This is a genomic window from Zavarzinia compransoris, assembly GCF_003173055.1.
GTDB classification, from domain to species: Bacteria; Pseudomonadota; Alphaproteobacteria; order Zavarziniales; family Zavarziniaceae; genus Zavarzinia; species Zavarzinia compransoris.
Genome location: NZ_QGLF01000001.1, coordinates 112,109 through 165,737, shown reverse-complemented (window position 1 = coordinate 165,737; position 53,629 = coordinate 112,109). Strand labels below are relative to the sequence as shown.

Below are 53,629 nucleotides of genomic sequence, written 5' to 3'. Positions count from 1 at the left end.
CCGCCGAGAATGGCGGATCCGCAGGGAAAAGCTGATCACCCACTGCCAAAACCGATAAGAAACTTTCCACTTCCAGGAAGAATGCGAAAGGCATCCAGACAAAATAAAGGGCGCGGGATGAACCGCGCCCTTGGAGTTGGCCCTGAGGGGTAGGGCGGGAGAGATCAGTCCGGGTCGTCGTCCTTGAAGGTGCGCGTGCCCGAAATCATGGTCGAGACGATCGACTGGCGGGACATGATGTCCTCGCGGATCGCGGCATAGACATGGACCATCACGAACAGGATGATCGCCCACATGCCCATGTGGTGCCAGGTGTGGACATCCATGCTCTGCCCGAACAGGGGAATGACCCAGCCGAACACTTCATCCTGCCACGAGCCCGGCCCCGCCCCCTCGCCGTAGAGGGCGAACCCGGTGAAGATCATGAACACGGTCATCACCGACATGAACCAGAACATGAAGAACTGGGCCAGCGGATTGTGCCCGATGTATTTCTTCGGCCGCCGTTCGAGGAACGCATACCAGCGCATTTCCTCGTACATGCCCTTCCAGTAGGCCCGTTCCCAGAAGGGGAAGCGGAACAGCTGGCGGGCATGGTGGTTGCCGACGAAGGCCCAGTAGATCCTGACCAGGAACCCGACGGCGAAGACATAGGCCGCCGCGAAATGGGCGAAGCGGATGTAACCCATCAGGAAGTGGTCGCTCGCCTCGCCCGACATGCTGGGCAGGGGCGAGCCGATGAAGTAGCCGGTCACGGACAGCACCAGGATGCTGGTCGCGTTGATCCAGTGCCAGAGGCGCACCGGCGCCTCGTAGACATAGACCGCGGTCAGTTGTTGCGGCCGATCGGAGACGTCGTGGGCGCTCATTGCCGGTCCTCCCTCAGCGGACCTGGACCCGGGCCAGTTCCTCACCGTCCGGCGCCATGACGTGTGTCGAGCAGGCGAGGCACGGATCGAAGCTGTGCAGGGTACGCAGGATCTCGACCGGTTCCTCCGGCCGTTCCATCGGCGTGTTCATCAGCGACGCCTCGAAGGCGCCGATATTGCCGGCGGGATCGCGCGGGCTGCCGTTCCAGGTGGTCGGCACCACGCATTGGTAATTCTCGATCCGGCCGTCCTTGATGCGGATCCAATGGCCGAGGCCGCCGCGCGGCGCCGCCACGGTGCCGACACCCTTGGCTTCCGACGGCCAGGTCTTCGGATCCCATTTCTCGACATTGGCGGTAGCGAGATCGCCCGCCTTGATGTTGGCGATCAACTCGTCCCAATCGTTGAGCATCATCTCGGCGCAGTAATGCGCCTCGAGCGCGCGGGCCAGCGTGCGGCCGATGGTCGAGGGCAGCGCCTGCTGCGGGGTCAGGCTGGTGCCCGCCAGCGCGTTGAAGCGGCCGAGCGAGTCGTGGACCTGGTCCTTCACATAGGTGACGCCATGGGCATAGGCGAGGATGTAACGCGCCAGCGGCCCGACCTCGCAGGCATGGCCCTTCCAGCGCGGCGACTTGATCCAGGAATATTTGGCGCTTTCGTCCAGTTCCTTGATGTTCGTGCGCGTGCCCTTGGCATTGGGGCCGAGTTCGTACTTCGGCTGGGTGATGCCGTCCCAAGGGTGCAGGCCCTTGCTGTCGTCGCCGTAGGTGTACCAGGAATGGGTGACGAATTCCTGCACCTGGGTCGGATCGCGCGGGTCGATGGGATGGATCTCGTTCCAATTGCCGTTCAGGATCACGCCGCCCGGCAGGCGGTCCGTGCTCTTGTCGCCGAGAACGCTTTCATAGTCGCCGTAGTCGAGGACGTTGGTCGCCGACAGGCCGCCGCCGTAGAGCCAGTTCTTGTAGAAGCTGGCGATGGCGATGACGTCCGGGATGTAGACGTTTTTCGAGAAGTCGTAGGCTTCCTGGATGCGGGCGCGGACGAAGTTGAGACGCTCCATGTTCAGGGGCGCGCCCGCCGACATGTTGCCTTCCATGTTGATCGCGCAAGGCACGCCGCCGACCATGAAGTTCGGGTGCGGGTTCTTGCCGCCGAAGATCGTGTGGATCTTCACCACTTCCTTCTGGAGGTCCAGCGCTTCCAGATAGTGGGTGACGGCCATGAGGTCGGCTTCGGGCGGCAGCTTGTAGGCCGGGTTGTCCCAATAGCCGTTCTTGAAGATGCCGAGCTGGCCCGACTCGACGAATTTCTTCAGCCGGTTCTGGATGTCGCGGAAATAGCCGGGGCTGGACATCGGATGGCTGGGCGAGACCATCTGCTGCAGTTCCGAGGTCGCCTTCGGATCCGCCTTCAGGGCGTTCACCGGGTTCACCCAGTCGAGCGCGTGCAGGTGGTAGAAATGGACGACGTGGTCGTGCCATTGCAGCGTCTTCGCCATCATCTCGCGGATCAGATGGGCGTTCTTCGGGATGGTGATGCCGAGCGCATCCTCGACCGCGCGCACCGAGGTCAGGGCATGGCAGCCGGTGCAGACGCCGCAGATGCGCTCGACGAAGGCCCAGGCGTCGCGGGGGTCGCGGCCCTTCAGGATCACTTCGAGGCCGCGCCACATGGTGCCGGTGGAGACGGCGTTGCGGATGACATTGTTGCTGTCGAGGTTCACTTCGCAGCGCATGTGGCCCTCGATCCGGGTGACCGGATCGACGACGACGCGCTTGCCCGTATTGTCCAGGCTGAAACCATTCGGGGTCTGGATAATGCCCATGGTCTCATTCCCCCTTGTGCTGGGCGCGCTTCAGGGCGCTGACCGCGGCATGGGCGGCGATCGCCGCACCGGCGACGCCGGCGGCGGCGGTGCCGATCTGGTCGGCGTTGGCCTCGATGCCGAATTGGGGAATGTCGGTCAGGCGGGCATACCACGAGCCCTTGTCCCAGAAACCGTCTTCCGAACAGCCGATGCAGCCATGGCCGGCCTGGATCGGGAAGGATGTCCCCTCGTTCCAGCGGATGGTCGAACAGGCGTTATAGGTGGTCGGGCCCTTGCAGCCGACCTTGTAGAGGCAATAGCCCTTGCGCGCGCCCTCGTCGTCGAAATGCTCGACGAACTGGCCGGCGTCGAAATGCGGCCGGCGATAGCATTTGTCGTGGATGCGCTGGCTGTAGAACATCTTCGGCCGGCCCTGGCGGTCCAGTTCCGGGATGCGGTCGAAGGTCAGCATATAGGTGACGACCGCGGTCATCACCTCGGCGATCGGCGGGCAGCCGGGCACCTTGATGATCGGCTTGTTGGTGATCACCTGATGCACCGGGGTCGCCCGCGTCGGGTTCGGGCGTGCCGCCTGGACGCAACCGAAGGAGGCGCAGGAGCCCCAGGAAATGATCGCCTTCGAATGTTCGGCGACGTAACGCAGCTGGTCCACGAAGGGCTTGCCGCCGATGATGCAATACATGCCGTCTTCGTTCAGGGGCGGATTGCCCTCGACGGCCAGAATGTAGTTGCCCTTGTAGTCGCGGATGATCTCGTCGAGGATCGCCTCGGCCTGATGCCCGGCGGACGCCATCAGCGTATCGTCGTAGTCAAGCGAGATCATCGAGAGCACGACATCCTTCGCCAGCGGATGGGCAGAGCGGATGAAACTCTCCGAGCAGCAGGTGCATTCGAGCCCGTGCAGCCAGAGCACCGGCGTGCGCGGCTTGGTTTCCATCGCCTGGGCGATGCGCGGGGCGAACTCGGGCCCGAGGCCCAGGGCCGCCGCGGTGAGCGAACAATATTTGAGGAACGAACGGCGGGTGATGCCTTGACGACGCATCACCTCGTAGAATGTTTCCAGCCTTGCCATCGACGGCGGCCCTCCCTGTTATCGTCGGGGGGATATAGGCAAAAGCCGGGCCAACTCGGGAAAGCCAGGGTTTCCGCGGCTTCTCGCAGGCGCAACAAGGCCCGGATTGGCAGCGGGGAATACCCACACTCTGGCAAGTGTCTTTCCGCTTTTCCGATCAGTGAACGGTGCAGACCATGCAGGGGTCGAAGGAACGCACGATGTGCTGCACCGCGACCGGCGTGCGCTCGCCGTCGGCGACCGGGGCCCCCACCAGGGCCGCTTCCAGGGGCCCGGGCACGCCGTCGCTGTCGCGGGGCGAGAAGTTCCAGGTGGTCGGGGCGATGATCTGATAGGCGGCGATGCGCCCGCCCTCGACCCGCAGCCAATGGCCGAGGGCGCCGCGCGCCGCTTCGGTCAGGCCCATGGCGCGGCCGCTGTCGGGCAGGCGGATGTCGGTGAACCAGGCGTCGCGGACATCGAGCCGGCGGATGGCCTGGCCGAGGTCGAGCACCGCCGCCGCCAGTTCGACCAGCCGCGCCACGACGCGGGTGCGGACCGTGCCCCCCTCCCCCGCCGCCAGGGCGCGGATCAGGGGCTGGCCGCCGACCAGCTGGCGGGCGACCGCCCCGGTCTCGAACGGCAGGCCGGCGAGGCGCGGCGCCTTGCACCAGGTGTAACCGTCCTCGTCCGCGCCGTCGGGCACGGTCGAGCCGTCGAAGGGATGATGGCGGCGCTCGCGCCCGGCCATGCGGGCATGGCTGTGATCCTCGGCGATCAGGGCGGGATCGAGCGCGCCCGCCGCCCCCGCCTGCCAGATGCCGCCCGCCGGCGCCAGCCCGGTGCCATAGGACAGGAAGCGGTCATAGGCCCGGCCCAGGCGATCCAGGCCGAGATCGGCGGCGATTTCGAGGAACAGGCGGAAATGGCCGGCCGGGCCGTGATCGCGCCAGGCCTCCAGTTCGCCGGGCATCGCCAGGGCGGCGACGGTCTCCAGCGGGGCGCCGTAGAGACGCCCCTCCAGGAAGCGCTTGAAATCGGCGACGATGGCGCCGAGACGGACCTTGTCCCTGGCATCCACGGCGCGGGAGACGCCGCCCGGCTGGATGGTCAGCGTATGGGGCCATTTGCCGCCCATGATGCCGAAGACATGGAACAGGTTGCTGCGCGCCGCCACCGCCTCGCGCACCGCACTGCCGGCCGCGGCCTTGAAGCCTGCCTCGGCCTGCCCGAACCAGGGCCGGCCGGCATAGGCGGCGCGGGCGAAATCGGGCATGAAGAAGACATGGAAATGGGTCAGGTGGTCGCCGATATTCTCGACCGCGCGCATGATTTCCTGGGCCAGCAGGCCGTTCGGCGGCGGCGCCGCGCCCGCCAGCCCTTCGAGGGCCCGGGCCGCCGCGACCGATTGCGAGACCGAACAGATGCCGCAGATGCGCGGCACGATAACCAGGGCATCGCGCGGGTCCCGGCCTTCGAGAATGCGCTCGAAGCCGCGGAACAGGGGCGAATTCACCCGCGCCGCGCGGACCGCGCCGCCGGCGACGTCGAGATGGACTTCGAGGTCGCCCTCGACCCGGTTGAAGGGGCCGACGATCAGGCGGCGGTCCGTGGCGGCATCGGTCAAGATCGGGCCTTAGCGCTTGCGTTTCTCATGCACCGTGGGCGGGACCACGATGCGGTCGGTCGCGGCGTTGCGGCGCACCCGGTCCGGCGTCGCCGCCTTGGCCAGGGACGACAGGGCGACGAACCACGCCTTCGGCATGTCGGTGGGCAGGCCGATGGGAATGCCGGCCAGTTTCGGGGTTTCGAGGAACATATGGCCCGGCTCCTCGAATTCGGGGGCGGTGCAGTTGATGCAGGCATAGCCGCCCCTGGTGCACGAGCCCTCGCCGTTCCAGAGCCTGGTGTTGCAATCGGCATGGGCCTGGGTCCCCAGGCACCCCATATGTTCCATCATGCAGCCGAGGTCGGAGGGTTTGTGGGCACTGGCCTTGTATTCGTAATATTCGTTGCGCGGGCAGCCATGATGCACCAGGTGATCGGCATAGAAGCGCGGCCGCTGGTAGAGATCGAGATCGCCCGCCGCCATGTCGCCGCCCGCCAGCAGCATCAGGGTCTCGGTCACCCAATTGGGATGGGTGGGGCAGCCGGCGACATTGATCACCGGCAGGCCGGCGCCGGCGCGGAAGCCGGGGCCGAGCAGCCCGCCCTTCTGCCGGCCGTCGTATTGCAGGCCGCAGGCATCGGCCGGGTTGACCCCGGCCGCGGTGATCCCGCCGAAGGCCGCGCAGGTGCCGACCGCGACGACATGGCGGGCCCGGGCGGCAAGGTCGCGCACCCAGTCGATCATGGGCCGGCCGGTGCCCGCCATCATGTGGAAGCGCCCGCTGCCGTTCGGCCCGAGCAGCAGCGAGCCTTCGACGCAGAGAATATCCAGCCCCTGCCGCCGTTCGACGATCGCCTGCAACAGGTCGACGACCTCCGCCCCCGTCGCCTCGGACAGGGTCGGGTGCCAGAGCAGGTCGATGCCCGCGCCGTCGAGGGTGGCGAGAAGGTCCGGCGCCTCGGCGCACATCATCGACATGGTGCAGCCGCCGCAGCCGCCCGATTGCAGCCAGAGGAGATTCATCATGCCGCTCCCCCCGCCGCCGGCAGGCGCAGGGTGAAGACCGCGCCGCCCTCCGGGTGATTGCCGGCGGACAGACTGCCGCCCTGGTCGCTGACGATCCGGTCGCTGATGGACAGGCCAAGGCCCGTGCCCTTGCCGACCGGCTTGGTGGTGAAGAAGGGATCGAAGATGCGGGCCGCAAGATCGGCGGCGATCCCCGGGCCGCTGTCGTGGATCTCGACCACCGCCTGCTGGCCCTCGATGCGGCCGGCGATGCGCAGGCGGCGGGGCGGCGCGGTTTCCGCCATGGCATCGATGGCGTTCTGGACCAGGTTCATCACCACCTGATGGCTGTGGGCGGAAAGGCCGAAGGCGCGGAACGGCCGGGGCAGGTCGAAAGCGACCTCGAGTTCCGGCATCTGCGCCCTTGCCACCCAGTCGACCGCCGCATGCAGGACGTCGCCGAGGTCGAAGACGTCGGCCGGCGCCTTGTCGGTCGCGGCGAAGCGGCGCAATTCGGCGACGATGTCGCGCACCCGCTCCGCCCCCTCGGCCAGGCCGTCGATGGTGCCGGGCAGATCGGCCAGGGTCTTGTCGATGCGGTTGGCCGTGCGCGCCTCCGCCGCCGGGCCGCCGGCATCGAGGACGGCGATATAGGCGGTCAGGCGCTCCATCTGCCGGCGCAGGGCATGGGCATTGCCGTAGACGAAGGAAATCGGGTTGTTCAATTCATGCGCCACCCCGGCGACCAGCCGGCCGAGGGAAGCCATCTTCTCGGAATGGACCAGTTGCTGCTGGGTTTCCTTCAGGCGTTCGTGGGCGGTGGCGAGGTCGCGGTAGGCCCGGCGCAATTCCCCCGTCGGCCGCCCGACCAGGACGAGGCCGACCGAACGGCCCCGCGGCGTATAACGGATCGAGGAATTCAGCGAGACCGGGAAATCCCCCTCGACGCCGCGCAGCACCAGTTCGAGGTCGGAAACCCGTTCGTGCCGGCGCGCGGCGGCGATCAGCCCGTCGAGGGCGGGCCCCGCCGCCGGATCGAAAATCCCGCCCAGGGGCGTGCCGGCCAGGCTGGCGCTGGGCCGGCCGAGCGCCCGCTCGGCGGCGCCGTTCACCTCGACGATGCGGCCCTCCATGTCGCTGACGAGCAGGACATCGGTCATCGCCGCCATCACGCCGGCGATGAAGGCCTGCGCCTCCTCGAGTTCGGCGTTCTTGCGCTCCAGTTCGACCTGTTGGGCGACGAGATCGGCATAGGTCTCGTCCATCTTGCGGATGACGTCGATCCAGACGCCTTCGCCCTCCATGTCGACGGGGCCGGGTATCGGCGTCTGCGCCAAGGTCGCTGCCTCCAGGGGATCGGTCGGGAGAATGCTAGCACCCCGGCCGGAAGCCGATCAATTCCCGCGGCCGCCCGCCGCGCCTGAAAAGAAAATTTTCCAATTGAAAAGATAGTATGCCACGGCGCATGATCCGTCCCGCGACGTCCACCCGCCCGGGTGCGGCGGCCCGCGGCATTTCCGCTGTAATCGTGATCATTACTTTCTCTCTCCCCAGCCCCTGTTTCCGCTTGTCGGTATGATGTTTTGATATAATCATCACACCAGAACCCCGGATGCCAGGTAAGGAGAGGGACGGAAACCATGCTGCGCACCACGATCATGGGGCTTTGCCTCGCCGCCGCCCTTGCCTCGCCCGCCGCCGCCCATTTCCAGGAATTGCTGCCGAGCGCCGACGTCCTGCCCGAGGGCGGCACGGTCGATCTCGACCTCGTCTTCACCCACCCGATGGACCGAGGCCCGCACATGCAGATGGAGAAGCCGCTACGCTTCGGCATGCTGCGCGAAGGCCAGACCACCGACCTGCTGCCCAAGCTGGTCGAGACGGTGAACGGCGGCAAGACCGCCTGGCGCACCAGCATCGACCTGAAGGAGCCCGGCACCGCCATCTTCTTCGTCGAGCCGAAACCCTATTGGGAACCGGCGGAGGGCAAATACATCATCCACTACACCAAGGTGGTGGTGGACAGTTTCTCTACCGGCGAGGGCTGGGACGAGATGGTCGGCCTGCCGGTGGAAATCCGCCCCCTCACCCGCCCGTCCGGGCTTTGGACCGGCAATCTCTTCACCGGCGTGGTCACCAAGGGCGGCCAGCCCGTACCCTATGCCGAGGTCGAGATCGAATTCGTCAACGACGGCAGCGTGACCGCGCCGAACGACGCCTTCATCACCCAGGTGCTGAAGGCGGATGCCAACGGCACCTTCTCCTACGCCATGCCGCGCGCCGGCTGGTGGGGCTTCGCCGCCCTGACCGAGGCCGAGACCACGATGAAGAGCCCGGAAGGCAAGGATGTCCCGGTCGAGGCCGGCGCCCTGATCTGGGTGAAGGCGACCGACATGGGCAAGGCCCCTTAGGCGGACGGACGGACACACGGCCATGGCCCATATTCCGGACGGACTTCTCTCCCTGCCCGTGCTGGGCGGGGGCTGGGCGGCGACCGCCGGCCTCTGCCTGTGGTCGCTGCCGCGCCTGAAGGAAGAGACGATCCCGGGCACGGCCGTCCTCGCGGCCGTGTTCTTTTCCGTCTCCCTGGTCGCGGTGCCGGTCGGCCCGTCCAGCGTGCACCTGCTGCTGTCGGGCTTGATGGGCTTGATGATCGGGCCGCTGGCGGTGCCGGCGGTCATGGTCGGCCTTGCCCTTCAGGCCCTGATGTTCGGCTTCGGCGGGCTGATCGCCCTTGGCGTCAACACGGTCAATATCGCCCTGCCGGGCGTCCTGGTCGGGCTGGTCCTGGGCGGGCGGGTGGCCCGCGCCGCGCCCGCGCGGGCGGCCGTGCTCGCGGCCTTCGGCGCCGCCCTTGCGGTGCTGGCGACCGGCGGCGGGGTCGCTCTGGCGCTGGCCCTGTCGTCGCCGGATTACCTGCCCTCGGCCCGGGTGCTGCTGGTCACCTATCTGCCGCTGATGGCGGCGGAAGCGCTGATCACCGGCTTTGCCGTGCATTTCCTGAAACGGGTCAGGCCCGAAGCCCTGGCGGGGACCCGGCCATGATGCGGCGCCTGCTGATCGCCTGCGCGATGGTCGTGGCGGCGGCAAGCCCGGCCGCCGCCCACCGCCTGAAACTCTTCGCCACGGTCGAGGACGGCACCATCAGCGGCTATGCCTTCTTCATCGGCGGCGGCCGGCCCCAGGGGGCCGCCCTGGTGATCCGCGGCAGTGCCGGCACCGAACTCTATCGCACCGACACCGATGCCGAGGGCCGCTTCGCCTGGAAGCCGGCGGGGCCCGACCGCTTCACCGTCGTCGTCGATTCCAGGGACGGTCATATCGCCGAGGTCGTGCTCGACGCCGACCGCTTCGGCGGCCAGGCAACCCTCACCGCCCCCGCCGGGACCAGTACCGGGACCGCCGCGCCGCCGGCGGAAACGGCGGCGATCGAAGCCGCGGTCGACCGGGCGGTGGCGCGGCAGGTGCGCCCCCTGCTCGAAGCCTATGACGAGGCGGAGGGGCGGATACGCTTCAACGACGTGATGGGCGGCATCGGCATGATCATCGGTCTTGCCGGCATGGCCCTCTGGGCCAGCGCCCGCCGCGGCAGGGGGGACAAGTGACCATCGCCCTCGACAGCGGCAAGGCGGATCGGATCGATTCCCGCGCCCGCCTGTTCGCCGCCCTGGTGCTACTGCTGGCGATCACCAGCCTGCGGGGATTGCCGGCCCAGGCCGTCGCCGCGGGGGCGGGCCTGCTGCTGGTCCTCGCCGCCGGCCCGCCGCTCGCGGCATTGGCCCGGCGCCTCCTGCACGTCGAGGGGTTTCTCGTCCTGCTGCTCCTGATGCTGCCGCTGACCGTGGCGGGCACGCCGCTGGTCACGCTCGGCCCGCTCGCGCTCAGCGAGGCGGGCCTGCTGCGCGCCCTCAGTATCGTGCTCAAGGTGAATGCGGCGGTCATGGTCGCCTATGCCCTGCTCGGCGGGCTCGATCCCTTGCGCATCGGCCATGGCGCGCGGCGCCTGGGCCTGCCGCTCCGCTTCGTGCAGTTGTTCCTGTTCACCACCCGTTACATCGAGATCTACCGCGGCGAGATCCGCCGCCTGCGCGAAGCCATGAGGGCCCGGGCTTTCGTGCCGCGTACCTCCCTGCACAGTTTCCGCAGCTTCGGCAATCTGGCCGGCATGGTGCTGCTGCGCGCCCTGGACCGGGCCTCGCGGGTCGAGGAGGCGATGCGCTGCCGCGCCTTCGACGGCCGCCTGCCGGCCATCGGGCCCGAGGAGGCCGGCCGCGGCGGCCCGGCCGCCATGGCGCTGGCCGTGGCCGCCGCCCTTGCCCTCGTCACCCTGGACCATTGGCCATGACCCTTTTGCTGTCGTTGCAGGATATCGTCGTTTCGCGCGGGGAGCGGCGGGTGCTGGACGGCGCCAGCCTCGAACTGCGGGCCGGCGAGCGGCTGGCCCTGGTCGGGCCGAACGGCGCCGGCAAGACCACCCTGCTCCGCACCCTGATCGGTCTCGAAGCAGCGGCGGCGGGCGAGATCGTGGCCTTCGGCCGGCCGTGCCGGAGCGAGAAGGATTTTCGCGCCATGCGCGCCCGCGCCGGTTACCTGTTCCAGGATGCGGACGACCAGTTGTTCTGCCCGACGGTGATCGACGACGTCGCCTTCGGCCCCTTGAATCTGGGCCTGTCGCCCGATATCGCCCGTGCCCGGGCGGCAGCCGTGCTCGACCAGCTCGAACTCGGCGCCCTGGCGTCCCGCGTTACCCACCGCCTGTCGGGCGGAGAGAAGCGCCTCGTCGCGCTGGCCGGCGTGCTCGCCATGGAACCGGACGTGCTCCTGCTCGACGAGCCGACCAATGCCCTCGACGAGACGCATTACCGGCGCCTGGTCGAGATTCTGTCCGGCCTGCCGCAGGCGATGATCATCGTCTCGCACGACCGCTGGTTCCTGCACCGCCTGTCGTCGCGGGTGGCGGCGCTGAAGGACGGCCGACTGCTGCCCGCGGTCTTCCACGGCCACCCGCACACGCATGATCACCTGCACCTTCACATCGAAGGCGCAGGCGACCATCACCGCCACTGAAACGGGATCAGAAGCGGTAGCCGACCCCGACGCCGACCAGGGTCGGATCGATGTCCACATCGGCATCGACCGGCACCGCCAGGCCCCGCACCTTGACGTCGGTGCTGAGGAAGACCTTCTTCACGTCGACGTTCAGCGACCAATGGTCGTCGATCGGAATGTCGACGCCGGCCTGCAACGCCCAGCCGAAGTTGTTCTTGTAATCGACCGAGAGACCGCTCGGCTCGTCCTTGCCGTAGAAGATGGTGTAATTCACCCCGGCACCGATATAGGGCCGGATCTTGCCGTCGGGCGCGAAATGATACTGCAAGGTCAAGGTCGGCGGCAGCAGCCAGACATCGCCCAGATCGGCGGTGCCGAGCGGCGTATTCACCGCCTTCGCATTATGCCTGGTGGTGCCGAGGATCAGTTCGACCGCAACATTCGGCGTGAAGAAATAGGTGATATCCAGTTCGGGGATCACCGACGTGTCGATCGAGACATCGCCCGGGATGCGGGTGCCGCCCGTGCTGAGCGCGCCGCTTTCCTCGGGCAGGACGAAGAGGGCGCGGCCGCGCACCTGCCACGGGCTTTCGCCCTCCGCCTTCGCGGGCCTCGCCGTTCCTGCCGCCAGCACCAAGGCCGCCAGCGCCAGACCTGTCGTTCTTTTCATCGGGTTCCTCCCCGTTTCGGCTGTTTCTATTCTGGTTACGCCGCACCTACCGCCTGCCGCAGCCGGCGGATATTGTCCGCATAGGCTTGGGCTCCGCCCCTGAACAGGGCGGAGCCCGCGACCAGAACGTCCGCCCCCGTGCGGACGGCCCTGGCCGCTGTCTCGTCGTTGATGCCGCCGTCGACCTGAAGGCGGATGGGCCGGTCGCCGATCATCGCCCTCAGTGCCGCGATCTTCTCGAGCTGCGAGGGGATGAAGGACTGGCCGCCGAAACCGGGATTGACCGTCATGACCAGGATGAGATCGACCCGGTCGAGCACATGGGCGACGGCGGCGGCCGGCGTCGCCGGGCACAGCGCCACCCCGGCGCGCCGCCCCAGGGCGCGGATCGCCTGCAAGGTCCGGTCGAGGTGGGGCCCCGCTTCGGCATGGACGGTGATGAGATCGGCGCCGGCCCGGGCGAAGGCATCGAGATGGGCATCGACCGGCGCCACCATCAGATGGACATCGAAGGTCAGCTCGGTCACCGGCCGCAGGCAGCGCACGACATCGGGCCCGATGGTCAGGTTGGGCACGAAATGCCCGTCCATGACGTCGATATGCACCCAGTCGGCGCCCGCCGCCGCCATCGCCTTCACCTCCGCCCCGAGGGCGGCGAAATCGGCCGAGAGGATGGACGGCGCGATCAGCACGGGCTCAGCCATGGCTTTCCTCCAGGAACACGCGGCTGGCGCGGATATCCTCGGCTTCGAGGGTGATCAGGTCGTCGGCGGTCAGGCCCTCGCCGCGGCCGAACAGGCGCACCGCCTGGCGCAGCCGCGCCCGGTCGAGGGCGTTGCGCAGCGAGCGGGCATTGGCGAATTGCGGCTGCCGCCGGCGCCGGACGATGTAATCCGCCAGCGCCGCCCGGCCGTCCTCGCTGAGCCGGTAGTTCTGCCGGGCCAGGGTCAGGTCGGCGATCGCCAGCAGTTCGCCGTCGCCGTAATCGGGAAAATCGACGTGATGGGCGATGCGCGAGCGGAAGCCGGGATTGGCGGTGAAGAAGCGCTCCATCCGGTCGGTGTAACCGGCCAGGACCACGACCAGGTCCTCGCGCCGGTTCTCCATCACCTGGAGCAGGATCTCGATCGCCTCCTGGCCGTAATCGCGCTCGTTCTCGGGACGGTAGAGATAATAGGCCTCGTCGATGAACAGGACGCCGCCCATGGCCCGTTTCAGGACGTCCTTGGTCTTCGGCGCGGTATGGCCGATATATTGGCCGACCAGATCGTCCCGGGTCACCGAGACGAGATGGCCCTTCCGGACGAAGCCGAGGCGGAACAGGATATCCGCCATGCGCATGGCGACCGTGGTCTTGCCCGTGCCCGGATTGCCGGTGAAGGACATGTGCAGCGACGGCGGCTCGGCATTGAGGCCGAGCCCCCGGCGCACCTTCTCGACCACCAGCAGGGCCGCGATCTGGCGGATCCGCGCCTTTACTGGCGCAAGACCCACCAGTTCGGCGTCGAGGGTGTCGAGCACCGCCCGCGCCCCCGAGGCTTCCAGTTCGGCCGCAAGGTCGATCGTGCCCCTTTCGGTCATGCGACGGGCCGCGTCTGGTAGACGATGTTGCGGCCCGCCCGCTCCTGGCGGTCGAGGACGAAGCGCGTCTCTTCCGCCGGGCGGTTGACCAGGAAGGAAATCCGCACCGATTCCCAGCCATGGCTGGAATCGAAGCCGGTCAGGCGGATATAGCCGTCGCCATGGGCCTTGCGGCAGGCATCAAGCTCCATCATCACGCCGGCCGCGTCGCGGATATCGAACATCGGCTGGCCCCACATCTCCCAATAGGTATCCCGGGGATGCGGGCAATCATTGTATTCGAGGCCGACGGCGTAACCCTGGTCGATGCAATATTGCACCTGGGCGCGGATCTGGGCGTCGGTCAGGTCGGGCAGGAAGGAAAAGCAGCCCTGGGTGATGCGCATCTCTATCTCCTGTCAAAGGGCGGCGCTGGCGGTGGGCACGAAGTCGGGCGAGTCGGTCGAGGCGTAGTCGAAGGTCACGCCCTTCCAGGTCTCGAGCGCCTGTTGCAGCGGCGTGCAGAAACGCGCCGCGGCGGCCAGGATGTCCGGCCCCTCGGCCAGGATGTCCCGCCCCTCGTTACGGGCGAGGATCATCGCCTCGAGCGCCACCCGGTTGGCGGTCGCACCCGCCGCGATCCCCATGGGATGGCCGATGGTGCCGCCGCCAAACTGCAGCACCACGTCCTCACCCAGAAGATCGATCAGCTGATGCATCTGACCGGCATGGATGCCGCCCGAGGCGACGGGCATCAATTTCGCCAGGCTGGCCCAAGCCTGATCGAAGAAGATGCCATTCTCGAGCCGCGTCGGATTGAAGTCCTCGCGGCAGATGTCGTAGTAACCGCGCGTGGTGTGCGGGTCGCCTTCCAGCTTGCCGACCACGGTGCCGGCATGGATGTGGTCGACCCCGGCCAGCCGCATCCATTTCGCGATCACGCGGAATGAGACGCCGTGGCTCTTCTGCCTGGTGTAGGTCGAGTGGCCGGCGCGGTGCAGGTGCAGGATCATGTCGTTGCGCCGCGCCCATTTGGCCATGGACTGGATCGCCGTGTAACCGATGACGAGATCGATCATGACCACGACCGAGCCCAGTTCCTTGGCGAATTCGGCGCGCTCGTACATATCCTCCATGGTGGCGGCGGTGATGTTCAGATAGGTGCCCTTCACCTCGCCGGTCGCGGCCTGGGCCTTGTTCACCGCCTCCATGCAGTAGAGGAAGCGTTCGCGCCAGTGCATGAACGGCTGGGAATTGATGTTCTCGTCGTCCTTGGTGAAATCGAGCCCGCCCTTCAGCGCCTCATAGACGACACGGCCATAGTTCCGCCCCGACAGGCCGAGCTTCGGCTTCACGGTGGCGCCGAGCAGCGGCCGGCCGAATTTGTCCAGCCGCTCGCGTTCGACCACGATGCCGGTGGCCGGGCCCTGGAAAGTCTTCACATAGGCGACCGGCAGGCGCATGTCCTCGAGGCGGAGCGCCTTCAAGGGCTTGAAGCCGAAGACATTGCCGATGATCGAGGCCGAAAGGTTGGCGATCGAGCCGGATTCGAACAGGTCGAGATCATAGGCGATATAGGCGAAATACTGCCCCGGCGCATTGGGCACCGGATCGACCCGGTAGCATTTGGCGCGATATTTCTCGCAGGCCGTCAGCCGGTCGGTCCAGACCACGGTCCAGGTCGCGGTCGAGCTTTCGCCGGCGACCGCAGCCGAGGCTTCGATGGGATCGACGCCGTCCTGCGGCGTCACCCGGAACAGCGCGATGACATCCGTGTCCTTCGGCACGTAGTCCGGCTCCCAGTAGCCCATCTTGCGGTATTCCATGACACCTGCCCGGTAGCGGTCGGCAACGGGTGCTCTGGTGATCTCGTTCATCGTCTTCTCCGTCAGGCTATGGTGTTCGTCAGACCGCGACAGGCAGTTTGTCCTTGGGGCGCAGGCTGCCGCTCTGGTAGCGGCGGGCCATGGCCGCCAGCGGCAGGGTCTTGATGCGGCTGGCGTTGCCCGCGGCGCCGAAGGCTTCGAAACGGTCGCGGCACAGACCCACCAGCGCATCCATGGCGGGCTTCAGGAATTTGCGCGGGTCGAATTCCGCCGGGTTCTCGGTCGCGACGCGGCGCATCTCCGCCGCCATGGCCAGGCGGCAGTCGGTATCGATATTGATCTTGCGCACGCCATAGCGGATGCCGCGCTGGATCTCCTCGATCGGTACGCCGAAAGTGGTCGGCATGGCGCCGCCATAGCGGTTGAAGCGCTCCTGCAATTCCTCGGGCACGCTGGACGAGCCGTGCATGACGAGGTGCAGCCCCGGCATCTTTTCGTGGATCGCCTTCACCACATGCATGGCCAGGATCTCGCCGTCGGGCTTCCGCGAGAATTTATAGGCGCCGTGGGAGGTGCCCATGGCGATCGCCAGGGCATCGACCCCGGTCGCGGCGACGAAGGCGACCGCCTGCTCGGGATCGGTCAGGAGCTGGTCGTGGGACAGGGTCTGGTCGGTGCCGTGGCCGTCCTCCGCCTCGCCCTTGCCGGTTTCGAGGCTGCCGAGCACGCCGAGTTCGCCCTCGACCGAGACGCCGACCTTGTGGGCGAGCGTCGTCACCCGTTCCGTGACCGCGACATTATAGGCGTAACTGGCCGGGGTCTTCGCGTCCGCCTCCAGGGAGCCGTCCATCATGACGCTGGTGAAGCCCATCTGGATCGCCGAGAAGCAGGTGGTCTCGTCGTTGCCGTGGTCCTGGTGCAGGCAGATCGGGATCGCCGGATACATGGCTTCGGCGGCATCGACCATGCGGGCGAGCATGGTGTCGCCGGCATAGGACCGCGCCCCGCGCGAGGCCTGGACGATCACCGGCGCATCCACCGCGCCGGCCGCCGCCATGATCGCCAGCAGCTGCTCCATATTGTTGATGTTGAAGGCCGGGACGCCGTAACCATGTTCGGCGGCGTCGTCCAGCAATTGGCGAAGGGTGATGCGTGCCATGACAGCGCCTCCTAGAAACGCGGCGAGAGAAGAACGTCGATCCCGGGCAGCGCCTTGCCTTCCAGCCATTCGAGGAAGGCGCCGCCGGCGGTCGAAACGAAGGAAAAGTCGCGGGCGGCCATCGCCCGGTTGAGGGCGGCGAGCGTATCGCCGCCGCCGGCGACCGAAAGCAGCTGGCCGGCCCGGGTGAGACGGGCCACTTCCCCCGCCGCCGCCTTGGTCGCGGCATCGAAGGGGGCAAGCTCGAAAGCGCCGAGCGGACCGTTCCACACCACCGTCCGCGCCCGGCCGAGGGCGCCGGCGATGCGCGCCACCGATTGCGGCCCGAGGTCGAGGATCATCGCCCCCGGCGGCACCGCATCCGCCGCAACGATCGCCGACGGCGCATGGGCTTCGAATTTTTCCGCGACCACGACATCGATGGGCAGCAGGATCTCGGTCCCCGCGGCCTTGGCGCGGCCGAGGATGGCGCGGGCGGTTTCCGCCAGGTCCCGTTCGGCCAGGCTCTTGCCGATGGCCCGCCCTTCCGCGAAGAGAAAGGTATTGGCCATGCCGCCGCCGATGACGAGCGTATCCACCCGGCCGATAAGATTGCCGAGAATATCCAGCTTCGACGACACTTTGGCCCCGCCGACCACCGCCGCCACCGGCCGCACCGGCGAGCCGAGCGCCGCTTCGAGCGCGTCCAGCTCCGCCTGCAAGGCAAGGCCCGCCACCGCCGGCAGCCGCCGCGCCAGCCCCTCGGTCGAGGCATGGGCGCGGTGCGCGGCGGAAAAGGCGTCGTTCACATAGGCATCGCCGAGACGCGCCAGGGCATCGGCGAAAGCGGGATCATTCGCTTCCTCGCCGGGGTGGAACCTGGTGTTTTCCAGCACCACGGCGCCGCCCGGCGGCAGGGCGCGGATCGCCTGGTCGGCGGCGGGGCCGATGCAATCCTCGGCGAAGCCGATCTCGGCGCCCCAGCAGGCGCCGAGCGCCGGCGCCACCGGCCGCAGGCTGAGCGCCGGGTCATGTCCCTTCGGCCGGCCGAAGTGGGACAGGATGGCGATGCGGGCGCCGCGCTCGCGCAGGTGGTTCAGCGTCGGCACCAGGGCTTCGAGACGGCTGGCATCACTCACCGCGCCGTCGCGCAAGGGCACGTTGAGATCGGCGCGGACCAGCACCCGGCGCCCGTGCAGGGGGCCGAGACCGGCAACGCCGGGAAACCGGCGGTTGCCCGGCGCCGGGCTTGCCGCCGCCCCGCTCATGCCGCCACCCGGTCGAGCAGGCGGGCCATGGCGGCGCCGGTATCGTTCATGCGGTTGGAGAAACCCCACTCGTTGTCGTACCACGACAAGACGCGGACGAGGCTGCCGTCCATCACCTTGGTCTGGTCGAGGGCGACGGTCGAAGAGGCCGGGTCCTGGTTGAAATCGATCGAGACATTGGGCGCCTCGGTCACCGCCAGGATGCCCTTCAACGGGCCGGCGGCGGCGGCCTTCAGCGCCTCGTTCACCTCGGCCACGGTGGTCGGCCGGGTGGTGACGAATTTCAGGTCGACCGCCGAGACATTGGGCGTCGGCACCCGGATGGCGACGCCGTCGAGCCGCCCCTTCAATTCCGGCAGGACGAGGCCGACCGCCCGGGCGGCGCCGGTCGCCGTCGGGATCATGGACAGGGCCGCCGCCCGCGAGCGATAGAGGTCGCGGTGCATCTGGTCCAGCGACGGCTGGTCGTTGGTATAGGAATGGACCGTGGTCATGAAGCCGCGCTCGATGCCCACCGCCTCGTTCAGCACCCGCGCCAGCGGCGCCAGGCAATTGGTGGTGCAGGAGGCGTTGGAGACGATCCTATGTTCCGGCCGCAGCTTGTCGTGGTTCACGCCGTAGACGATGGTGACATCGGCATCGTCGACCGGCGCCGAGACCAGCACCCGCTGCGCGCCCTGGTCGAGATGGACCGAGGCCTTGTCCCGCGTGGTGAACAGGCCGGTGCATTCGAAGACGATGTCGATGCCCAGGGCGCCATGGCGGAGGTCCGCCGGCTTCAGGCATTGGGTGACGGCGATGCGCCGGCCGGCGACGACGAGATCGCGTTCCGCCACCTCGATGGTGCCGGGAAAGCGGCCGTGGATCGAATCGTAGCGCAGCAGGTGGGCGCTGGTCTCGACCGGGCCGAGGTCGTTGATGGTCACCACCTCGATATCGTCCCGGCCGCTGTCGATGAGGGCGCGCAACACATTGCGCCCGATGCGGCCGAAGCCATTGATCGCCACTCTTGCCGTCATGCTCATGCCCCCCCGACCAAGCGGCGCGCGGCAGCGATCACCGCCCCGGCCGTAATCCCGAATTCCTGATAGAGAACGCCCGCCGGGGCCGAAGCGCCGAAAGACGTCATGCCGATGAAGATCCCCCCGTCGCCGAGCAGCCGGCGCCATTCGACGCTTTCGATCGCCGCCTCGACGCCGATGCGCGGCGCATTGCCCAGCACCTCGGCGCGATATTCCGCCGGCTGTTCCGCGAAACGCTCGAAACAGGGGATCGAGACGACCGCGACGCGAAGCCCCTCGGCCGCCAGGGCATCGGCCGCTTCAAGCACGATCGCCACTTCGGAACCGCTGGCCATCAGGGTCAGCTGACGGTCCCCCGCCGCCTCGCGCAGGACATAGGCGCCGCGCGCGGCCTTGCTCAGGGCCGGGTCGTGGGGCAGGCAGGGCAATGCCTGCCGGCTCAGCGCCAGCAGCGACGGCCGGCGTTCCTCCGCGAGGGCGATGGCCCAGCATTCGGCGGTTTCGGCCGCATCCGCCGGCCGCAGCACGAGCAGATTGGGGATCGCCCGATAGGCGGCCAGATGTTCGACCGGCTGATGGGTCGGGCCGTCCTCGCCGAGGCCGATCGAGTCGTGCGTCATCACCAGGATGACGCGCAGCCCCATCAGGGCGGCCAGGCGGATGGCCGGGCGGCAGTAATCGGCAAAGACCAGGAAGGTGCCGCCATAGGGCACGAAGCCGCCGTGCAACGCCATGCCGTTCAGGGCCGAGACCATGGCATGCTCGCGGATGCCGAAGTGGATATAGGAACCGGCGAAATCACGCGGCTGCACCGCCGGCTGGCCGTGGCCCTGGGTCAGGTTGGAATGGGTGAGATCCGCCGAGCCGCCGGCCAGCGTGGGCATGACCGGCAGGAGTGCGGCGATCGCCCGCTGCGACGCCTGCCGGGTGGCAATCTTGGTGCCTGCCGCGATGAAGCTGGCGCGCAGCAGGTGTAGGGCTTCGAACGCCGCCTGCGGCACCAGGGGCGACAGGCTGTCGAGGAAGGCATGGCGCTGCGCCTCGGGGGCGGAGGACAGCCGCCGGCCCCAGGCCGCACGCGCCGCCTGGCCGCGCCGGCCGACCTGGGCCCAGGCGGCCTTGATGTGATCAGGGACGACGAAGGGCGGCGCCTGCCAGCCGAAGGCTTCGCGCGTCGCGGCGATTTCCTCGGCCCCGAGGGGCGCGCCATGGGTGGCGGCGCTGCCGGCCTTGGTCGGCGCACCGCGGCCGATCACGGTGCGGCAGGCGATCAGGCTGGGCCGGTCGCCGGCGCGGGCCCGGACCAGGGCCGCCTCGATCGCCGCGAGGTCGTGGCCGTCGATCGCCTCGACCGACCAATTGCTGGCGCGGAAGCGGGCCAATTGGTCGTCGGAACAGGACAGGGTGACGGCGCCGTCGATCGAAATGCCGTTGTCGTCGAAGAGCACGATCAGCCGCGACAGGCGCAGATGCCCGGCCAGCGAAATCGCCTCGTGGGAAATCCCCTCCATCAGGCAGCCGTCGCCGGCGATCACATAGGTGTGGTGATCGGCGAAGCCGCGGCCGAAGCGGGCGCGCTGCATCTCTTCTGCCAGCGCCATGCCGACCGCGGTGGCGATCCCGGCACCGAGCGGCCCGGTGGTCGTCTCCACCCCCGGGGTATGGCCGTATTCCGGATGGCCGGCGGTCAGCGCCCCCCATTGCCGGAACCGGGCCAGTTCCGCGGCGGTCATCCCCGGATAGCCGGTCAGATGCAGCAGGGCATAGAGCAGCATCGAGCCGTGCCCGGCGGAGAGGACGAAACGGTCGCGGTCGGGCCATTCGGGTTCGGCCGGATCGAACTTCAGGAAGCGCGAGAACAGCACGGTGGCGACATCGGCCATGCCCATGGGCATGCCGGGATGGCCGGACGCCGCCTTCTCGACCGCATCCATCGCCAGCACGCGGATGGCATTGGCCATATCGGCGAGATTGGCCACGACGGGCGTATCGCTGGTGGTGGCGATGGTCATGCCGCCCTCCTCTTGCGCTGCATCAGCTGCAGGATCATCGGCGTCAGGATCAGCTGCATGCCGAGGTCCAGCTTGTTGCCGGGAATGACGATCGAATTGGCGCGGGACATGAAACTGCCGGCGATCATCGCGAGCAGGTAGGGGAAGTCGATGCCGCGCGGATTGGCGAAGCGGATCACCACCATCGATTCATCCGGCGTCGGGATCGAGCGGGCGATGAAGGGATTGGAGGTATCGACCGTGGGCACGCGCTGGAAATTGATGTCGGTGCGGGCGAACTGCGGGCAGATGTAATGCACATAGTCCGGCATGCGGCGCAGGATCGTGTCCATCACCGCCTCGGTCGAATAGCCGCGGGTCGCACGGTCGCGGTGGATCTTCTGGATCCATTCGAGGTTGATCACGGGCACGACGCCGATCTTCAGGTCGCCGTAACGGGCAAGGTCCAGGCCGTCGCCGGCGGCGGCGCCGTGCAGGCCCTCGTAGAACAGCAGGTCGCTTTCGTTCGGCAGCAGCTCCCAGTCGGTGAAGGTGCCCGGCTCGCCGCCATAGGTCGCCGCCTCCTGATCGTCGTGGATGTAATGGCGGGTGCGGCCGGTGCCTTGGTCGCCATATTCCGAGAACACCGCCTCGAGTTCCTGCAGGAGGTTGGCCTCGGGCCCGAAGTGGCTGAAGTTCGGATTGCCGGCGGCCGCGGCCTGGGCCATCTGCTGGCGCATGCCCTTGCGGTCGTAGCGATGAAAGGCGTCGCCCTCGATATAGGCGGCGGCGATCCCCTCGCGCCGGAAGATCTGCACGAAGGTATTGCGGACCGAGGTGGTGCCGGCCCCGGACGAACCGGTGACGGAGATGATCGGATAGCGGGTCGACATCGCCGTCTCCCTCAGGCCCGGAACAGGCTGCGGTCGCCGAAGAGCGGCGAGTCGTCGCCCCCGGCGAAGGCATCGCTGTGATAGCGCGCGACATGGGCGACCTCGTCCGCCGAGCCGAAGACCAGGGGAACGCGCTGGTGCAGCGTGCGCGGCGCGATGTCGAGAATGCGCCCGCGGCCGTCGGTCGCGGCGCCGCCCGCCTGTTCCATCAGGAAGGCGATCGGGTTGGCCTCATAGACCAGGCGCAGGCGGCCCTCGCGGTAACCGGCGCGGTCATCGCCCGGGTAGAGATAGATGCCGCCGCGGACCAGGATGCGATAGGCGTCGGCGACCATGGACGCGACCCAGCGGGTGTTGAAATCGAGGCCGCGGGGCCCCTCGGCGCCCTTCTGGCAATCGCCGATGTAACGCTTGATGGCGCCGTCCCAGTGGCGCTGGTTCGAGGCGTTGATGGCATATTCCCGGGTGCGGGCGGGCACGGCGGCGGCGGCGGTCGCCAGGGCGAAGTCGCCGCTGCGCGGATCGAGCACGAAGACGCTGGTGCCGCGCCCGACGGTCAGGACCAGCAGGGTCTGCGGCCCATAGATGATGAGGCCGGCGGCAAGCTGCGCCGAGCCGGGCTGGAGCAGCGCCCTGTCCAGCGCCTCGCCCACCGGATAGATGGAGAAAATGGTGCCGATCGGCGCGTTGGTCTCGATGTTCGACGAGCCGTCCAGGGGATCGACGGCGACCGCGAGGGGGGCCGCGGCGTCGAGCACCAGGGCCTCGTCCGCCTCTTCCGAGCCGACGATGGCGACCGGCGCCGCCGCCAGATGCTCGACGACGAGATCATGGGAACGCAGGTCCAATTCCTTCTGGCTGTCGCCGAAGCGTTCGCCGCAGCGCAGCGCCGCCATGGCCCCGGCCAGGGGACCGAGCGCGACCAGGGCCGCCAGCTGGCGCCCCGCCCCGGCAAGCGCCAGCACCGTCGCGGCAACGGCCGCGGCCTGCTGGTTGTCCTTACCGGCATAGTCGTCGAGATAATGTTCGAGCAGGATCTGATGATCCGTCAGTATCGCCCGCATCGGCCGCATCCTCTCCCTCGGGGCCCGACAGGCAGGCTCCGCTTCCTTGTTGCGCCGGCGCTGCACCGGCGTCTCGGAAGGAGGATCGGCAATTGATTGAATTCAGGGAATTTTATAATAGTTAGGTTATCGTTCAGAAATATTGAATATCGAGGAAATCCGCCGGTCATGGAACTGCAGCACGCCACCCTGCGTCAATTGCGCGCATTCGCCGCCGTGGTCAGGACCGGCTCGGTCACACGCGCGGCCAATGCGCTGGGCGTGACGCCGCCGGCCGTGACCATGCAGGTGCAGCAATTGCAGGATCTCGTCGACCTGGCCCTGATCGAACGGCGCGGCGGCGAGATGACGGTGACGGACGCGGGCCGCGAAGTGGTCGCCACCATCGAGCGGATCGAGGCGGCGCTGGCCGATTGCGCGGCGGTCCTGTCGGGCCTGGCCGGGGCCGACAAGGGCACGGTTTCGATCGGCGTCGTCTCGACCGCCAAATATTTCGCGCCGCAGGCGCTGGCCGCCTTCCGCCAGCGCCATCCGGGCATCCAATTGCGGCTTTCCGTCGGCAACCGGGCGGCGATCCTGAAGGGCCTGGAGCATTTCGAGATCGATGTCGCGATCATGGGGCGGCCGCCGGTCGAACTCGACGTCGAGGCGGAAGTGATCGGCGATCACCCCCACCTGATCATCGCCGCGCCCAGCCATCCCCTGGCCGGCCGGGCCGACATCCCGCCCCGGCTGCTCGGCGAGGAAATCTTCCTGGTGCGCGAGCCGGGCAGCGGCACCCGCGGCCTGATGGAACGCTTCTTTTCCCGCACCCAGATCGATCCGGTGATCGGCATGCAGATCGACAGCAACGAGACGATCAAGCAGGCGGTGATCGCCTGCCTCGGCATCGCCTTTCTCTCGGGCCATACGGTCGGCGCCGAACTGGCGGACGGCCGCCTCGTCGCCCTCGACGTCAAGGGCCTGCCGGTGGTGCGGCAATGGCATGTCGTTCATCTCGGCCAGCGCCGGCCGGTGCCCGCCGCCCGCGCCCTGATCGATTTCCTGATCGAACGGGGCGGCGATTTCCTGCCCGATATCATTGCCGTCTCACGGCTGCGCTGAGACGGCGGCGGTGCCGAAGGCGGCATCGCGCGTCGAAGCCGCCTGATCGCGCAGCCAGTCGTACCAATCCGCCAGCCCTTCGCCGCTGCGCACCGAAAGGCGCAGCACCTCGATCCGCGGATTGACCGTGCGGGCATGGGCGATCGCCTTGCCGACGTCGAAATCGACATAGGGCAGAAGATCGATCTTGTTCAGGATCATCAGGCTGGCGGCACGGAACATATGGGGATACTTCAGGGGCTTGTCCTCCCCCTCCGTCACCGACAGGACCGCCACTTTCGCCCGCTCGCCCAGATCGAACAGCGCCGGGCAGACGAGATTGCCGACATTCTCGATCATGACCACCGAACCGGCCGCCGGGCGCAATTCGGCCAGACCGCGGGCGATCATCTCCGCCTCGAGATGGCAGCCGGTGCCGGTATTGACCTGCACCACCGGGGCGCCGGCGGCGCGAATGCGCTCGCCATCGTTGGCCGTCGCCTGATCGCCCTCGATGACATAGAGCGCCAGGTCGCGGCCAAGGTCGCGGATCGTACGTTCGAGCAGGCTAGTCTTGCCGGCACCGGGCGACGAGACGAGGTTCAGGGCCAGGATCTCGCGCCCCGCGAACCATGCCCGGTTGCGCTCCGCCAGGGCATCGTTCTTGGCCAGGACCCTGGCTTCGAGGGCGAGAAGGCCGTCGTCAGGGGCATGATCGTGATCATGGTGGTGATCGTGATCGTGATGATGGCCGTGGTCATGGTGGTGGTGGCCGTGGCCATGGTCATGGTCGTGATGGTGACCGTGATCGTGGCTCAGGTCCGTGATCGTGACCGTGGCGCCGCTGGAACATCCGCAAACCGTGCACATCAGGCCGTCTCCTTCAGTTCGATTGATCGGATCTTCAATTCCTCGCCCGCGATCCTGGTAACGTTGCGCGACCCGCAGGGACAGGGCGTGAACAGGTCGGGCGTGTCGAATTCCTGCCCGCAATCGCCGCAGCGCGCCCGGCCCGGCACCTGCCGGATATCGAGCCGCGCGCCTTCCGCCGCCGTGCCCTCGGCGACGATCTCGAAGCAGAAGGCGATCGCCTCGGCCAGGACGCCGCTGAGCATGCCGATCTCGAGCGTCACCGTGCCGACCGGGCGGCCCTTCGCCGCCTCGCCCACGATGGCGACGATGTTGCGGGTGATGCTCAGCTCATGCATTGCCGGCCCCTAGCAGATGCGCGGCAATTGTTCGCCGACCAGCATGTCGACGATGCGCCGGCCGCCGAAGACCGTGTTCATGGTCACCCGCCCCGGCTCGCCCGCGGTCACGCGGCCGATGGCGCAGGCGTCCCGCCCCAGGGGATGGGCGCGCAAGGCCGCAAGCGCGCCTTCCGCATCCTCGGGCGCGACGGCAATCACGATCTTGCCTTCATTGGCGAGATAGAGCGGATCGAGCCCCAGGATTTCGCAGAAGCCGCGCACCCCCTCAGCAATCGGCGTCGCCCGCTCGTCGATCTCGATCGCGACCTCGGACGCCGCGGCCAATTCGTTCAGCACGGTGGCGATGCCGCCCCGGGTCGCATCGCGCAGGAAGCGCACCCCCGGCACGGCGGCGAGAAGATCGGCGATCATGCCGTGCAGGGCGGCGCAATCGCTTTCCACCGGGCTTTCCAGCGCCATGTCGCCCCGGGCGCAGAGGATGGCGGCGCCATGGTCGCCCAGGCGGCCGTTGACCAGCACGACGTCGCCAATCCGGGCGCGGGCGGCACCGATCTCCACCCCCTTGCGGATGACGCCGATCCCGGTGGTGGTGATGAAGATCTTGTCGCAGGCGCCGCGCGGCACCACCTTGGTATCGCCGGTGACGATGGAAACCCGGGCGGCCCGGGCGGTTTCCGCCATGGAGCGGGCGATGGCGCGCAGGTCCTCGACCGCCATCCCCTCCTCGATCACCACGGCACAGGAGAGATAAAGGGGAACCGCGCCGCCGACCGCAAGGTCGTTCACCGTGCCGCAGATCGCCAGCTTGCCGATATCGCCGCCCGGAAAGAACAGGGGATCGACGACGTAACCGTCGGTGGTCATGGCCAGCCGGTCGCCATGGGCGGCGAGACCGGCCAGGTCCAGCCGCGCCTGATCCTCGAGCGGGGCAAGCAGGTCGTTGTCGAAGGCCGAGACGAAGACATCGTCGATCAGGTCCTTCATCGCCTTGCCGCCGCCGCCATGGGCCAGCGTCACCTTGGCGACCTGAAGGCGGCCGAGGGCGCGGGGCTTCAACCGGACGACGGCGCTCATGCCACCCCCCGCTGACGCTGGATGCCGCCATATTGGTAATGGGCGGCGCAGGCCCCCTCGGACGAGACCATGAGCGCGCCGAGCGGCGTTTCCGGGTTGCAGTCGGTGCCGAACATCTTGCATTGCCAGGGCTTGATCACGCCCTTCAGCACTTCGCCGCATTGGCACGACGAAGGATCGGCGATGGTCACATTCGGAATGGCGAAGCGCCGTTCGGCATCGAAACGGGCATAGGCTTCGCGCAGGCGCACCCCCGAATGATCGATGGAGCCGAGGCCCCGCCATTCGAAGAATTCGCGCAATTCGTAGACCCGGCCGACCGCGGCCAGCGCCGCGGCATTGCCGGCATCGGGCACGATGCGGGCATATTGGTTCTCGACCTCGGCCCGGCCGTCGCGGATCTGCTTCAGCACCATCCAGATCCCGTGCAGGATGTCCAAAGGCTCGAAGCCGGCGACCACCAGGGGACGCCCATAGTGCCGGGCGATGAACTGATAGGGCGCGGTGCCGGTGACCATGGAGACATGGCCCGGCCCGAGAAACCCATCGAGTTGCAGGTCCGGGCTGTCGAGAATGGCCTTGATCGTCGGCACGATGGTGATGTGGTTGCAGAACAGGGTGAAATTCCCGATCCCCTCCGCCTCGGCCTGAAGGACGGTCAGCGCGGTCGAGGGCATGGTGGTCTCGAAGCCGAGGGCGAAGAACACCACCTCGCGGTCGGGGTGGCGGCGGGCCAGCGCCAGGGCGTCGAGGGGGGAATAGACCATGCGCACGTCGGCGCCCTCGGCCTTGGCCTGCATCAGGCTCTTGCGCGAGCCGGGCACGCGCATGGCGTCGCCGAAGGTGGTGAAGATCACTTCCGGCCGTTCGGCGATGGCGACGCAATCGTCGACCCGTCCCATGGGCAGCACGCAGACCGGGCAGCCGGGGCCGTGGATCAGCTCGATCTCCTTCGGCAGCATGCCTTCGAGGCCGTAGCGGAAGATCGAATGGGTGTGGCCGCCGCAGACTTCCATGATGTTCAGCGGGCGGTGGCGGGCGCTGTCGATCTCCCGCACCACCGCGGTGATTTCGCGGATCAGCGCTTCCGCCTTCTCGCGGTCGCGGAATTCGTCGACATATTTCATTCCCGTTCCTCCCCGGCGGCCGAGCCGCGGTCGTCCGCCAGCAGGCTGTGGGTCAGGTCCCACAGGATATGGTAAGCGGTCACGTGACATTCCTGGATACGATGGATCGAAGCGGCGGGCACGACCAGGGCATGGTCGAGCAGGCCCGAGGCCGCCATGCGCCCGCCGTTGCCGCCGGTAAAGCCGATGGTGACGAGGCCGATCTCGCGCGCCCGGGCGAAGGCGGCGAGCAGGTTTTCCGAATTGCCGCTGGTCGAGAAACCGGCAAGCGCATCGCCCCGCCGCGCCTGGGCACCCAGCGCGCGGACGAAGACATGGCCGAAGCCGACGTCATTGCCGACCGCCGTCATCTGCGCGAGGTCGGCACCGAGATTGGATGCCGCCAGGGCCGGCCGGCCGGCGGTGACCGGATGCAGGAATTCGACCGCGAGATGCGCCGCGTCGCAGGACGAGCCGCCGTTGCCCATGGTGAACAGCCGCCCGCCCCGGCGGTAGACGCCGGCCAGGGCGCGGGCCGCGGCCAGCAGCGCCGGGCCCTGTTCGGTGAAGAAGCGCTCGTTGGTCGCCCGCGATTCCCGCGCCTTTTCCGTGATCGAGGCGGCGAGGCCGTCGGCAAGCCGGGCCGGGTCCTGCGCCTTGCCGTGCAGGAAGGGATAGAGGCTTTGCAGGTCCGAGGCGCCGGTCATGACACCACCGAGCGGCGCATGGCCGCGATCTCTTCCTGCGCCTCGCCGAGTTCCGCCAGGATGCGCAGGGTTTCCGCCGCCTGGGCCTCGTCGATCCGGCTCATGGCGAAACCGACATGGACCAGAACCCAGTCGCCGATGCAGGCTTCGGGCGGATGCGCCTCGTCGACGATACAGGCGATATTGATCTGCCGGCGCACGCCCGCGACGTCGACGGTGGCCAGCCGGCGCTGGGGGTCGTCGATCGCTACGATGCGGCCGGGAATGCCGAGGCACATGGCCCTGCTCCTGCGGTTGCGGCCAGGGCGATGACGGCCTGGCCAAGGGCTAGGCCGCCGTCATTGGCCGGCACTTCGCGGTGGGAAAGAAGGGTGAACCCGGCCCGTTCCAGGCCGCGCGCGACCAGGGTGAACAGGGTCGCATTCTGGAAGCAGCCGCCGCTGAGGACGACCGTATCGAACAGGGCCGCCGCGGGATCGCCGCGCAATTGCACCGCCATCGCGACCATGGCATTGGCCAGCCCGCGGTGGAAGCGGGCCGCGATCACCGCGGGCGGCGTCGCCAGGACCAGATCGCCGAGCAAGGCCTGCCACATGGCCCAGGGCTCGATATAGGGCAGGCCGCTGCCGCCGAGGCGCGGCAGGGCGAAGGGATAGGCAAGGTCGTCGCCCTCGTCCGCCAGGGCTTCGCGGTCGACGATCGCCTCGAGTTGCATCGCCGCCTGGCCTTCGTAGGACTGGCGCTCGCGGCAGAGGTCGAGGGCGGCGGCGACCGCATCGAACAGCCGCCCGCAGGAGGAGGCCCGGGGCGCGAAACGCCCGTCCCGGATCATGGCATCGAAGGTGGCGCGCGGCTTTTCCGCCAGAAACTCGTAAAGCGGCAGGTCGCGGCAATTCATCGCGAAACCCGGCCAGCCGATTTCCGCCATCAGATGGGCATAGAGATTGCGCCACGGCTCACGCGATGCCATGGCGTTGCCCGGCATCGCCACCGGTTTCATGGTGCCGAGGCGCCGATAGCCGCGATAATCGGCCAGCAGGAATTCCCCGCCCCAGAGCGTGTCGTCGCCGCCGTAACCAAGCCCGTCCGCGACGATGCCGAGGACGGGCGGCGCCGCCAGCGGCCGGCGGTTTTCCGCCAGGCAGGCGGCGACATGGGCATGGTGGTGCTGCACTTCGACCAGGGCCAGCCCGTCCCGCGCCGCCCGCGCCCGGCCGTATTTGGCCGATATGTAATCGGGATGGCGGTCGACGGCGATCACCCGCGGCGCATGGTCGTAAAGCGTCTCGTAAAGGGCGAGGTTGCGGCGATAGTCGTCGTCGGTCGCCGCATCTTCGAGGTCGCCCATGTGCTGGGACAGGACCGCCTCCGCCCCCCGCGCCAGGCAGAAGGTCGCCTTCAACTCGCCGCCGAGGGCGAGCACCGGCGGCGCCCCCTCGAAACCGGGCGGCAGGGCGAAGGCGGCGGGCGCGTAACCCCGGGCGCGGCGCAGCACGCGGGGCGCGCCGTCGATCACGCGGACCACGGAATCGTCGATGCGGTTGGCGATCGCGCGGTCGTGGACCAGGGCGAAGCCGGCGATGCCGGTCAGGTGTGCCCGCAGGCCCGCCTCGTCGGTCACCTGGGGTTCGCTGGACAGGTTGCCGCTGGTCATCACCACCGGCCGGTCCATCCGCTTCAGGATCAGGTGATGCAGCGGCGTCGTCGGCAGCATGAAGCCGAGCAGGCCGAGGCCCGGCGCCACCGCATCGGGCAGGCGCGCCGGGCCTGTCGCGGGCAGCAGGACGATCGGCCCGGCCGGACTGCGCAGCAGGGCTTCGGCGGTCGCATCGACTTCGGCGAAGCGGCGGATGATGCCGATGTCCCGCGCCATCAGGGCGAAGGGCTTGGCATCGCGGCGCTTCCGCTCGCGCAGCGCCGCGACCACGTCGCCCCGCGTCGCATCGCAGGCGAGGTGATAGCCGCCAAGGCCCTTGATGGCGACGATCTCGCCCCGCTGCAACAGGGTGCAGACGGCATCGACCTCGTCCAGCATCGAATATTGCTCGAAATGGACGGCGCGCCCGTCCAGCCGGATCAGCCGGGCCCGGGGCCCGCAGGCATGGCACGCGATGGGTTCGGCGTGGAAGCGGCGGTCGGCCGGATCGTCGTATTCGCTCCTGCAGGCCGGGCAGAGCGCGAAGGGCGCCATGGTGGTGGCCGCCCGGTCGTAGGGAATGCCGTGGACGATCGAGAAGCGCGGCCCGCAATGGGTGCAATTGGTGAAGGGATAGCGGAAGCGGCGGGCGAAGGGATCGCCCACCTCGGCCGCGCAGGCGGCGCAAGCGACCGCATCCGGCGCCACCTCGGTCTGGGTCAGGCCGGGCAGGCTGTCGGCGACGCGGAAATCGTCGGCGGCGAAGGGGGCGATCGCCTGGGTCTCGATCGCGTCGATACGGGCGAGCGGCGGCGGTTCTCGGCGCAGGCGGCCGATCAGCGCGTCGATCGCCTCGGCCTTGCCGGCAACCCGGATCAGCACGCCGTCGGCATCGTTCAGGACATCGCCGGCAAGCCCGAGGTCGCGGGCCAGACGCCAGACCGTGGGCCGGAAGCCGACCCCCTGGACCCGGCCGCGCACGCGGATCGCCAGGCTGCGCGCCTCGGTCATGGCGCCGCCTCCCACAGGAGGATCCGGTTGTTGCCGGAATCCGCAACCACCAAGGTTTCGCCGGTGGCGGCGATATTATAGGGCCAGCACAGGCTGTCGCGCGCGGCAAGGCCCCAGCGGTTGTCGCCCTTGTCGCCGAAACCGGGCTGGCCGGCCAGGGCCACCGCCGCGCCGCCCGCCCGCGGAAAGCCGAGCAGGCGGGAATTGGCCGTGTCCGCCACCACCAGGGTCTCGCCCAGGACGGCGAGGCCATAGGGCATGTTCAGGCTGTCCGCGGTCGGGAAATAGGCGGCGCGATTGTGATCGACCGAGACCATGTCGCCCTGGCCGATCACCGCATCGCAAGGGGCGCCCGGGCGGTCCGGCAGCCGGTCCCACACCATCACCCGGTTGTTGCCGGCATCGGCGACCAGCAGGCCGCCGCAGAGCCCCGCGACCGCATGGGGCCAGCGCATGCCGGCCGGCCCGGCGGCCGCCCCCGCATTCTCGTCCCGCCGGGTGAAATCGCCCTGGCCGAGCACGAGGTCGGCGGCCTGGCCGTGGCGCGTCGGGATGCCGTCGAACACCAGCACCCGGCGGTTGCCGGTATCGGCAACGAACAGGCGCCCGTCGATGATGGCGACGCCATAGCACCAGTTGAGCGTCTCCGCCCCCGCCGTGTCGGCGCCCCGGTTGGCCAGGCAGCCGGCGGCATCGGCCTGGCCGAGAACGACGTCGGCCGGCCGGTTGTCCCGGTCGGGAACGCCGTGCCAGAGGAGAACCCGGTGGTTCCAGGCGTCCGCCACCGCCAGCACGCCGGCGCCGAAGGCGACGCCGGTCGGCACGTTCAGGGTGGCGGCACCGGCCGGGCCCTTGGCATTCCGCCCTTCCCGAGCGAAATCGGGCTGGCCGATCAGAAGGTCGGCAGGGGTTCCGTCCGCCGCCGGCCGCCGGCGCCAGACCAGCAGGCGGTGATGGCCGGTATCCGCCACCACCAGCGGCCCCTCCGGCCCGGCAAGGCAGGCGCCGCGCGGGCCGAACAGGCTGGCGGGGCCGGGCACGATCGGCTGCGGCAGCGCCCCCGCCGTCACCTGCTCGCCGAGGACGACCGCGGCTGCCGCCGCCAGCAGGGCGCGGGGCGCCGCATGGTCGGTGCGGCGCAGGCGATGGTTGGCCAGGGAGACGCTGAGGGTCATCGCGCCAGCCTCACTTCGACCCGGCCGCCGATGACGCGGACGCCATGGGCGAGCAATTGCACCTCGGGTGCGGTCAGGCATTCGCCGCTGGCGAGATCGTAGTCGAAACCGTGATGGGGGCAGGTGAGGATACCCGCCGCCACCGTGCCGCCGTCGAACGCGAGGCCGAGATGGGCGCAGGCATTCTGGAAGCAGGTGACCGCCTCGCCCCGGCGCGACAGGATGATCCGCTCGCCGTCCAGGGTCAGGGCGTGCAGGCCGTTTTCGGGAATCTCGTCCAGCGCGCAGGCGGGCCGCCAGTGGCCGACCGCGGCGGCCGCGAAGGGGCTGACGAAACTCAAGCCCTCACCCCCGCCCCCACCGCTGCCCTTGGCCTGGATGACCTCGGTGATCTCGGGGCAGGCATCCTGCACCGCCTTGCTCACGCCGGCCTCGAAGGTCAGGGCGGAAGCGGGGCAATGATCGCAGGCGCCGAGGAAGCGGACCTCGATCGCCGGCGGGCGCACCGCCACCAGTTCCACGTCGCCGCCGTGGCCCGCGAGCATGGGGCGGATTTCATCGAGCGCCGCCTGCACCCGTTCGGTCAGGCTGGCCTTGACCACGCCGAGGCGGCGCAGCACGGCATAGATCACCTCGTCGCCCAGCGCCCCCTTTAGGGCGGCCAGCGCCGCCTCGTCCTCGCGGAGCGCGCGGATCAGGCGGCGGAACGCCTCGGCATGGAGGGCTTCGACGGCAAGGCGCAGGGCCTGCACCGCGCCCTGCTGGGCCGGCGCCCAGCTCTCGACCACCGCCTGCAAGCGCGCGATGTCGCCGACGAAGCCGGCCAGATCGTCGCGCGGGGTGGGCGAGAGGGCGTTCATCGGCCGGGCCTCAGCGATAGCGCAGGTTCTTGAACAGATAGGGTTGCAGCGCGCCGCCCGCGACGCCGCCGCAAAGCCCCGCCAGCCACAGCGGCGCCCCGATCAGGCCGAGCAGGACGACCAGCGCCGCCGTGGCGCCGATGCCGATCGCCATCTGGCTGTAGGCCTTAGGGGGATCCGCGAACAAGGTGCCCTCGAAGAAGCGCCCGACCGAGCTTTTCGCCATTTCCCACATCGCGCGCTCCTCAGAGTATCAGGGCCAGGACGACGAGGGCGATCACCACCCCCGGCACGCCGGCGAGGGGGCCGTAGAAACCGCCCATGAAGGCGGCAAGATCGCGCCCCAGGTCCTTGCCGCCGATGGCGACGCCGCTGGCCGCCCCCGCCGCCATTGCGCCCAGGGCGCCGAGGACGAGGGCGGCAAGGGCACCGACGATGGAAATGCCGAGCAACATGAAACATCCCTCCCCGTTCAGGCGCCGGCGCCCGCGGCGCCGGTCAGCATTTCCCGTTCGATCTGCACGCAGGCTTCGGCGACGATCCGGACCTTGTCCATCTCGCCCTGGGCCGCGAAAACCTCCCGCGCTTCGCTATAGGCGGCGCGGGCCAGCGCCAGGTTGCGCGGATTGCCGTCTTCCGGATGTTCGGGGTCATCCGGCAGGTTCCACAGGCAATTGGCCTTGTTCGCCAGCGTATTGGCGTATTCGCCCGGCATGTCGGCGCGGGTGCGGACGCGCAGCGCCTCGTCATAGGCATCGAGGGCGCGCAGATTGTTGGCGACCGCATGCGACGACGAGGCATATTGCAGCGCATTGCCGAGATTGTTCTGCAACATGGCATATTCCACCGGATGGTCGACGATATTGACCACCCGGAGTCCTTCCTCGAAGGCCTGGACCGCCATCGCCTCGCGCAGGCGGGCACGCTCGTCGACCATGGGAATGGAGAGGAAGGCCGTCGCCAGATTGTTCTGGAGGATGGCGAATTCGGCCGGATGGCGGCCGCGGTCGAAGGTGCGTAGCGCCCGCTGGTAGGCGGCGATGGCGTCCGTGATCCGTGCCCGCCCGGCACCGGCGAGGTTCTGCAAGGTCACGCCGAGGTTCATCTCCGCCTCGGCCACTTCCTCCGGCCGGCCGAACTGGGCCAGCACCGGGATCACGGCCTCGAAGGCCCGGCATGCCGCGTCCAGGGCCGCGGTTCCCGCCTCCGGCAGGGCCTGAAGCGCGGTGCCGCGACGCGCGCCGATCCGCGCCAGCAATAGCGGATCGCCATCGCCGGCCAGCGCCAGGGCACGATCGTAGAGATCGATCGCGGCGCGCAGCACCTCCGCCGATTTCGGCCGGCGTTGCAGGCCCATGGCGATTTCCATCAGCATTTCGGCCCGTTCGGCCGGGGCGACGGATGCATCTTCCGCCACCGCCAGCGCCGCGCGCACCTGATCATCGCTTTGATCGAGCGCCATGCCGGTCCTCCCTGGCCATTCCTGGAATGGCATATTTTCTTGTCACTATGATAATCATGTTTGCGGCACGCTGTCCACGCCGGCGAAAGCCCCGTCGATGCGCAGGGCCATGTCCGCACTGTCCCAGACCGCTTCGAAGCTGCGGTCCGTACCGTCGTCCAGGCCCTGGTCGCGGAAGAAATCGCCGGCCGCGACCACCCGGTCGCCGGCACCGTTCACCTGTTTCACCAGATAGCCCCCGCCCCCGGAAAAGCGGACTGGCAGGACCATGAGCCCGTCCGCCCGGCGCAGCAGCACGACCGCCGACAGGCCGGCGAAATAGCGATCATAGACCGGGGCCGGCAGGTACAGGCTGCCCCGGCGCAGGGTCAGGCGCGCGGTCACGGTGCCGGCTCCAGCAGGCGGGCGATGCGTGTCGCCACCGCCTCGACCGCGGTCGCCACCGGGGGCGTGAGGCCGAGGCCGAAATCGAGGTCGCCCGCCTCGATCAGCAGGACCGTGACCTCGCCCGGAAACTGATCGCCGTAGATCCTGCGCCCGGCGTGAAGCGCGTGGTCCCAGCGGAAATCATGCAGGGTCATGCCCGGGCGGTGCGGCGCCGCCAGGATCTCGCCCGGTACCTCGTAGATGGCACCGGGCACAGCACCGGTGCGCGCGGCATCGACGATGATCAGGCGCCGGCAGCCCCGGGCGGCATAGAGCACGGCCATGCCGTCGGTCCCGGCATCGAACAGCCCGGCCCCGCCGACGCCCGCCTGGCGCAGGCGGGCGATCACCGCCGGCCCGGCGCCGTCGTCGCGCCGGTTCGGGTTGCCGCAGCCGATCACCGCCGCCGTCACCGGGCTCAGATCCGCCACAGCCGGCAGGACCATTGCGGTTCCACCGGCAGGTCCAGTTCCGGCAATTCGCACCAGCGCCGGTGGACGAGATAATACATGCAGGTCTCGCAGGCCTGCTCGATCCCGCCGTGTTCGACCGGATCGAGGGTGAAGCCGCCGATCACCAGCTTTGCCCGGGGATCGTCCCCGGCCCGGCGCAGGCGCCCGATCACGGCCTGCACATCCTCGGACGTGTCGGCCCGGGGAAAGACCTCGGTCGCCAGGCCGCCGGCCAGCAGGGCGCGCAGGTCGCCGGCCGAGACGGGAGCCATAAGTGTCGCCATCGCCCGCCCCCGTCAGATCCGCCACAGCCGGCACCACCAGTCGGGTTCGACCGGAACCGCCAGTTCGGGCAGGTCGCACCAGCGCCGGTGGACGAGGTAATACATGCATTCCATGCAGCGCTGCTGGTCCGGCCCGAACGGATGGTCGACGAAGCCGCTGACCACCAGCTTGCCCTCGAGGTCGTCCACTTCGAGGTCACGCAGCTGCGCCAGGATGTCGGCGAATTCCTTGTCCGTTTCGGGAAAGGGCTCGGTCACCGTCCGAAGCCCCTTCCCCAGCATGTCGGCGATGGTCTTCAGCAGTTCCTGGGTTTCGCCCGCGGTCATGTCCCCACATCCTCCTTCCCATGTCTTCCGGGGGGCCGGCGGGGGCCGGCCTCCCCTTGCAATGGCATCAGGCGGTGCGGAACGCGGCCAGTTGCTCGCCGGTCGCCGCGTCATGGGCATGCACGGTGCAGACCAGGCAACTGTCGTAGGACCGGCAGACGTGGCCGACCTCGACCGGATCGTGGGGATCGGCGATCGGCGTGCCGATCAGCGCCTCCTCGATCGGGCCGCGGCTGCCGTCGTTCGACCGGGGGCCGACGTTCCAGGTGGTCGGGGCGATGATCTGGTAATTCTTGATCTTGCCCTTCTCGACCTCGATCCAGTGGCAGAGCGCACCGCGGATGGCCTCGGTCGCCCCCCAGCCCCGGCCGTCGCGCTCGGTCGGCTTTTCGTACCAGCTGTCCTTCAGGCGGAATTCGCGCAGGATCCGCTCCGCCTCGCGGTAGAGCTTCACCCCCTCGTGCATGCGGGCGAAATGGCGCAGCATGACCGAGGCCCCGCCCATCTTCTTGTACATGTCGAGGACCAGGGGATCGTAGTGCTGCCAGCTTTCGCCGTGGCGCCCGCCGGCGATGAGCTGGCGCGACAGCGGCCCCGCCTCGAGGCGGCCGTCCTGGTCGTGGGTGACGGCGACCGACCAGGAATAGCGGGCGTCGTGATCGACGTCGTTCTTTGCGATCGCCTTGGTCGTGCGGTCGAAAGGGTGCAGGTGGCCCGGCTCGTCGTACCAGGCATGGCCGACGTCCTCGCGGGTGAAGGACTGGTCCATCAGCTTGTGGGTGTCTGCCGCGCCGTCGTAGACGCCGGACTTCATGATCACCGAGGCGTTGCGGTTCTCGATCGTCGGCTTGTTGTACCTGTCCTCGTGCGGCAGGTAACCCCAGGAGACATAGCGGCCGTGGCCGCGGCCGTATTTGTCGAGGCCGATGTCGAGGCTCATGCGCCAGAACAGGCCGAGGTCGGAATTGGCATGTTCCGGCCGCTCGTCCAGCCAGGCCATGAAATCATCGTAGGAGCGGATCTCCTCGTAGCGTTCCAGCGAACAGCCGAGCCACATCGGCTCCATCCAGTTGCGGCGGAAATGTTCGAGGATCGACCAGGCGCGGGTGATGTCGGTCAGGGTCGGCGCGCACATCACGCCGCCCGGCACCATATAGCTCGAATGCGGCCACTGCCCGCCGAGCAGGGCATAGATCTCGACCGGCCGGCCCGAGATGGTGACGCCGACCTCGTAATTGGTGCCGGTGAAGGGCGCCCAGCGTTTCACCGCCTCTTCGTAGAAGGGCGAGGAGGCGTAGTTCTTGTTCGTGTAATCGATCATGAACAGGCCGTAGTGGTGGCGCGGCAGGCTCTGGATGCTTTCGACGATCTGGCCGAGGTTGCGGGCCAGGATGGCGTTGCGCGGCACCGTGGTGCGCCACGCGGTATCGAGCGCCCAGGCGGCGCAGGTGAGATGCGAGGCGCCGCAGATGCCGCAGGCGCGCGGCGTCACCACCAGGCCGGCCTGGGGGTCCTTGTCGCGCAGGATGATCTCGAAGCCGCGGAACAGTTCGGCCGAGGTCCAGGCATTGACGACGACGCCATCCTGAATGTCGACGCGGACGTCGAGGTCGCCCTCGACCCGGCCGACGGGGGAAATGTCCAGGGTCTGGACGGCAGCGGACATGGGTTTTCTCCCTTTATTGTCGTGGTCGTCAGACGACGAAGATGTCGCTCTCGGCCCAGGCGGGCGAGGCGGCCTTGGCGGCGGCGGTCAGCTTGATGTAACCGGTCTTGTCAACGCCCGTCGGCATGTCCTTGGGCACGCCCATCACGGTCTGGGTCTTGAACACCGTGCCGGGGTTGAGATCGAAGAAGGGGAATTCCGGCTCGGTGCAGCCCATGCAGGGCATGCCGGCCCGGGTCTTCGACGATTGCCGGTTCCACAGGATGCGGTTGCAGGGCGAATGGGTCATCGGCCCCCGGCAGCCGAGGTCGTAGAACAGGCAGCCCTTGCGCTGGCCGAATTCCGTCGCCGAGACTTTGTAGGCGAAATGCATGTTGCGGGTACAGCCGGTCTGGGTGAACGAGGTGAAGAAAGTCTTCGGCCGCTGGAATTCGTCGAGCGTGAGGTCGCCCGCCCGCCCGGTGGCGACGGCGACGACGATCTGGGTGATCCAGTCCGGGTGCGCCGGGCAGCCCGGGACATTGATCACCGGCAGCCCCGCCTTGGAGCGATAGGAGGCACCGAGCGCGCCGCCCTGGGCCCGCTTCAGGAATTGCAGGCCGACGCTTTCGGACGGATTGGGGGCGACGGCGGGAATGCCGCCGTAGGTGGCGCAATCGCCGATCGCGACGACGAAATTGGCGACCTTGCACAGATCGGCCACCCAATCCTTCATCGGCCGGCCGGCGAAGCGGTTCCACTGGCCGGTGCCGTTCGGCGCATTCACCACCGTGCCCTCGAAGACGAAGATATCGAGGGGCATCTCGCCCGAGGTCAGGGCGCGCAGCATGCGCTGCAGGTTCTCGCCCAATTCCATGCCGAGCGACGGGTGCCACAGCACATTGATGCCGAAATCGGTCACCAGATCGCAGGCGCTCGGCTCCTCGGCATTGAGGAACGACATCGTATTGCCCGAGCAAGCACCGCCCTGAAGCCAAAGCAGATTGGCCATCGCGTCCTCCCGTGGGTTGTCGACTTAAGGTCGAACTGTTTCCGGGAGATGAGGCAGCAAGTCGCATGCCATGACGGCACTGCGATGATCAGGGAAATAAATCGGCGGAATGCCTGCACCTTCCGATGGTGCGGCGCGATAGGAAAGACCGATCGAGGTGCAAAGTTACTATACAGTGGAAACTTGCTTAACCATGCCGGCCGCCGCATTGCGGGCAGGTCACTTCCAGCAGATAGCCGAACCAGATGCCGCGGCAGCGGCTGCACCAATGGCCGGTGCATTGCTCGGCCGGCGCCCCCAGCTGCCGCGCCAGGGGGCCGAGGCCGAGGTCGCGGAAGGCCCGCCGTTCCGGGCGCACCCGGCTGTGCGGGAAGGAAACGATCGTGGTCGAGGTCTGGTCCGCCATGCGCTGCTCCCGAACGACAAGCCCGGGCATTATAGGACCGGCGCGGCGGCCCGCGGCGAGCAATTTCCGATCGCCCTATTTCCCTTCCGTCAAGCCGTAGCGCTTGATCTTGTTGGCGAGGCCGACGCGGGACAGGCCCAATTCCTCGGCGGCACGCTTCTGGTTCCAGCGGAGCCGCGCCAGGGTTTCCTGCACCGCGTGTTTCTCCAGCGCCTCGACCTTGTCCTTCAGGGTCTCGCCCTCGGGCACGAAGCCGTCGGCGCTGCGCGGCGGCTTGGGCACGACGTCGAGGATGGCGGGCGAGAGGTGGCGCGTGGTCAGATATTCGCCGTCGCGAGTCAGCGCCACCAGGCGGCGGATTTCATTCTCCAATTCGCGCACATTGCCCGGATAATCGTAATGCCGCAGCTTCTCGATCAGATTGGCGGAAATGCCCAGCACGCGGCGGCCCATGGCCTCGGCATGCTTGGCGGTGAAGAATTCGGCCAGGATCGATATATCGTCGGCGCGCTTCCTGAGCGGCGGCACTTCCAGTTCGAAGCCCTTGAGGCGGAAGTAGAGGTCCTGGCGGAATTCGCGCTGCGGCACCATGGCGGAAAGCCGCCGGTTCGAGGCGGCGATGATGCGGACATTGCAATGGACCGCCTTGTCGGCGCCCAGGGGCTTCACCTCGCCCTCCTGCAGGAAGCGCAGCAGGCTGACCTGGAAGGCCGGTGAAATCTCGGAAATCTCGTCGAGGAAGACGGTGCCGCCGTCCGCCGCGCGGAACAGGCCCAGACGGTCGGCGATCGCCCCGGTGAAGGCGCCGCGCTTGTGGCCGAAGAGTTCCGAATGCAGCAATTCGTCCGACATGCCGCCGCAATTCTGGATCAGCAGCGGGCTCTGCCGGCGGCTGGAATTATAGTGGATGGCACGGGCCAGCAATTCCTTGCCGGTGCCGGTGTCGCCCTGGATCAGGATCGGCAGGTCGGTGGGCGCGGCCTGGCGGGCAAGATCGCACAGCGCCGCCATCGGCTCGCTTCTGTAGACCAGCTTCTCGAAGCGCTGGCTTTCGCCCCGGATCGAGGTGGGCGAGAGGTGGAACAGGCCCGGCACCTCGCCGACCTTGAATTCGCGCGACAGCAGGCGGTGGCGCCGCGCCAGTTCCCGCGTTTCCAGCCCGCGCTTCACCACCAGGGCCAATTGCGCGGCATCCAGCGGCTTGCGCAGGTATTGATAGACCGCGGTGCGGTTGATCAGGTCGACGGCGCCTTCCGCCACCGCCGGCAGGACCAGGATGCGGACGATTTCCGGATGCCCGATGCGCAAGTCGGCCAGCAAGGCCCCGCCATCGGGCCCGGCGCCGTTCAGCGCCTCGGCGACCACGAGATCGACCTGGGCATCGTTGACCGCCGCCCGTGCCGCGGCGATTTCCGGCACCACCAGCACCCGATAGCCGTAATCGGCTTCGAGAAGGCCGGCGGCCTGCCGCCAGACCTCGGACACCCCGGCCATGATCAGGATGGTGCTGGTGCGTTCCATGAAACTTTGTTTCCAGTTTGCTTAGAGCATATGCAGCTCCGTTTCCCGGAACAAGCGGCATTGCATGACCGAACGATGGCATAGGCGCCGGCCGCACCATCGGGCAGACTGGCCCGCGCAGCCGCGTGGTGCAAAAGCCCCTGGCAAATGACAGAAATGTCAGTTATCCGAGAGCCACAGCGCAAAGAAGCAAATGGGGAGAGGCATGTTCATTCTGAAGGATCGGGTCGCCGTCATCACCGGCGCCGCCGGCGGCATCGGGCGCGGCATCGCGCTGGCGCTGGCCAAGCGGGGTTGCCACCTCGCCCTCTCCGACATCGACGAGGCGGCGCTGGCGAAGACCGCGGCCGAATTCGCCGGCAAGGGCATCCGCGTCACCCAGTACCGGCTCGATGTCTCGAAGGCGGAAGAGATCGCCGCCTTCCCCGCCCGGGTCCTGGCGGACCACAAGGGCGTGGACCTGCTCTTCAACAATGCGGGCGTCGCCATCGGCGGGACCTTCGAGCAGGTTTCGGAAGCGGATTTCGACTGGCTGCTGTCGATCAACCTGTTCGGCGTGATCCGCATGACCCGGGCCTTCATGCCCCTGCTGCGCGCCAGTTCGGAAGCCCGCATCGTCAACCTGTCCAGCCTGTTCGGCCTGATCGCGCCGCCCGGGCAGACCGCCTATGCCGCCAGCAAGTTCGGCGTGCGCGGCTTTTCCAACGCGCTGCGCCATGAACTCGAACTGGAAGGGGCGAAGATCGGCGTCACCGTCGTCCACCCGGGCGGCATCGCCACCTCGATCGCCAGGAATGCCCGCGTGCCCACCGGCATGAATTCCGGCGATGTCGAAAAGCAGCGGAAGGATTTTGAAGCCTTCCTGAAGATGCCGCCCGAAAAGGCGGGCGAGATCATCGTCCGCGCGGTCGAGACGCGCAAAGCCCGCGTCCTGGTCGGCAACGACGCCAAGGCCGCCGGCCTGATCGAGCGCCTGTTCCCGGTCAACTACTGGAAGCTGCTAGGCCGGGCAATGAAGTCCTGAGCCTAGTCCATCCGGCCGTGTCCCCCGCGGGTGGCGATCGCCATGATGATCGCCGAACCACGGGAGGGCACGCGGATGGCGGGGAACCGGGCCGAGAACGGGGCGATCGTCATCGCCTATGCGGCGGCGTTGGCCGCAGGCGCCGTCGTCCTCTACACGGTGCCGCTGCGGGCACCTTTTGACGCGCTGGCCGCCGATATCGCCGCCACCCTCGTGATCTTCGGCTTCAGCCGGCATTACCGCAATTCGAGCTTCTACGACGCCTATTGGAGCGTGATCCCGCCCCTGCTGGCGCTGCACTGGTTCGTGCAGGGCGGTACGGCCGAGCCTTGGCGGGCGGGGGTCGTGACCGGCCTGGTCTGGCTCTGGGGGATCCGGCTGACGGCGAATTGGGCCGTCCATTGGGGCGGCCTCGGGCATGAGGACTGGCGCTATGCCCTGGTGCGCCGGCGCGCGGGCAAGGCCGCCGCCCTGGCCGATCTGTTCGGCATTCACCTGTTCCCGACCTTGCAGGTCTTTCTCGGCTGCCTGCCCGTCTATGCCGTGATGGCCTATGGGACCGGGCCCTTCGGCGTGCTCGACGGGATCGCCGTCGCCGTGACCCTGGGCGCCATCGCGATCGAGACCGTGGCCGACCTGCAATTGCACGCCTTCACCGCCCGGCGCCGGCCCGGCGGCTTCATCCAGTCGGGGCTCTGGGCCTGGTCGCGCCACCCCAATTATTTCGGCGAACTGGGGTTCTGGTGGGGCTTGATGCTGTTCGGCCTCGCCGCCGCCCCGGGCCATTGGTATTGGCTCGTACCCGGCGCCGCGGCGATGACCGCCATGTTCACCCTGGCCAGCATCCCCCTGATGGACCGGCGCAGCCTGGAGCGCCGGCCCGGCTATGCCGCCTATCGGCAGCGGGTGTCGGCCCTGGTGCCGCTGCCGCCCCGCCGCCCGGGGATCAGACCGAACGCTTGAAGTGATAGCTGGCGATGTGAAGGCCGCGGGCGAAATAAAAGCCGTGGGCGGCAAAGCGCTGGACGCCCGAATCGAGGTCCAGTTCCTGGCAGCCCCGGGCCCGGGCTTCGCGCAGCAGCCAGTCGATCAGCACCGTGCCGTCGCCCTTGCCCCGCCGCGCCTCGGTGGTGACGAGATCGTCGACATAGAGCTTGAGGCCGGCATAGAGCGTCTCGTAGATGCGGAAACCGGCGAAGGCCACCGGCGTGCCGTCCTCGCCGGCGCGCCAGACGATGCGATAGCCGTCGCCCCGCATGCGGGTCGCGCGCTCCAGCAGGTCGTCCGGCCCGCTCAATTGCGGGCGAAGCTGGCTGATCACCGGGAAAAGGGCGCGGACCTCATCGTCGGTCACCGCCTCGAAAACCATCTCGCTCATGGGCGGGCCTTCTGTCCGAACAGGACTTTCTTCGCTTCCTCGTCGTCGTTCAGGTTGCGGCGCAACTCCTTGCCGACGGCGAAGCCCTTCTGCACCGCCGGGCGGGCTTCGATCGCCTCGAACCAGCGCTTGAGGTTGGGGAAATCATTCAGGTCCTGGCCCTGGTTCTTGTAGGGCACGACCCAGGGCCAGGCCGCCATGTCGGCGATCGAATAATCGCCCGCCAGGAAATCCCGGTCGGCCAGGCGCTTGTTCATCACGCCGTAGAGGCGGTTGACCTCGTTGGTATAGCGGTTGATGCCATAGTCGATCTTTTCCGGGGCATATTGGCGGAAATGATGGGCCTGGCCGGCCATGGGGCCGAGGCCGCCCATCTGCCAGAACAGCCATTGCTCGACCTCGACCCGGGCCCGTTCATCCGCCGGATAGAACTGCCCGGTCTTGCGGCCGAGATATTGGAGAATAGCGCCCGATTCGAAGACGGAAACCGGCGCGCCGCCGTCGTTCGGCGCGGTATCGACGATCGCGGGCATGCGGTTGTTCGGCGAAATCGCCAGGAAGGATGGCTGGAACTGCTCGCCCCGGCCGATGTTGACCGGCTTCACCGCATAGGGAAGCCCCGTCTCCTCCAGCATGATGGTGATCTTCCAGCCGTTCGGCGTCGGCCAGTAGTAGAGTTCGATCATCGTCACCTCCCCGTGGTCGGGTGACGATAGCGGCTAAGCCGCTCCTGCACGAATGCGCTGGGCGCAGGGCAGATAGAAAAAGCCCCGCGGCATCGCTGCCGCGGGGCCCTGTCGTCAGGCGGCCTGGAGATTGACCGCCGAAACCTTGCCCTGGCGACCCTTTTCGAGGTCGAAGCTGACCCGCTGTCCTTCGACCAGCGTGCCGAGGGTGGAGCGTTCAACCGCCGAGACGTGCACGAACACGTCGGCGCCGCCGTTTTCAGGAACGATAAAGCCAAAGCCCTTGGTGGCATTGAACCACTTCACGGTGCCGGTCGTCATAGGAGATAGTCTTTCAATCAAGCATGGTCATCCTGCGGGTTCGCAGAACGGAACAGATTCCAATGTCGGAGAGGGAGGCGCGTCGCTGTCAAACGAAGGAGCGCGGTCGCCAAACGTCGAAACGTGAACGCCGCTAATGTGGGCCACCATGCCCGGATCAACAAGTGCAAAAATTTCAAAGCCCGAAAGCGCGGGCGTAATGGACCGCGCCGACATGGCCGGCCAGGGCCCCCGGCCTCAATTCCAGGGCCATGAAGGCGTCGCCGGCGAAGGGTGCCTCCAGCTTTGCCGCCAGCGCGGCGGAAAAGCCGAAGCGCGGATAGTAGCGGGCATGGCCGAGCACCACCACCGCCTCGATGCCCCGGTCCCGCAGCAGCCCGAGCGACGCCCGGACGAGGGCCGCGCCGATGCCCCGGCCCTGCCGCCCCGGCACGACGGAAACCGGGGCCAGGGCCACCGCCCGCACCGGCCGCCCGTCGACGACGACGCCGAGATCGGAATAAAGGATATGCCCGACGACCGTCTCGCCCTCGACCGCGACCAGCGACAGTTCCACATCGCCGTCGCGGGCCAGCGCCGCCACCAGTTCCGCCTCTTCGGGCTGGCCGAAGGCGGCCGTGGTCAGCGCGGCGATGGCGTCGTCATCGGCCGGCACGGCCTCGCGGTAGTCCATCGCCGCCCCGCGCCGTCTCAGCCCTGAAGTTTCGCCTTCAGGATGTCGTTCACCGCCGCAGGGTTGGCCTTCCCCTGCGTCGCCTTCATCACCTGGCCGACGAAGAAGCCGAACAGCTTGTCCTTGCCGGAGCGGTATTCGGCGACCTTGTCCTGGTTCCGGGCCAGGACTTCGTCGATCGCGGTCTCGATCGCGCCGGTATCGGTGACCTGGCGCAGGCCCTTTTCCTCGACGATGGCGGCCGGCGCCTTGCCGGTCTCGACCATGGCCTCGAACACTTCCTTGGCGATCCGGCCCGAGATCGTGTCGTCGGCGATCAGGTCGATCAATTCGCCCAGCGCCTGCGCCGAGACCGGGCTGTCGGTCACCGACTTGCCCAGGCGGTTCAGCATGGCGAAGTAGTCGCCCATGATCCAGCTCGCCGCCAGCCGGGAGTCGCGGCCCCTGGCCACCGCCTCGAAGAAGTCGGCGGGTTCCCGCTCGGCGACGAGCACGCCGGCGTCATAGGGCTTGATGCCGTAGTCGGCGACGAGGCGGGCCTTCTTCTCGTCGGGGAGTTCAGGCAGGCCGGCCTTCAGGCCCTCGACCCAGGCGGCATCGAGCACCAGGGGCAGGAGGTCGGGATCGGGGAAATAGCGGTAGTCATGCGCGTCTTCCTTCGAGCGCATGGACCGGGTCACGCCCTTGCCGCTGTCGAACAGGCGGGTTTCCTGATGGATCACGCCGCCGTCCTCGATGATGTCGATCTGGCGCCGGGCCTCGTATTCGACCGCCGCGCGCACGAAGCGGATCGAGTTGACGTTCTTGATCTCGCAGCGCGTGCCGAAGGGCTGGCCGGGCTTCCGCACCGAGACGTTGACGTCGGCGCGCATGGAGCCTTCCTCCATGTTGCCGTCGCAGGTGCCGAGGTAACGCAGCACGGTGCGCAGCTTGGTGAGGTAGAGCGCCGCCTCCTCCGCCGAGCGGAGATCCGGTTCCGAGACGATTTCCATCAGCGCGACGCCGGCCCGGTTCAGGTCGACGAAGGTCAGGTTCGGGTGCTGGTCGTGCATCGACTTGCCCGCATCCTGTTCGAGGTGCAGGCGGGTGATGCCGATCTCGCGGGTGGAGCCGTCGGGCATGTCGAGCAGCAGACGCCCCTCGCCCACGATCGGGTCCTTGTACTGCGAGATCTGATAGCCGTTCGGCAGGTCGGCGTAGAAATAATTCTTCCGGTCGAAGACCGAGGTCAGGTTGATCTTCGCCTTCAGGCCGAGCCCGGTCTTCACCGCCTGCTCGACGCAATAGCGGTTGATCACCGGCAGCATGCCGGGAAAGCCGGCATCGACGGTCGAGACCTGTGTGTTCGGCTCGGCCCCGAAGGCGGTGGCGGCGCCGGAGAACAGCTTGGCGTTGGACGAGACCTGGGCATGGACTTCCAGGCCGATAACGATTTCCCACGCGCCCGTGGCGCCCTGAATGAGGTTCGACATGGGATCAGCCCCTCCACCACGCCGCGGGCTTGGCCGAGAAGCCCGCCGCCCGTTCCAGCGCGTAACCGACATTGAGCACGCCCGCCTCGTCGAAGGGGCGGCCGATGACCTGGAGGCCCAGCGGCAGGCCCTCCGACGACAGGCCCGCCGGGACCGACATGGCCGGCAGGCCGGCCAGGTTGGCCGTCACCGTGAAGACGTCGCCCAGATACATGGCGATGGGATCGGCCTTCTCGCCGCCGGCATAGGCGGCCGAGGGCGCGGTCGGCGCCAGCACGGCGTCCACGGTCTCGAACGCCCGCTCGAAATCGCCGGCGATCAGGCGGCGCAGCTTCTGCGCCCGGGTGTAATAGGCGTCGTAGTAACCGGCGGAGAGCACATAGGTGCCGATGAGAATGCGGCGGCGCACTTCCTTGCCGAAGCCCTCGCCCCGCGTGTTCTCGTACATTTCCGTCAGGTCCTTGCCCGGCACGCGCAAGCCGAAGCGGACCCCGTCGTAACGCGCGAGGTTCGACGAGGCTTCCGCCGGCGCCACGATATAATAGGCGGGCAGCGCATATTGCGCGTGGGGCAGCGAAATCTCCACGATCTCGGCGCCGGCATCGCGGGCCCAGGCGGTGCCCCGCTCCCACCATGCCGCGATCTCGGGCGACAGGCCGTCGATCCGGTATTCCTTCGGAATGCCGATCTTCCTGCCGCGCAGGTCGCCGGTCAGCGCGGCCGCGTAATCGGGCACGGGCAGCGGCACGCTGGTCGAATCATGGGGGTCGTGGCCGGCCATGGAGCCGAGCAGGATGGCGGCGTCGCGGACCGATTTCGTCATCGGCCCGGCCTGTTCCAGCGACGAGGCGAAGGCGACGATGCCGAAGCGCGAGCAGCGGCCATAGGTCGGCTTGATGCCCACGGTGCCGGTGAAGCTGGCCGGCTGGCGGATCGAGCCGCCGGTGTCGGTGCCGGTCGCGGCCACGCAGAGATCCGCCGCGACCGCCGCCGCCGAACCGCCGGACGAGCCGCCGGGGACCAGCGCCGCGCTATCGCCGTCGCGCCGCCAGGGATTCACCACCGGGCCGTAGTAGGAATTCTCGTTCGAGCCGCCCATGGCGAATTCGTCCATGTTCAGCTTGCCGAGCAGCACCGCCCCATCGCGCCAGAGATTGGCGGTCACGGTCGATTCATAGGTCGGCGTGAAACCGTCGAGAATATGGCTGGCGGCGGTCGTCAGCACGCCCTTGGTGCAGAACAGGTCCTTGACGCCGATAGGCAGGCCTTCCAGGGGGCCGGCCGTGCCGGCGGCGATCCGCGCATCCGAGCGCGCCGCCTGTTCGAGGGCGAGGTCGGGGGTTTCGGTGATATAGGCGTTCAGGCCGCGCGCGGCCTCGATCGCGCCGATGAAGGCCGTGGTCAGTTCGACCGCGGAGAATTCCCGGGCGGCAAGGCCGGCCCTGGCTTCGGCGATGCCGAGTTTGGTCAGGTCCGACGCCATCACTCCACCACCTTCGGCACGGTAAAGAAGCTGTCGATCCGGTTCGGCGCATTGGCCAACACCCGTTCCGCGTCGCCGCCGTCGGTGATGACGTCGTCGCGAAGCGGCAGCGAGCGGTGCACGACCGAGGCCAGGGGCTCCACGCCCGCGACGTCGACGGCCTGGAGCTGCTCGACGAAATGCAGGATGCCGTTCACTTCATCGGCAAGCGCCGGCAGTTCGGCCTCGTCGACACGAATGCGCGCCAGGCGCGCGATCTTCTTCACGGTAGCGGGATCGACCGACATATCTCTGTTTTCCCGGAAAATCAGGCCGGGAACCTAGCAACCCGCAAGGGCCGGTGGCAAGCCCCGTCGCCCCGCCTGCGGGGACGGCCTAAAGCCCCAGGCGCTTCATCTGCCGGTGCACGGTGGTGCGGTCGAGGCCGAGGCGGCGGGCCGCTTCGGAAATATTGCCGCCGCAATCGCGCAGCACTGCGGCCAGGGCGGCGCGGCGGGCGTCGTCGGCCTCGCCCGCGGGCTGGACATGGTCCGGCAGGTCGGCGGTCTCGATCACGCCCCCCTCGCACAGGGCGGCGGCGAGTGCGACCGCATTGTCCAGCTCGCGGATATTGCCCGGCCAATCATGCGCGCGGAGCGCCCGGCGCGCGGCATCGGCGATGGCGAGACGCCCGCCGCCGTGGCGCTCGATCAGGCGGTCGAGCACCCAGTCGAAATCCTGCCGCTCGCGCAGGGGCGGCAGGGTCAGGGTGGCGGCATTCAGCCGGTAATAGAGATCCTGGCGGAACCGCCCCTCGGCCACCAGCCGGCCGAGGTCGCGGTGCGAGGCGGAGAGCACGCGCACGGCGACCGGCCGGGGCCGGCTGGCGCCGACCGGCGTCACTTCCCGCTCGGCCAGGACGCGCAGCAGGCGGGCCTGAAGGGCGAGGGGCATGTCGCCGATCTCGTCGAGGAACAGGGTGCCGCCGTCGGCCGCCTCGATCAGGCCCTTGCGGCCCTTGGCGGCGGCACCGGTGAAGGCGCCGGGGACATGGCCGAACAATTCGCCTTCGATCAGGCTTTCCGGAATGGCGGCGCAATTGACCGCGACATAGGCGCCGTTCAAGCTGCTGCCCTCGTGCAGGGCCCGGGCCAGGAATTCCTTGCCGGTACCGGTCTCGCCCTGGATCAGGATCGGCACCGGCTTCGGCGCCAGTTTCGCCGCCCGCGCCTGCAGGGCCACCATCCGGGGATCGCCGCCGCCAAGGGCGCGCAGCGGTTCCGGCAAGTCCCGGCGGCGCGACACGGGGCTGCCGGCGGGCCGGTTCTGCGGCTCGATCGCATGGGCGAACAGGATATGGCCGTCGCGGGCCCGGACCACCCGGTCCCGGGTCGGCCGGCGCCGGGTCAGGCCCGGCAGGTCGTCGACGGCAAGATCGAAGAAATGCACCAGCGGCTGGCCGATCAAAAGGTCGGCGCGGCGCCAGTCGCCGCCAGCCGCATCGGCCAGGATGCGGGCGCCGCCATGGGTGAGGCCGAGGATGCGGCCGCTGCCGTCGATCGAGACCGCGGCCTCGGGGTCGACGTCGAGGAATTCCGGCGACTGGGCGAAGCGCAGCACCCATTCGTGGCGGTTGCGCGCCATCAGGTTGGCCAGTTCGATCCGCCGCGCCGTGGCGGTGACGAGATGCAGCGCCAGCTTCTGGCTCGTCTTCTGAATCGGCGAGGAGAGCAGGGAAATGTCGAGCACCGCCGCCAGTTCGCCGTCGGCGCGATAGATCGGCGCGGCGGTGCAGGACAGCGGCGTGTGGGTATTGTCGAAATGGTCGGACTGGTGGATGGTCAGCGCCTCGCCCGCTTCGAGGCAGGCGCCGACCGCACAGGTGCCCGCCCGCGCCTCGGACCATTCGGCGCCGAGATAGAGCCCGGACTTCCGCAGCTGATTGTTGAACAGGGGATCGCCCAGGAAATCGACCGCCACCCCCTGGCGATCGGCCAGCAGCAGCACATAGTGCTGGCCGGCGATATGGCGATAGAGCTGTTCGAGGCCGCTGCGGGCGATGGCGATCAGATCTTCCGATTGCTGGCGATGCTCGCGCAGCCGCGCCTCCGGCACGATATAGGCCTCGCAGGCCTGCGCCGGATCCAGGCGATGAGCGTGCAGGCAGCGCAGCCAGGACTGCACCACCGTGGGGTCGCGGTCGCTGGGGCCGCCGGCCCGGACCCGCTCGATCTCGCGGATATGGTCGACATGTGCGGACATGGGTTGTCGTGCCGGTTGCCCGGCCGCCGTCCTCCCGTCGTTTCCTTCCCCCGGCATCGTGCCCGGATCGGCCCTGGCCTGCAAACAACACTAAAGGACGAGAATAGGCGGATCAGGCGACAGGGGTTGAATTCGCCGCTGGCGGCAACCATATTGCGGACGCAATTGCGAACCAATTGCACGGATCGTCAACAAGGGGGGAACCCATGCGCCGTCTTCTCGCCACCTTCGCCCTGGGGCTCGGCCTTGCCGCCACCGGGGCACAGGCCCAGGAACTGAACATCTATTCCTCCCGGCACTATCCGTCCGACGAGATCCTGTTCGGCAAGTTCAAGGAAGAGACCGGCATCACGGTCAACCTGATCCAGGGCAAGGCGCCCGAACTGATCGAGCGCATCAAGCTCGAAGGCGCCAACAGCCCGGCCGACATCTTCATCACCACCGATGCCGCCAATCTGTGGCGCGCCCAGGACGCGGGCCTGTTCCAGCCAGTGACCTCGCCCGCCCTCGAAAAATCGGTGCCCGATCAGTTCCACGAGCCGACCGGCCTCTGGTACGCCTTCGCCACCCGCGCCCGCGTCCTTGTCTACAGCAAGGAAAAGGTGAAGCCGGAAGAACTGTCGACCTATGAAGCCCTGGCCACCCCGGCGTGGAAGGGCCGCGTCCTGTCGCGCTCGTCGAACAATGAATACGTCCAGTCGATGACCGCCGCCCTGGTCGCCCATTGGGGTGTCGAGAAGACCGAAGCCTGGGCCAAGGGCCTGGTCGCCAATTTCGCCCGCGACCCCAAGGGCGGCGATACCGACCAGATCAAGGCGGTCGCCGCCGGCGATGCCGATGTCGCCATCGTCAACCACTATTACTTCGCCCGCCTCGTCGGCTCGGACAAGAAGGCCGACCAGGACGTGGTGGCCAAGGTCGCCCTGTTCTTCCCCGACCAGCAAGGCAACGGCACCCATGTCAACGTCTCGGGCGCCGGCGTGGTGAAGAATGCGCCGAACAAGGACGCGGCGATCAAGTTCCTCGAATATCTGGCCAGCCCGCACGCCCAGGCGATCTTCGCCGAGGCGAACAACGAGTTCCCGATCCTCGCGGACGTCGCCCCGTCCTCGGTCGTGCAATCCTTCGGCCCGTTCAAGCGCGACACGCTGCCGATCGTCGAGCTTGGCCGGAACAATGCCGCGGCCGTGCAGCTGCTCGACCGCGCCGGCTGGAAGTAAGCCATGCAGGCGCCGGCGGCCGTCCATGACGGCCGCCGGCTGCCGCCCCTGGTGACGACTCGTCCCGCTTCGCCCATAATCGGGCGGGGAGAGACGAGAGCACATGCAAGACCAAGGGCAGGAAGCCGCCCGCAAGACGGCGGCGGATGACAACCGGGCGACCTTGCCCATGGACCCGCGCGAACGGCGCCGGGCCTTTCTCGTTCTCACCATCGGCTTGATGTGCACGGGCTTCAGCCAGTCCGTCGTCTATGCCATCCTGCCGCCCATCGCCCGCGACCTCGGCCTGTCGGAACTTCAGGTGGGCAGCATCTTCGTGCTGTCCTCGCTGTTCTGGGTGCTGACCACGCCGTGGTGGGGCCGGCGCTCCGACCGCCTGGGGCGGAAGGTTTCGGTGCTGATCGGGCTGTTCGGCTTCAGCCTGTCCATGCTGCTGTTCACCCTGACGCTGGAAGCGGCGCAGGCGAAGCTGCTTCCCCTCGCCGTCGCCTTTCCGCTGCTGATCGTCACCCGCTCGCTCTACGGCCTGATCGTCTCGGCCGCCGGGCCGTCGTCCCAGGCCTATGTCGCCGACCGCACCTCGCGCGACGAGCGGACCAGGGCGACCGCCACCATCGGCGCCGCCTATGGCCTGGGCGCCACCATCGGCCCCGGCGTTTCCGCCAGCCTGGTCATCCTCGGCATCCTGGTGCCGTTCTATTTCACCGTGCTGCTCGGCCTGCTCAGCGCCCTTCTGATCTGGGCCTATCTGCCCGAGCGCGAGCGCCCGGTGCCGACGGCGCGCAAGGTGAAGCTCGGCCTGTTCGATCGGCGGATCACCCTCAACCTCGTCAACGGCGGGCTGATCTCGTCCGCCCAGGCGATCATGATCCAGACCGTCGCCTTCTACATGATGGACCGGCTGAGCCTGCCCCTCGACCATGCCGCGCAATATGCCGGCATCGGCCTGATGGCGGCCTCGCTGGCCGCCCTGTTCGGGCAATTGGTCATCGTCCACCGCTTCCGCATGACCGCGCCCACGCTGGAGCGGACCGGCCTCGGCATTACCGCCGTCGCCTTCCTGGCGCTCGGGCTGGCCCATCAGATCGGGCCGCTGGTCTTCGCGCTGACCATGGTCGGCCTCGGGCAGGGCCTAGCGCGGCCGGGCAATGCCGCCGTCGGGTCCCTGGTCGTGCGCCGGCACGAACAGGGCGCGGTCGCCGGCCTCAGCAATGCGACCAATGCCTTCGGCTTCCTGATCATGCCCTTCATCGCCATGCCGGCCTATCGGCTCGATCCCGCCCTGCCCTATTTCATCGGCACCGGCCTGCTGGCCCTGGCCATCGTGCTGTCGATCGTCGATCCCAATGCCCGCAGGGCCGGCGAGCGCGGCGCGGACGGCTATGACGTCGACGATACGGACGATCCGATGCAGACTCTCTGACGCAGGGGAATTCGCAACCGCCCCCTTGACCTGAAGCCGCACGGTCCCCAGGTTGCGCCCGAACGTCTTAGGGATTGCCAATGCTTGAACGCTTGATCGAACAGACCATTCTGGCCAGCCGCTGGCTGCTGGTGCCGATGTATCTGGGGCTGGCAGCCATGCTGCTGGTGCTGATCTATCAGTTCTATGCCGATTTCTTCCATCTGGTGGGCACGCTGGGGGCAGCGGACGATTCAGCCATCGTGCTCGAAACCCTGGCCCTGATCGACCTCGTGCTGGTCGCCGGCCTCGTCACCATGGTGGTGATCAGTTCCTACGAGAATTTCGTCTCGAAGATCGACATCAAAGAGAACAGCGACACGCCGCCGCTGTTCGGCAAGCTCGATCCCGGCACCTTGAAGATCAAGCTGGGCGCCTCGATCGTCGCCATTTCCTCGATCCAGCTGCTGAAGGCTTTCGTCAGCGTCGGCAAATATTCCTCGGCCGAACTCGGCTGGCTGATCGGCATCCACATGACGCTGGTGGTTTCCACCCTGCTGATGGCGATCATCGACCGCATCACCTTCGCCAAGGACCGCAAGCCCAAGGCCTGAAGAATAGGGGGCCAGGGCGGCCCCCTTACTCCACGGTCACCGATTTCGCCAGGTTGCGCGGCTGGTCGACATCCGTGCCCTTGGCGACCGCCGTGTGATAGGCGAGCAGCTGCACCGGAATGGCATAGAGCACCGGGGTGACGAAGGGATCGACCTTCGGCAGTTCGATGATCTCGGCGGCGTGCCGCCCCTCGGTCGCCACGCCGTCCATGTCGGAGAGCAGGATCACCCGGCCGCCGCGGGCCAGCACTTCCTGCATGTTCGAAACCGTCTTCTCGAACAGGGGCCCGTGGGGCGCCAGCACGATCACCGGCACCTGATCGTCGATCAGGGCGATCGGCCCGTGCTTCAATTCGCCGGCGGCATAGCCTTCGGCGTGGATATAGGAAATCTCCTTCAGCTTCAGCGCGCCTTCGAGGGCCACCGGGAAGATCGCCCCGCGCCCGAGGTAGAGCACGTCCCGCGCCTCGGCCAGGCGAAGGGCGATCTCGCGGATCTTCTCGTCGTGGTTCAGCACTTCCAGCGCCCGCGCCGGCACTTCCGACAGCGCCGCGCAGAGCCGCGCCTCCTCCGCCGCGTCCAGCGTGCCGCGCTCCCGCGCGACGGACAGGACGAGACACATGAGCACGGTCAATTGGCAGGTGAACGCCTTGGTCGAGGCGACGCCGATCTCAGGGCCGGCCAGGATGGGCAGCACGAGGTCCGCTTCCCGCGCCATGGAGCTTTCGGGCACATTGACCAGGGCGACGATGAACTGCCCCTCGGCCTTGGCATAGCGAAGCGCCGCCAGCGTATCCGCCGTCTCCCCCGACTGGGAGATGAAGAGCGCGGCGCCGCCCTTCGGCAGGGGCGCCTCGCGATAGCGGAATTC

Annotated in this window: 57 protein-coding genes (1 of these 57 only partly in view); 11 read left to right on the top strand and 46 right to left on the bottom strand. The window is 68.2% G+C overall.

Annotated elements, in window-relative coordinates:
• Positions 1-164: 164 nt before the first annotated feature.
• From cybH to DKG75_RS00800, 6 genes are all read right to left on the bottom strand, one after another.
• Positions 165-869 (bottom strand): Ni/Fe-hydrogenase, b-type cytochrome subunit, encoded by a 705-nt coding sequence (gene cybH / locus DKG75_RS00825; protein ID WP_109919180.1) that lies wholly within the window; start codon positions 867-869, stop codon positions 165-167.
• Between the two features lie 13 nt (positions 870-882).
• Positions 883-2,697 carry a nickel-dependent hydrogenase large subunit gene (locus DKG75_RS00820; protein ID WP_109919179.1) on the bottom strand — a complete coding sequence of 605 codons (1,815 nt, stop codon included), beginning with the start codon at positions 2,695-2,697 and terminating at the stop codon, positions 883-885.
• Positions 2,698-2,701: 4 nt separating this feature from the next.
• Complete coding sequence (locus tag DKG75_RS00815; protein WP_109919178.1) at positions 2,702-3,772, bottom strand: hydrogenase small subunit; 1,071 nt, start codon at positions 3,770-3,772, stop codon at positions 2,702-2,704.
• A gap of 157 nt (positions 3,773-3,929) precedes the next feature.
• On the bottom strand, positions 3,930-5,378 hold the full coding sequence (locus DKG75_RS00810; RefSeq protein ID WP_208112025.1) for a nickel-dependent hydrogenase large subunit: 1,449 nt from the start codon (positions 5,376-5,378) through the stop codon (positions 3,930-3,932).
• Positions 5,379-5,387: 9 nt separating this feature from the next.
• Positions 5,388-6,386 (bottom strand): NADH-quinone oxidoreductase subunit B family protein, encoded by a 999-nt coding sequence (locus DKG75_RS00805; RefSeq protein WP_243746499.1) that lies wholly within the window; start codon positions 6,384-6,386, stop codon positions 5,388-5,390.
• Positions 6,383-7,702 carry a sensor histidine kinase gene (locus DKG75_RS00800; RefSeq protein WP_243746500.1) on the bottom strand — a complete coding sequence of 440 codons (1,320 nt, stop codon included), beginning with the start codon at positions 7,700-7,702 and terminating at the stop codon, positions 6,383-6,385. Before DKG75_RS00800 ends, DKG75_RS00805 begins: the two co-directional genes overlap by 4 nt.
• 303 nt (positions 7,703-8,005) lie before the next feature.
• Between DKG75_RS00800 and DKG75_RS00795 the strand changes: the two genes are divergently transcribed.
• The 5 genes from DKG75_RS00795 to DKG75_RS00775 are packed head-to-tail and all read left to right on the top strand — an operon-like array spanning position 8,006 to position 11,432.
• Positions 8,006-8,776 (top strand): DUF4198 domain-containing protein, encoded by a 771-nt coding sequence (locus DKG75_RS00795; protein WP_109919176.1) that lies wholly within the window; start codon positions 8,006-8,008, stop codon positions 8,774-8,776.
• A gap of 22 nt (positions 8,777-8,798) precedes the next feature.
• On the top strand, positions 8,799-9,410 hold the full coding sequence (cbiM, locus tag DKG75_RS00790) for a cobalt transporter CbiM (protein WP_109919175.1): 612 nt from the start codon (positions 8,799-8,801) through the stop codon (positions 9,408-9,410).
• Complete coding sequence (locus DKG75_RS00785; protein WP_109919174.1) at positions 9,407-9,970, top strand: cobalamin biosynthesis protein CbiM; 564 nt, start codon at positions 9,407-9,409, stop codon at positions 9,968-9,970. The genes cbiM and DKG75_RS00785 overlap by 4 nt, the downstream gene beginning before the upstream one ends.
• Positions 9,967-10,710, top strand: a complete 744-nt coding sequence (cbiQ, locus tag DKG75_RS00780; RefSeq protein ID WP_166646447.1) for a cobalt ECF transporter T component CbiQ — start codon at positions 9,967-9,969, stop codon at positions 10,708-10,710. Before DKG75_RS00785 ends, cbiQ begins: the two co-directional genes overlap by 4 nt.
• A complete protein-coding gene (locus tag DKG75_RS00775; protein WP_109919172.1) occupies positions 10,707-11,432 on the top strand; it encodes an energy-coupling factor ABC transporter ATP-binding protein in 726 nt (241 codons plus the stop codon). Before cbiQ ends, DKG75_RS00775 begins: the two co-directional genes overlap by 4 nt.
• A gap of 7 nt (positions 11,433-11,439) precedes the next feature.
• On the opposite strand, the gene DKG75_RS00770 is transcribed toward DKG75_RS00775, so the two are convergent.
• From DKG75_RS00770 to DKG75_RS00720, 11 genes are read right to left on the bottom strand one after another with little or no spacing between them, the layout of a single operon-like run.
• Positions 11,440-12,084 (bottom strand): OmpW/AlkL family protein, encoded by a 645-nt coding sequence (locus DKG75_RS00770; RefSeq protein ID WP_109919171.1) that lies wholly within the window; start codon positions 12,082-12,084, stop codon positions 11,440-11,442.
• A 35-nt stretch (positions 12,085-12,119) separates the two neighbouring features.
• On the bottom strand, positions 12,120-12,788 hold the full coding sequence (gene rpe / locus DKG75_RS00765) for a ribulose-phosphate 3-epimerase (RefSeq protein ID WP_109919170.1): 669 nt from the start codon (positions 12,786-12,788) through the stop codon (positions 12,120-12,122).
• Positions 12,781-13,665: a CbbX protein gene (gene cbbX, locus DKG75_RS00760; RefSeq protein ID WP_109919169.1), complete on the bottom strand. Its 885-nt coding sequence runs from the start codon at positions 13,663-13,665 to the stop codon at positions 12,781-12,783. Before cbbX ends, rpe begins: the two co-directional genes overlap by 8 nt.
• Complete coding sequence (locus tag DKG75_RS00755) at positions 13,662-14,051, bottom strand: ribulose bisphosphate carboxylase small subunit (RefSeq protein ID WP_109919168.1); 390 nt, start codon at positions 14,049-14,051, stop codon at positions 13,662-13,664. Before DKG75_RS00755 ends, cbbX begins: the two co-directional genes overlap by 4 nt.
• 12 nt (positions 14,052-14,063) lie before the next feature.
• Complete coding sequence (locus DKG75_RS00750; protein ID WP_109919167.1) at positions 14,064-15,521, bottom strand: form I ribulose bisphosphate carboxylase large subunit; 1,458 nt, start codon at positions 15,519-15,521, stop codon at positions 14,064-14,066.
• Positions 15,522-15,549: 28 nt separating this feature from the next.
• Complete coding sequence (fba, locus tag DKG75_RS00745; protein WP_109919166.1) at positions 15,550-16,629, bottom strand: class II fructose-bisphosphate aldolase; 1,080 nt, start codon at positions 16,627-16,629, stop codon at positions 15,550-15,552.
• A gap of 11 nt (positions 16,630-16,640) precedes the next feature.
• A complete protein-coding gene (locus DKG75_RS00740) occupies positions 16,641-17,876 on the bottom strand; it encodes a phosphoglycerate kinase (RefSeq protein ID WP_109919165.1) in 1,236 nt (411 codons plus the stop codon).
• Entirely contained in the window at positions 17,873-18,895 is a 1,023-nt protein-coding gene (gap, locus tag DKG75_RS00735; RefSeq protein WP_109919164.1) for a type I glyceraldehyde-3-phosphate dehydrogenase, read from the bottom strand. The genes DKG75_RS00740 and gap overlap by 4 nt, the downstream gene beginning before the upstream one ends.
• Positions 18,896-18,897: 2 nt before the next feature.
• Positions 18,898-20,910, bottom strand: a complete 2,013-nt coding sequence (gene tkt / locus DKG75_RS00730; protein ID WP_109919163.1) for a transketolase — start codon at positions 20,908-20,910, stop codon at positions 18,898-18,900.
• Positions 20,907-21,782, bottom strand: a complete 876-nt coding sequence (locus DKG75_RS00725; protein ID WP_109919162.1) for a phosphoribulokinase — start codon at positions 21,780-21,782, stop codon at positions 20,907-20,909. Before DKG75_RS00725 ends, tkt begins: the two co-directional genes overlap by 4 nt.
• An 11-nt stretch (positions 21,783-21,793) precedes the next feature.
• Positions 21,794-22,846, bottom strand: a complete 1,053-nt coding sequence (locus DKG75_RS00720; protein ID WP_109919161.1) for a class 1 fructose-bisphosphatase — start codon at positions 22,844-22,846, stop codon at positions 21,794-21,796.
• Positions 22,847-23,014: 168 nt separating this feature from the next.
• Between DKG75_RS00720 and DKG75_RS00715 the strand changes: the two genes are divergently transcribed.
• Positions 23,015-23,950, top strand: a complete 936-nt coding sequence (locus DKG75_RS00715) for a LysR family transcriptional regulator (RefSeq protein ID WP_243746501.1) — start codon at positions 23,015-23,017, stop codon at positions 23,948-23,950.
• Here the strand turns inward: DKG75_RS00715 and hypB are convergent.
• The 20 genes from hypB to DKG75_RS00615 form a co-directional block, all read right to left on the bottom strand.
• Complete coding sequence (hypB, locus tag DKG75_RS00710) at positions 23,936-24,799, bottom strand: hydrogenase nickel incorporation protein HypB (protein ID WP_109919160.1); 864 nt, start codon at positions 24,797-24,799, stop codon at positions 23,936-23,938. The genes DKG75_RS00715 and hypB overlap by 15 nt on opposite strands.
• Entirely contained in the window at positions 24,799-25,137 is a 339-nt protein-coding gene (locus DKG75_RS00705) for a hydrogenase maturation nickel metallochaperone HypA/HybF (protein WP_109919159.1), read from the bottom strand. The genes hypB and DKG75_RS00705 overlap by 1 nt, the downstream gene beginning before the upstream one ends.
• A 9-nt stretch (positions 25,138-25,146) precedes the next feature.
• The gene (hypE, locus tag DKG75_RS00700; protein ID WP_109919158.1) at positions 25,147-26,214 is read right to left on the bottom strand and encodes a hydrogenase expression/formation protein HypE; all 1,068 of its coding nucleotides are present in this window, start codon (positions 26,212-26,214) and stop codon (positions 25,147-25,149) included.
• Entirely contained in the window at positions 26,211-27,341 is a 1,131-nt protein-coding gene (hypD, locus tag DKG75_RS00695) for a hydrogenase formation protein HypD (protein ID WP_109919157.1), read from the bottom strand. The genes hypE and hypD overlap by 4 nt, the downstream gene beginning before the upstream one ends.
• On the bottom strand, positions 27,338-28,027 hold the full coding sequence (locus DKG75_RS00690; RefSeq protein WP_109919156.1) for a D-sedoheptulose-7-phosphate isomerase: 690 nt from the start codon (positions 28,025-28,027) through the stop codon (positions 27,338-27,340). Before DKG75_RS00690 ends, hypD begins: the two co-directional genes overlap by 4 nt.
• Positions 28,024-28,305, bottom strand: coding sequence for a HypC/HybG/HupF family hydrogenase formation chaperone (locus DKG75_RS00685; protein WP_109919155.1), 282 nt, complete (start codon positions 28,303-28,305; stop codon positions 28,024-28,026). Before DKG75_RS00685 ends, DKG75_RS00690 begins: the two co-directional genes overlap by 4 nt.
• Positions 28,275-30,674, bottom strand: a complete 2,400-nt coding sequence (gene hypF / locus DKG75_RS00680) for a carbamoyltransferase HypF (RefSeq protein ID WP_243746502.1) — start codon at positions 30,672-30,674, stop codon at positions 28,275-28,277. Before hypF ends, DKG75_RS00685 begins: the two co-directional genes overlap by 31 nt.
• Positions 30,671-31,849, bottom strand: a complete 1,179-nt coding sequence (locus tag DKG75_RS00675) for an NHL repeat-containing protein (protein ID WP_208112026.1) — start codon at positions 31,847-31,849, stop codon at positions 30,671-30,673. Before DKG75_RS00675 ends, hypF begins: the two co-directional genes overlap by 4 nt.
• Positions 31,846-32,709, bottom strand: a complete 864-nt coding sequence (locus DKG75_RS00670; RefSeq protein ID WP_109920092.1) for a NifU family protein — start codon at positions 32,707-32,709, stop codon at positions 31,846-31,848. The genes DKG75_RS00675 and DKG75_RS00670 overlap by 4 nt, the downstream gene beginning before the upstream one ends.
• Before the next feature lie 10 nt (positions 32,710-32,719).
• Positions 32,720-32,935 carry a hypothetical protein gene (locus DKG75_RS00665; protein ID WP_208112027.1) on the bottom strand — a complete coding sequence of 72 codons (216 nt, stop codon included), beginning with the start codon at positions 32,933-32,935 and terminating at the stop codon, positions 32,720-32,722.
• Positions 32,936-32,954: 19 nt separating this feature from the next.
• Positions 32,955-33,164 (bottom strand): hypothetical protein, encoded by a 210-nt coding sequence (locus DKG75_RS00660; RefSeq protein WP_109919151.1) that lies wholly within the window; start codon positions 33,162-33,164, stop codon positions 32,955-32,957.
• 17 nt (positions 33,165-33,181) lie between these two features.
• Complete coding sequence (locus tag DKG75_RS00655; protein WP_109919150.1) at positions 33,182-34,171, bottom strand: serine/threonine-protein kinase; 990 nt, start codon at positions 34,169-34,171, stop codon at positions 33,182-33,184.
• 54 nt (positions 34,172-34,225) lie between these two features.
• The gene (locus tag DKG75_RS00650; protein ID WP_208112028.1) at positions 34,226-34,555 is read right to left on the bottom strand and encodes a hypothetical protein; all 330 of its coding nucleotides are present in this window, start codon (positions 34,553-34,555) and stop codon (positions 34,226-34,228) included.
• A complete protein-coding gene (locus tag DKG75_RS00645; RefSeq protein ID WP_109919149.1) occupies positions 34,552-35,043 on the bottom strand; it encodes a hydrogenase maturation protease in 492 nt (163 codons plus the stop codon). The genes DKG75_RS00650 and DKG75_RS00645 overlap by 4 nt, the downstream gene beginning before the upstream one ends.
• Complete coding sequence (locus tag DKG75_RS00640) at positions 35,016-35,333, bottom strand: hypothetical protein (protein WP_109919148.1); 318 nt, start codon at positions 35,331-35,333, stop codon at positions 35,016-35,018. The genes DKG75_RS00645 and DKG75_RS00640 overlap by 28 nt, the downstream gene beginning before the upstream one ends.
• Before the next feature lie 12 nt (positions 35,334-35,345).
• Complete coding sequence (locus DKG75_RS00635) at positions 35,346-35,660, bottom strand: hypothetical protein (RefSeq protein ID WP_109919147.1); 315 nt, start codon at positions 35,658-35,660, stop codon at positions 35,346-35,348.
• A 67-nt stretch (positions 35,661-35,727) separates the two neighbouring features.
• Positions 35,728-37,326 (bottom strand): nickel-dependent hydrogenase large subunit, encoded by a 1,599-nt coding sequence (locus tag DKG75_RS00630; protein ID WP_109919146.1) that lies wholly within the window; start codon positions 37,324-37,326, stop codon positions 35,728-35,730.
• A gap of 28 nt (positions 37,327-37,354) precedes the next feature.
• Positions 37,355-38,317 carry an NADH-quinone oxidoreductase subunit B family protein gene (locus DKG75_RS00625; RefSeq protein WP_109919145.1) on the bottom strand — a complete coding sequence of 321 codons (963 nt, stop codon included), beginning with the start codon at positions 38,315-38,317 and terminating at the stop codon, positions 37,355-37,357.
• Positions 38,318-38,504: 187 nt separating this feature from the next.
• A complete protein-coding gene (locus DKG75_RS00620) occupies positions 38,505-38,723 on the bottom strand; it encodes a hypothetical protein (protein ID WP_109919144.1) in 219 nt (72 codons plus the stop codon).
• A gap of 75 nt (positions 38,724-38,798) precedes the next feature.
• Positions 38,799-40,244 (bottom strand): sigma-54 dependent transcriptional regulator, encoded by a 1,446-nt coding sequence (locus tag DKG75_RS00615; RefSeq protein WP_109919143.1) that lies wholly within the window; start codon positions 40,242-40,244, stop codon positions 38,799-38,801.
• 205 nt (positions 40,245-40,449) lie between these two features.
• Here DKG75_RS00615 and DKG75_RS00610 point away from each other — a divergent pair, with 205 nt between their 5' ends.
• Positions 40,450-41,268, top strand: coding sequence for an SDR family NAD(P)-dependent oxidoreductase (locus tag DKG75_RS00610; protein ID WP_208112029.1), 819 nt, complete (start codon positions 40,450-40,452; stop codon positions 41,266-41,268).
• A 75-nt stretch (positions 41,269-41,343) separates the two neighbouring features.
• A complete protein-coding gene (locus DKG75_RS00605; protein ID WP_109920091.1) occupies positions 41,344-42,231 on the top strand; it encodes a DUF1295 domain-containing protein in 888 nt (295 codons plus the stop codon).
• Here the strand turns inward: DKG75_RS00605 and DKG75_RS00600 are convergent.
• From DKG75_RS00600 to DKG75_RS00565, 8 genes are all read right to left on the bottom strand, one after another.
• Entirely contained in the window at positions 42,215-42,646 is a 432-nt protein-coding gene (locus DKG75_RS00600; protein ID WP_208112030.1) for a GNAT family N-acetyltransferase, read from the bottom strand. The genes DKG75_RS00605 and DKG75_RS00600 overlap by 17 nt on opposite strands.
• Positions 42,643-43,332 carry a glutathione S-transferase N-terminal domain-containing protein gene (locus DKG75_RS00595; RefSeq protein WP_109919141.1) on the bottom strand — a complete coding sequence of 230 codons (690 nt, stop codon included), beginning with the start codon at positions 43,330-43,332 and terminating at the stop codon, positions 42,643-42,645. Before DKG75_RS00595 ends, DKG75_RS00600 begins: the two co-directional genes overlap by 4 nt.
• A 114-nt stretch (positions 43,333-43,446) precedes the next feature.
• Entirely contained in the window at positions 43,447-43,653 is a 207-nt protein-coding gene (locus tag DKG75_RS00590) for a cold-shock protein (RefSeq protein WP_109919140.1), read from the bottom strand.
• Between the two features lie 175 nt (positions 43,654-43,828).
• On the bottom strand, positions 43,829-44,326 hold the full coding sequence (locus tag DKG75_RS00585; protein WP_109919139.1) for a GNAT family N-acetyltransferase: 498 nt from the start codon (positions 44,324-44,326) through the stop codon (positions 43,829-43,831).
• Positions 44,327-44,343: 17 nt separating this feature from the next.
• Positions 44,344-45,798: an Asp-tRNA(Asn)/Glu-tRNA(Gln) amidotransferase subunit GatB gene (gene gatB / locus DKG75_RS00580; RefSeq protein WP_109919138.1), complete on the bottom strand. Its 1,455-nt coding sequence runs from the start codon at positions 45,796-45,798 to the stop codon at positions 44,344-44,346.
• 4 nt (positions 45,799-45,802) lie between these two features.
• Positions 45,803-47,281, bottom strand: coding sequence for an Asp-tRNA(Asn)/Glu-tRNA(Gln) amidotransferase subunit GatA (gatA, locus tag DKG75_RS00575; protein ID WP_109919137.1), 1,479 nt, complete (start codon positions 47,279-47,281; stop codon positions 45,803-45,805).
• Positions 47,281-47,568 (bottom strand): Asp-tRNA(Asn)/Glu-tRNA(Gln) amidotransferase subunit GatC, encoded by a 288-nt coding sequence (gatC, locus tag DKG75_RS00570; protein ID WP_109919136.1) that lies wholly within the window; start codon positions 47,566-47,568, stop codon positions 47,281-47,283. Before gatC ends, gatA begins: the two co-directional genes overlap by 1 nt.
• 88 nt (positions 47,569-47,656) lie before the next feature.
• Positions 47,657-49,522, bottom strand: coding sequence for a sigma-54-dependent Fis family transcriptional regulator (locus DKG75_RS00565; protein WP_109919135.1), 1,866 nt, complete (start codon positions 49,520-49,522; stop codon positions 47,657-47,659).
• A 206-nt stretch (positions 49,523-49,728) separates the two neighbouring features.
• Here DKG75_RS00565 and DKG75_RS00560 point away from each other — a divergent pair, with 206 nt between their 5' ends.
• The 3 genes from DKG75_RS00560 to DKG75_RS00550 all read left to right on the top strand — a co-directional run bounded on the left by DKG75_RS00560 (position 49,729) and on the right by DKG75_RS00550 (position 52,758).
• A complete protein-coding gene (locus DKG75_RS00560) occupies positions 49,729-50,742 on the top strand; it encodes a Fe(3+) ABC transporter substrate-binding protein (RefSeq protein ID WP_109919134.1) in 1,014 nt (337 codons plus the stop codon).
• A gap of 103 nt (positions 50,743-50,845) precedes the next feature.
• Complete coding sequence (locus DKG75_RS00555; RefSeq protein ID WP_109919133.1) at positions 50,846-52,165, top strand: MFS transporter; 1,320 nt, start codon at positions 50,846-50,848, stop codon at positions 52,163-52,165.
• 80 nt (positions 52,166-52,245) lie between these two features.
• Entirely contained in the window at positions 52,246-52,758 is a 513-nt protein-coding gene (locus DKG75_RS00550) for a TIGR00645 family protein (RefSeq protein WP_109919132.1), read from the top strand.
• 25 nt (positions 52,759-52,783) lie between these two features.
• Here the strand turns inward: DKG75_RS00550 and glmS are convergent, their stop codons facing one another.
• On the bottom strand, positions 52,784-53,629 hold the final stretch of the coding sequence (gene glmS / locus DKG75_RS00545) for a glutamine--fructose-6-phosphate transaminase (isomerizing) (protein WP_109919131.1). It continues 978 nt past the right edge of the window; the window shows 846 of its 1,824 coding nt (coding positions 979-1,824); its start codon lies off the right edge, out of view; its stop codon occupies positions 52,784-52,786.

Excerpts from the sequence above, each read along its gene's own strand:
- cybH (WP_109919180.1), bottom strand. The coding sequence starts at position 869 with ATGAGCGCCCACGACGTCTCCGATCGGCCGCAACAACTGACCGCGGTC.
- DKG75_RS00820 (WP_109919179.1), bottom strand. The coding sequence starts at position 2,697 with ATGGGCATTATCCAGACCCCGAATGGTTTCAGCCTGGACAATACGGGC.
- DKG75_RS00815 (WP_109919178.1), bottom strand. The coding sequence starts at position 3,772 with ATGGCAAGGCTGGAAACATTCTACGAGGTGATGCGTCGTCAAGGCATC.
- DKG75_RS00805 (WP_243746499.1), bottom strand. The coding sequence starts at position 6,386 with ATGATGAATCTCCTCTGGCTGCAATCGGGCGGCTGCGGCGGCTGCACC.
- DKG75_RS00795 (WP_109919176.1), top strand. The coding sequence starts at position 8,006 with ATGCTGCGCACCACGATCATGGGGCTTTGCCTCGCCGCCGCCCTTGCC.
- cbiM (WP_109919175.1), top strand. The coding sequence starts at position 8,799 with ATGGCCCATATTCCGGACGGACTTCTCTCCCTGCCCGTGCTGGGCGGG.
- DKG75_RS00785 (WP_109919174.1), top strand. The coding sequence starts at position 9,407 with ATGATGCGGCGCCTGCTGATCGCCTGCGCGATGGTCGTGGCGGCGGCA.
- DKG75_RS00775 (WP_109919172.1), top strand. The coding sequence starts at position 10,707 with ATGACCCTTTTGCTGTCGTTGCAGGATATCGTCGTTTCGCGCGGGGAG.
- DKG75_RS00770 (WP_109919171.1), bottom strand. The coding sequence starts at position 12,084 with ATGAAAAGAACGACAGGTCTGGCGCTGGCGGCCTTGGTGCTGGCGGCA.
- rpe (WP_109919170.1), bottom strand. The coding sequence starts at position 12,788 with ATGGCTGAGCCCGTGCTGATCGCGCCGTCCATCCTCTCGGCCGATTTC.
- cbbX (WP_109919169.1), bottom strand. The coding sequence starts at position 13,665 with ATGACCGAAAGGGGCACGATCGACCTTGCGGCCGAACTGGAAGCCTCG.
- DKG75_RS00755 (WP_109919168.1), bottom strand. The coding sequence starts at position 14,051 with ATGCGCATCACCCAGGGCTGCTTTTCCTTCCTGCCCGACCTGACCGAC.
- DKG75_RS00750 (WP_109919167.1), bottom strand. The coding sequence starts at position 15,521 with ATGAACGAGATCACCAGAGCACCCGTTGCCGACCGCTACCGGGCAGGT.
- fba (WP_109919166.1), bottom strand. The coding sequence starts at position 16,629 with ATGGCACGCATCACCCTTCGCCAATTGCTGGACGACGCCGCCGAACAT.
- DKG75_RS00740 (WP_109919165.1), bottom strand. The coding sequence starts at position 17,876 with ATGAGCGGGGCGGCGGCAAGCCCGGCGCCGGGCAACCGCCGGTTTCCC.
- gap (WP_109919164.1), bottom strand. The coding sequence starts at position 18,895 with ATGACGGCAAGAGTGGCGATCAATGGCTTCGGCCGCATCGGGCGCAAT.
- tkt (WP_109919163.1), bottom strand. The coding sequence starts at position 20,910 with ATGACCATCGCCACCACCAGCGATACGCCCGTCGTGGCCAATCTCGCC.
- DKG75_RS00725 (WP_109919162.1), bottom strand. The coding sequence starts at position 21,782 with ATGTCGACCCGCTATCCGATCATCTCCGTCACCGGTTCGTCCGGGGCC.
- DKG75_RS00720 (WP_109919161.1), bottom strand. The coding sequence starts at position 22,846 with ATGCGGGCGATACTGACGGATCATCAGATCCTGCTCGAACATTATCTC.
- DKG75_RS00715 (WP_243746501.1), top strand. The coding sequence starts at position 23,015 with ATGGAACTGCAGCACGCCACCCTGCGTCAATTGCGCGCATTCGCCGCC.
- hypB (WP_109919160.1), bottom strand. The coding sequence starts at position 24,799 with ATGTGCACGGTTTGCGGATGTTCCAGCGGCGCCACGGTCACGATCACG.
- DKG75_RS00705 (WP_109919159.1), bottom strand. The coding sequence starts at position 25,137 with ATGCATGAGCTGAGCATCACCCGCAACATCGTCGCCATCGTGGGCGAG.
- hypE (WP_109919158.1), bottom strand. The coding sequence starts at position 26,214 with ATGAGCGCCGTCGTCCGGTTGAAGCCCCGCGCCCTCGGCCGCCTTCAG.
- hypD (WP_109919157.1), bottom strand. The coding sequence starts at position 27,341 with ATGAAATATGTCGACGAATTCCGCGACCGCGAGAAGGCGGAAGCGCTG.
- DKG75_RS00690 (WP_109919156.1), bottom strand. The coding sequence starts at position 28,027 with ATGACCGGCGCCTCGGACCTGCAAAGCCTCTATCCCTTCCTGCACGGC.
- DKG75_RS00685 (WP_109919155.1), bottom strand. The coding sequence starts at position 28,305 with ATGTGCCTCGGCATTCCCGGCCGCATCGTAGCGATCGACGACCCCCAG.
- hypF (WP_243746502.1), bottom strand. The coding sequence starts at position 30,674 with ATGACCGAGGCGCGCAGCCTGGCGATCCGCGTGCGCGGCCGGGTCCAG.
- DKG75_RS00675 (WP_208112026.1), bottom strand. The coding sequence starts at position 31,849 with ATGACCCTCAGCGTCTCCCTGGCCAACCATCGCCTGCGCCGCACCGAC.
- DKG75_RS00670 (WP_109920092.1), bottom strand. The coding sequence starts at position 32,709 with ATGAACGCCCTCTCGCCCACCCCGCGCGACGATCTGGCCGGCTTCGTC.
- DKG75_RS00665 (WP_208112027.1), bottom strand. The coding sequence starts at position 32,935 with ATGGCGAAAAGCTCGGTCGGGCGCTTCTTCGAGGGCACCTTGTTCGCG.
- DKG75_RS00660 (WP_109919151.1), bottom strand. The coding sequence starts at position 33,164 with ATGTTGCTCGGCATTTCCATCGTCGGTGCCCTTGCCGCCCTCGTCCTC.
- DKG75_RS00655 (WP_109919150.1), bottom strand. The coding sequence starts at position 34,171 with ATGGCGCTCGATCAAAGCGATGATCAGGTGCGCGCGGCGCTGGCGGTG.
- DKG75_RS00645 (WP_109919149.1), bottom strand. The coding sequence starts at position 35,043 with ATGGTCCTGCCGGCTGTGGCGGATCTGAGCCCGGTGACGGCGGCGGTG.
- DKG75_RS00640 (WP_109919148.1), bottom strand. The coding sequence starts at position 35,333 with ATGGCGACACTTATGGCTCCCGTCTCGGCCGGCGACCTGCGCGCCCTG.
- DKG75_RS00635 (WP_109919147.1), bottom strand. The coding sequence starts at position 35,660 with ATGACCGCGGGCGAAACCCAGGAACTGCTGAAGACCATCGCCGACATG.
- DKG75_RS00630 (WP_109919146.1), bottom strand. The coding sequence starts at position 37,326 with ATGTCCGCTGCCGTCCAGACCCTGGACATTTCCCCCGTCGGCCGGGTC.
- DKG75_RS00625 (WP_109919145.1), bottom strand. The coding sequence starts at position 38,317 with ATGGCCAATCTGCTTTGGCTTCAGGGCGGTGCTTGCTCGGGCAATACG.
- DKG75_RS00620 (WP_109919144.1), bottom strand. The coding sequence starts at position 38,723 with ATGGCGGACCAGACCTCGACCACGATCGTTTCCTTCCCGCACAGCCGG.
- DKG75_RS00615 (WP_109919143.1), bottom strand. The coding sequence starts at position 40,244 with ATGGAACGCACCAGCACCATCCTGATCATGGCCGGGGTGTCCGAGGTC.
- DKG75_RS00610 (WP_208112029.1), top strand. The coding sequence starts at position 40,450 with ATGTTCATTCTGAAGGATCGGGTCGCCGTCATCACCGGCGCCGCCGGC.
- DKG75_RS00605 (WP_109920091.1), top strand. The coding sequence starts at position 41,344 with ATGGCGGGGAACCGGGCCGAGAACGGGGCGATCGTCATCGCCTATGCG.
- DKG75_RS00600 (WP_208112030.1), bottom strand. The coding sequence starts at position 42,646 with ATGAGCGAGATGGTTTTCGAGGCGGTGACCGACGATGAGGTCCGCGCC.
- DKG75_RS00595 (WP_109919141.1), bottom strand. The coding sequence starts at position 43,332 with ATGATCGAACTCTACTACTGGCCGACGCCGAACGGCTGGAAGATCACC.
- DKG75_RS00590 (WP_109919140.1), bottom strand. The coding sequence starts at position 43,653 with ATGACGACCGGCACCGTGAAGTGGTTCAATGCCACCAAGGGCTTTGGC.
- DKG75_RS00585 (WP_109919139.1), bottom strand. The coding sequence starts at position 44,326 with ATGGACTACCGCGAGGCCGTGCCGGCCGATGACGACGCCATCGCCGCG.
- gatB (WP_109919138.1), bottom strand. The coding sequence starts at position 45,798 with ATGTCGAACCTCATTCAGGGCGCCACGGGCGCGTGGGAAATCGTTATC.
- gatA (WP_109919137.1), bottom strand. The coding sequence starts at position 47,281 with ATGGCGTCGGACCTGACCAAACTCGGCATCGCCGAAGCCAGGGCCGGC.
- gatC (WP_109919136.1), bottom strand. The coding sequence starts at position 47,568 with ATGTCGGTCGATCCCGCTACCGTGAAGAAGATCGCGCGCCTGGCGCGC.
- DKG75_RS00565 (WP_109919135.1), bottom strand. The coding sequence starts at position 49,522 with ATGTCCGCACATGTCGACCATATCCGCGAGATCGAGCGGGTCCGGGCC.
- DKG75_RS00560 (WP_109919134.1), top strand. The coding sequence starts at position 49,729 with ATGCGCCGTCTTCTCGCCACCTTCGCCCTGGGGCTCGGCCTTGCCGCC.
- DKG75_RS00555 (WP_109919133.1), top strand. The coding sequence starts at position 50,846 with ATGCAAGACCAAGGGCAGGAAGCCGCCCGCAAGACGGCGGCGGATGAC.
- DKG75_RS00550 (WP_109919132.1), top strand. The coding sequence starts at position 52,246 with ATGCTTGAACGCTTGATCGAACAGACCATTCTGGCCAGCCGCTGGCTG.